Here is a 57,671-nt window from a genome sequence, read left to right as displayed (position 1 = left end):
CAGACCAACTTCCCGCTGACGGTGCTGGTGGACGTCGGTGACACGCTGTCGGTGCAGTTCAGCTTTGCGCGTGCGCATTTCGACCCGGACACGGTGCAAACCTACGGCCGCCATCTGCTCAACCTGCTGCAAGCCATGCTCGAGGGCGACCAGCAGCGCCTGGGCGAACTGGCGATGCTCGATGCGGCCGAACGCCGGCAAGTGGTACAGGACTGGAACGCCACGGCGCGGGACTACCCGTTGCAGCACGGCGTGCATCAGCTGATTGAACAGCAGGTGGCGCACACGCCGGACGCCACGGCACTGGTGTTCGCCGAGCAGCGCTTGAGCTACGTCGAGCTTAACTGCCGCGCCAACCGCCTGGCCCATCGCCTGATCGAGGCCGGCGTAGGGCCGGACGTACTGGTGGGCCTGGCGGTGGAGCGTTCCATCGACATGGTCGTCGGCCTGCTCGCGGTGCTCAAGGCCGGTGGCGCCTACGTGCCGCTGGACCCGGAATACCCGCGCGAACGCCTGGCCTACATGCTGGACGACAGCGGGGTGAAACTGCTGCTGACCCAGGCGCATTTGCGTGAACAGCTGCCGATTCCCCAAGGCCTGGAAACCCTGGTGCTGGGCGAGTCTGCCTTCGAGGGCTACAGCGACGCCAACCCAGGCATCGCCCTGGACGGCGAAAACCTCGCCTACGTGATCTACACCTCGGGCTCCACCGGCCAGCCCAAAGGCGCCGGCAACCGTCATTCGGCATTGCTGAACCGCCTGCACTGGATGCAGGAAGCCTATGCCCTGGACGCCAGCGACGCGGTGCTGCAAAAGACCCCGTTCAGCTTCGACGTGTCGGTGTGGGAGTTCTTCTGGCCGCTGATGACCGGCTCGCGCCTGGTGGTTGCAGCGCCCGGTGATCATCGTGATCCGGCCAGGCTGATCAACCTGATCAATCAACAGCAGGTCACCACGCTGCACTTCGTGCCGTCGATGCTGCAGGCTTTCCTGCAGGATCCGGCGGTGTCGACCTGCCAAAGCCTGCAGCGCATCGTGTGCAGCGGTGAAGCGTTGCCGGTAGATGCCCAGCAGCAGGTTTTCGCCAAGCTGCCCCAGGCCGGGCTCTACAACCTGTACGGCCCGACCGAAGCCGCCATCGACGTGACTCACTGGACCTGCGTGGATGAAGGCCGCGATGCCGTGCCGATTGGCCGCCCGATCGCCAACCTCGGCTGCTACATCCTCGACAGCCACTTCGAGCCCGTACCAGTCGGCGTGCTCGGCGAGTTGTACCTCGGCGGCATCGGCCTGGCCCGGGGTTACCACCGCCGCCCGGCCCTCACTGCCGAACGTTTTGTCGCCCACCCGTTCATCCAGGGCGAGCGCCTGTACCGCACCGGTGACCTGGCACGCTACCGCGCAGACGGCGTGATCGAATATGCCGGGCGTATCGACCATCAAGTCAAGCTGCGCGGCCTGCGCATCGAGCTGGGGGAAATCGAAGCGCGCCTGCTGGAACACGCGTGGGTCCGTGAGGCTGCCGTGCTGGCGGTCGACGGTAAATACCTGGTGGGCTACCTGGTGCTGCAAAACGCCGGGGACGACTGGCGCGATGTGCTCAGCGCCCATCTCGCCCAGCAGTTGCCGGACTATATGGTGCCCGCCCAATGGGTGCTGCTGGAGCAGATGCCTCTGAGCCCCAACGGCAAACTGGATCGCAAGGCTTTGCCCAAGGCGGACGCGAGCTTGCACGCGCGGGCGTACGTCGCGCCGCAGAGCGAGCTGGAGCAGCAGATCGCCGCGATCTGGGCCGAAGTCCTGGAGGTACCGCGCGTGGGGTTGAACGACAACTTCTTCGAACTGGGCGGCCACTCGCTGCTGGCGACCCAGGTGGTGGTGCGCCTGCGCGAGCAGTTGCACGCCGAATTCGACGTCAAATCGATCTTCACCACCCCGACCCTGGCCGATTTCAGCGCTTATGTGGCAGGCCAGCAGACAAATAATTCGCCGGTGCAGGACGCATTGGCTAAATCCTTGGAGGCTCTCAAACGTCTATCAGCAGAAGATTTGGATAAATTGACTTCCTGAGGGGCGTGGCGTGCAAGCATTAATCGAGTCGGTAGGGTCACTTTCGGCGCAGCAAAAGAAAGCGTTGGCGGTAATGCTCAAGCAGCAAGGCATCAACCTGTTTGAGATTGCCCCGGTTTTCAAGCGCCAGGAAGGTGAGCCTCTTCGGCTCTCTTATGCCCAGGAGCGGCAGTGGTTTTTGTGGCAGTTGGAGCCGCAGAGCCCGGCCTACCATCTGCCGCGCGCCTTGCGCTTGAAAGGCCGCCTGGACCGGGCGGCCTTGCAGCGCAGCTTCGATAGCCTGATCGCCCGCCATGAAAGCCTGCGTACTCACTTGCAGCAGGATGCCGACCAGTTGCTACAGGTGGTCAGCCCCGAGTTGGCGCTGGAAATCGCCTTTGAAACGGCTGACGCGGCGCAGCTTGAGGCGCTGGTGCAGGCCGAAGTCGCCAAGCCCTTCGATCTGCAACAAGGCCCGCTGCTGCGGGTCAAGTTGCTGCAATTGGCAGCCGATGAGCACGTATTGGTGTTGGTGCTGCATCACATCGTCGCCGATGGCTGGTCGATGCAGGTCATGGTCGACGAGTGGGTGCAGTTTTACGTCGCGTACAGCCAGGGCCATGATGTGCGCCTGCCGGACCTGTCGATTCAATACCCGGACTACGCCTTGTGGCAGCGCAGTTGGATGGAAGCCGGCGAGAAAGAACGTCAGCTGGGCTATTGGCGCGAGCAGTTGGGCGGTGAGCAGCCGGTGCTGGAGTTGCCGCTGGATTACCCGCGACCGGCGGTACAGAGCTATCGCGGTGCACGGCTCGACATGAGCCTGGATGCGGCGCTGGTCACCGGTCTCAAGGCGTTGGCCCAGCGCGAAGGCGTGACACTGTTCATGCTGTTGCTGGCCTCCTTCCAGACCTTGTTGTATCGCTACAGCGGGCAGCCGGATATCCGCGTCGGCGTGCCGATTGCCAACCGCAATCGGGCGGAAACCGAGGGGTTGATTGGGTTTTTCGTCAATACCCAGGTGCTCAAGGCCGACGTCGATGGGCACATGACATTCAGTGCGTTGCTGGCCCAGGTCAAGCAGCGTGCATTGGAGGCCCAGAGTCATCAGGACCTGCCCTTCGAACAGCTGGTCGAGGCGTTGCAGCCCGAGCGTAGCCTGAGCCATAACCCGTTGTTCCAGGTGATGTTCAACCACCAGACCGAAGGCCGCGGGCCGCGCGGCGAGCAGCAGTTGCCGGGCCTGGACGTAGAGGCCCTGGAGTGGGGCAGCCAGAGTGCGCAGTTCGACCTGAGCCTGGATACCCAGGAATCGCCTGACGGCATCTGGGCCTCGCTGACCTATGCCACCGACCTGTTCGAAGCGGCGACCGTGCAACGCATGGCCGAGCACTGGCAACGGGTGTTGCGGGCGGTGGTGGGGCGCGCCGGCACTCGTATTGCCCAGCTCGGGATGCTGGTTGACGGTGAACAACGCAGCCTGCTGCAAGACTGGAACCGCAGCACGGCGGCGTTTGAAGACGTCGCGGGTGTGCACGGCTTGTTCCAGGCCCAGGCCCGGCAGCGGCCTGACGCGGTTGCCCTGTGCCTGGATGACCGGTCCATCAGCTATGCCGAGCTGAACCGCCAGGCCAACCGCCTGGCCCATCACCTCATCGGCCAGGGTGTTGGCCCGGAAGTGCTGGTGGGGGTGGCGGTCGAGCGTTCGTTCGACATGGTGGTCAGCCTGTTGGCGGTGCTCAAGGCCGGTGGCGCCTACGTGCCGCTGGACCCGCAATACCCGCGCGAACGCCTGTTGCATATGCTCGAAGACAGCGGCGTGCGCCTGGTGCTCACCCACGCCCATGTGGCGATGCCATTGCCCGAGGGCATGGCGACGGTCGACCTGGCGGATGCACGCCTGGCGCTGTGCCCCGAGAGCGATCCGCGGGTGTCCGTTGCCGCGCAAAACCTGGCCTACGTGATCTACACCTCCGGTTCCACCGGCAAGCCCAAGGGCGTGGCGATCAACCATGGGGCGCTGACCGAATTCTCCAGTATTGCCGCCGGTTACTCGCGGTTGACCGCCGACGATCGCGTGCTTCAATTCGCTACCCTGAATTTCGATGGGTTTGTCGAACAGTTGTACCCGGCGCTGACCCATGGCGCCACCGTTGTCCTGCGCGGCCCGGAGCTGTGGGACAGCGCGCGGCTGTACGACGAGATCATTACCCAGGGCATCACCCTGGCCGACTTGCCGACCGCCTATTGGCACCTGTTCCTGCTGGACTGCCTGGCCGCCGGCCCACGCCCCTACGGCGCACTTCGCCAGGTCCATATCGGCGGTGAAGCCATGCCGCTGGACGGTCCGCAGCAGTGGCTCAAGGCCGGGCTCGGTCATGTGCGTTTGCTCAATACCTATGGCCCCACGGAGGCCACTGTTGTATCCAGCGTTCTGGACTGCACGGCAGGCACCGAGCTGATGGGCTCCAGCGCCAGCCCGATTGGCCGTTCGCTGCCAGGTCGAGCGCTGTATGTGCTGGATCGCGATTTGAACCTGGCGCCGCTGGGGGCTGTGGGCGAGCTGTACATCGGTAGCCGCTGCGGTTTGGCGCGTGCCTATCTGAACCGTGCAGTGCTGACGGCCGAGCGCTTTGTACCGGACCCTTTCGGTGAAACCGGCGAGCGCCTGTACCGCACCGGAGACCTGGCGCGCTACCGCGCTGATGGCGTGATCGAGTACGTCGGCCGGGTCGACCATCAGGTGAAGATCCGGGGTTTCCGCATCGAACTGGGCGAGATCGAAACCCTGCTGCTGGCCCAGGAGGGTGTGCGCGAAGCCCTGGTGTTGGCGGCCGAAAACCAGCTCGTGGCGTATCTGGTGTGCGAGCACCACGACGTCGAGGCGCTGAAGTCGATTCTGCGTGAACAGTTGCCGGACTACATGGTGCCTGCGCACCTGATCTTCCTTGAGCGTATGCCCCTGAACCCGAACGGCAAGCTGGATCGCCAGGCGCTGCCCAAACCCGACGCCAGCCAAGCGCAACAGGTATGGGTGGCGCCCGTCACGGAGCTGGAGCAACAGGTCGCTGCCGTCTGGGCAGATATTCTCGGGGCTGAACGGGTAGGGCTGGCCGATCACTTCTTCGAGATGGGCGGCCACTCGCTGCTGGCCATGCAGGTGGTCTCGCGCCTGCGCCAGGTATTGGGCCGTGAAGTGCCACTGAAACTGGTCTTCGAGCAACCGCGTCTCGAAGGTTTCGCCACCGCCCTGCAAGCGCTGGAGGCGCGCGAAGGTGAGCAGGCACCCGCGTTGCTCGCGGTCGGTCGCGAACAGCCGCTGCCGCTGTCCTATGCCCAGGAACGCCAGTGGTTTCTCTGGCAACTGGACCCCTCCAGTGCCGCTTACCATATCCCCAGCGCCTTGCGCCTCAAGGGGGCCTTGGATATCTCGGCCCTGCAACGCAGTTTTGACGCCCTGGTGGCCCGTCATGAAAGCCTGCGCACGTGTGTGCAAGAGCACGCGGACGGTGCGCGGCAAGTGATTCGGCCCGACGCCACTGTGCCGATCCGGCTGGGCAAGGTCGACGAGGCGGATCTGCAGGCGCAGGTCGAAGCCGAGATCGCCCGTCCATTTGATTTGCAGCAAGGTCCGTTGCTGCGTGTGACCTTGCTGCACCTGGCCGAGGACGATCATGTGCTGGTACTGGTGCAGCATCACATCGTGTCCGATGGTTGGTCGATGCAGGTGATGGTCGACGAGCTGGTGCAGTTGTATGCCGCGTTCAGCCAAGGCCGGGCCCCGCAACTGCCCGGGATGCCGATCCAGTATGCGGACTATGCCGTGTGGCAGCGTGCCTGGATGGAGGCCGGTGAAAAGGCCCGTCAGCTGGATTACTGGCGTGACCTGCTCGGCGGTGAACAGCCGGTGCTCGAGCTGCCGTTCGATCATCAGCGCCCGGCGCAACAGAGTCATCGCGGCGCGCGCCTGGACGTGCCGCTGCCGGCCACCCTGGCCGCCGAACTCAAGGCCCTGGCCCAGGCACAGGGTGTGACCCTGTTCATGTTGCTGCTGGCCTCGTTCCAGACGTTGTTGTACCGCTACAGCGGCCAGCAGGATATTCGGGTCGGTGTACCGGTCGCCAACCGCAATCGCGTCGAAACCGAGCGGCTGATCGGCTTCTTCGTCAACACCCAGGTGCTCAAGGCCGATATCGATGGGCAGACCACCGTTGCCCAGTTGCTGGCCCAGGTCAAACAGCGCGCGCTGGACGCCCAGGCCCATCAGGACCTGCCTTTCGAGCAGCTGGTCGAGGCGTTGCAGCCCGAGCGCAGCCTGAGCCTCAACCCGCTGTTCCAGGTGATGTTCAATCACCAGGTCGAAGGGCGTCCAGGGGATGAGCCACAATCCCTGGCCCACCTGCGTATCGAAGGCTTGGCGTGGGACCGGCGTACCGCACACTTCGACCTTGACCTGGATGTTCAGGAAGGTTCGGGCGGGCTCTGGGCGTCACTGGGGTATGCGACCGATCTGTTCGAGGCCTCTACCATCGAGCGCATGGCCTGCCACTGGCAGAACCTGTTGCAGGCGATGGTTGCCGATCAGCAGCAGCTCGTCAGCCAACTGAACCTGCTGGATCAGGACGAGCAACGGCACATCCTTGCACTATGGAATCAGACCGGCGCCGGCTTCAGCGCCGAGCGCCTGGTGCATGAGTTGGTGGCCGACCGTGCGCGGGAAAACCCCGCTGCGGTAGCAGTCAAGTTCGATGCGCAAACCCTGAGCTATGGCGAGCTGGACCGCCAGGCCAACCGCCTGGCCCATGCCTTGATCGCCCGTGGCGTCGGCCCCGAAGTGCGCGTGGCGATTGCCATGCCGCGCAGTGCCGAGAGCCTGGTAGCGTTCCTCGCGGTGATGAAAGCCGGCGGTGTGTATGTGCCGCTGGATATCGAATACCCGCGTGATCGCCTGCTGTACATGATGCAGGACAGCCGCGCGAAGTTGCTGTTGACCCACACCAATGCCTTGCCGCAACTGCCGATTCCCGACGGCATGCAGACGCTGGCCATCGATCGCACCGAGCAATGGGCCGATTACAGCGACACCGCGCCAAACGTGACGCTGGACGGCGACAACCTCGCCTACGTGATCTACACCTCCGGTTCCACCGGCATGCCCAAGGGCGTGGCGGTGTCCCACGGCCCTTTGGTGGCGCACATCATCGCCACCGGCGAGCGTTATGAAACATCGCCAGCCGATTGCGAACTGCACTTTATGTCCTTCGCTTTCGACGGTTCCCACGAAGGCTGGATGCACCCGCTGATCAACGGCGCCAGCGTATTGATCCGTGACGACAGCCTGTGGCTGCCCGAGTACACCTACGCGCAGATGCACCGTCACAACGTGACCATGGCGGTGTTTCCGCCGGTGTACCTGCAGCAGCTGGCCGAGCATGCCGAGCGCGACGGCAATCCACCAAAGGTGCGAGTCTACTGCTTCGGTGGTGATGCCGTGGCCCAGGCCAGCTATGACCTGGCCTGGCGCGCGCTCAAGCCGACCTACTTGTTCAACGGCTACGGCCCGACCGAAACCGTGGTCACGCCGTTGCTGTGGAAGGCGCGCAAGGGCGACCCCTGCGGCGCCGTCTACGCGCCAATCGGCACGCTGCTGGGCAACCGCAGCGGCTATGTGCTCGACGCGCAACTCAACCTGCAACCCATCGGCGTCGCCGGTGAGCTGTACCTGGGCGGCGAGGGCGTGGCCCGTGGTTACCTGGAGCGTCCGGCGCTGACCGCCGAACGCTTTGTGCCGGACCCGTTCGGCACGCCGGGCAGCCGCGTGTATCGCAGCGGCGACCTGACCCGTGGCCGTCCGGATGGCGTGGTGGATTACCTCGGTCGCGTCGACCACCAGGTGAAAATCCGTGGTTTCCGCATCGAACTGGGGGAAATCGAAGCGCGTCTGCGTGAACAGGACGGCGTCGGTGAAACCGTGGTCGTGGCCCAGGATGGCCCGACCGGCAAGCAGCTGGTGGCGTATGTCGTGCCGGCCGATGGTTCGCTGGCCAACGACACCGAGTTTCGCGAAACCCTGCGCCGTGGATTGAAAACCCATCTGCCGGACTACATGGTCCCGGCGCACTTCATGTTCCTGGCCCGGATGCCGCTGACCCCCAACGGCAAGCTTGACCGCAAAGGCCTGCCGCAACCGGATACGGCGCAGTCGCAAGGCGCCTGGGTGGAGCCGGTGACGCCGTTGCAGCAGCAGGTCGCGGCGATCTGGGCACAGGTGCTGGGGGCCGAGCGTATTGGCCTGAACGATCACTTCTTCGAGCTGGGCGGGCATTCGTTGCTGGCCATGCAGGTGATCTCCCGTGTGCGTCAGTTGCTTGAGCGGGAAGTGGCCCTGCGCACCTTGTTCGAGCAACCGCAGCTGGAAAGTTTCGTACTGGCCTTGCAGGCGACAGACCAGGCGCTGGCGCCGCCGATGCTGGCGATCGGGCGTGAGCAACCGTTGGCGTTGTCCTTCGCCCAGGAGCGCCAGTGGTTCCTTTGGCAACTGGATCCGCGCAGCGCGGCTTACCATATTCCCAGCGTGCTACGCCTGACCGGGCGCCTCGACCAGCAGGCCTTGCAGCGCAGCTTCGACGCTCTGGTGGCACGGCATGAGAGCTTGCGTACCCAGGTGTACCAGGACGGCGAGCGCGCGTTTCAGTTGATTCGCCCAGCGACCGCCCTGGTGATCGCGCGGGTGGAGGCCGACGCCGAGAACCTTCAACAGCAGGTCGAAACCGAGATTGCCCGGCCATTCGATTTGCAGGCGGGCCCACTGCTGCGCGTTACCTTGCTGCGCCTGGCCGACGATGAGCATGTGCTGGTGCTGGTGCAGCACCACATTGTGACCGACGGCTGGTCGATGCAAGTGATGGTCGACGAACTGGTGCAGCTGTACGCCGCCCACTGCCAGGGCCAGGCGCCGCAATTGCCGGAACTGGCGCTGCAATACGCCGATTACGCGCACTGGCAGCGCCAATGGATGGCGGCGGGCGAGCGCGAGCGTCAACTGGCGTATTGGCGGCAATTGCTCGGCGGCGAACAGCCGATGCTGGAACTGCCTACCGCGAACGCGCGGCCAGCGGTGCAAAGCTATCGCGGTGCAAGCCTGCAACTCGAATTGCCCCAAGCGCTGGCAACCGGGCTCAAGGCCTTGGCCCAGCGTGAGGACGTGACGTTGTTCATGGTGTTGCTGGCGTCTTTCCAGAGCCTGTTGTACCGCTACAGTGGTCAGCAGGACATCCGCATCGGGGTTCCGATTGCCAACCGCAACCGGGTTGAGGTGGAGCGCGTCGTCGGTTTCTTCGTCAACACTCAAGTGCTCAAGGCCGATATCGACGGGCAGATCACCGTCGGCCAGTTGTTGCAGCAGGTCAAGCGCCGCAGCCTGGATGCCCAGGGCCATCAGGACCTGCCGTTCGAACAGTTGGTGGAAGCCCTGCAACCGGAGCGCAGCCTGAGCCACAACCCCTTATTCCAGGTGATGTTCAACCACCAAAGCGATGCCGGCCTGATGACCTCGGGGCACTCACTGCCGGACCTGCGTGTAGAAGGGCTGGATTGGGGCAGCCACACCGCACAGTTCGACCTGAGCCTGGACACCCAGGCCTCGGCGGATGGCATTCACGCCACTCTGACTTACGCGACCGACCTGTTTGACCCTATCGTGCTCGAGCGCATGCTCGCCCATTGGCAGAACCTGCTGCAGGGCATGCTCAATGACCCGCAGCAGCGTGTCAGCCAGTTGCCGTTGCTGGACCCTTGCGAACAGCAGGTGTTGGTAGCGCAATGGAATGCCACCGCTCGTGATTATTCGCGCCAGCCGGTGCATCATTTGATCGAGGCTCAGGTCGCGCAGACCCCGGACGCTCCGGCACTGGTCTTCGCTGCCCAGCGCCTGGACTATGCCGAGCTGAACCGGCGCGCCAATCGCCTGGCCCACCGCCTGATCCGTGCGGGCGTCGGCCCGGATGTGTTGGTCGGCCTGGTTGTGGAGCGTTCCGTCGAAATGGTCGTCGGCCTGCTGGCCGTGCTCAAGGCGGGCGGCGCCTATGTGCCGATGGACCCGGACTACCCGCGTGAGCGCCTGGCGTACATGCTCGAAGACAGTGGCGTGAAACTGCTGCTGACCCAATCCCATCTGCTGCAACAGCTGCCGATTGCCGAAGGCGTCGAATGCCTGGTGCTGGGGGAGTCGGCGTTCGAGGGTTACCCCGACACCAATCCTGACATTGTGCTGGACGCTGAAAACCTCGCGTATGTGATCTACACCTCCGGCTCCACCGGCCAGCCCAAGGGCGCGGGCAACCGCCATTCGGCACTGGCCAACCGCTTGTGCTGGATGCAGGAAGCCTACGCCTTGAGCGCCAGCGATACGGTCTTGCAAAAGACACCGTTCAGTTTCGACGTCTCGGTGTGGGAGTTTTTCTGGCCGCTGATGACCGGCGCGCGGCTGGTCGTCGCGGCGCCGGGTGATCACCGTGACCCCGCCAGGCTGGTGGCGCTGATCAACGCCGAACACGTGACGACGTTGCATTTTGTGCCTTCGATGTTGCAGGCGTTCATGCAGGATGCGGCAGTGTCCAGTTGCCACAGCGTGCAACGCATTGTCTGCAGCGGTGAAGCACTGCCGGTGGATGCCCAGCAACAGGTATTTGCCAAATTACCCGCAGCCGGCTTGTACAACCTGTACGGGCCGACGGAAGCCGCCATCGACGTGACCCATTGGACCTGCATCGATGAACGGCGTGACACGGTGCCCATCGGCCAGCCCATAGCCAATCTGCAGACCTATGTGCTGGATGCCCAGTTGCAAGTGGTGCCCGCAGGCGTGGCGGGCGAGTTGTACCTGGGCGGCAAGGGGTTGGCACGTGGCTACCATCGCCGTCCCGGGATGACCGCCGAGCGTTTCATTGCCTCGCCGTTCGAGTCGGGCGCCCGCTTGTATCGTACCGGTGACCGTGTGCGCCAGCGCAGCGACGGTGTGATCGAATACCTCGGGCGCCTGGATCACCAGGTCAAGTTGCGGGGCCTGCGGATTGAACTGGGTGAAATTGAAGCGCGCCTCCTCGAAACCGCTGAAGTGCAGGAGGCGTCGGTGCAGGTTGTCGATGGCAAGCACTTGGTCGGCTATCTGGTGTTGCAGGCGCCTGGTGAACACTGGCGCGAAGCGCTCAGTGCGCACCTGGCTGCGCATTTGCCCGACTACATGGTGCCGGCCCAGTGGGTGCTGTTGGAGCAGATGCCTCTGAGCCCCAACGGCAAGTTGGACCGCAAGGCACTGCCCAAGCCCGATGCGCGCCAGCACGAGCAGGTATTCCGCGCCCCGCAGAACGAGTTGGAGCAACGGCTCGCGACGATCTGGGGCGAGGTGCTGGACGTCGAGCGCGTTGGCCTGGATGACAATTTCTTTGAACTGGGCGGTCATTCGCTGTTGGTGTTGATGCTCAGGGAGCGCATCCGCAAGGCCACCGGCAGGGTGCTGTCGGTCAGCCAATTGATGCTTAACCCGACGGTTGCCGGGCAGGTGAATTGCCTGGGTAACGGCGCGGGGCCTTCGTTGATCGTCAAGCTCAACAGCCAGACGCAAGGGACGCCGTTGTTCCTGTTCCACCCCAGCTATGGCTCGGTGCATTGCTATAAGGCCATTGGCTTGGCGCTGCGCGAGCAGCGGCCGGTGATGGGCGTGATCTGCCGTGCACTGGCCGAGGAGGGCAGTGCGGTACCGAGCTGGCAAGCGATGGTCGAGGATTACACCGGGCAATTGCTCGCTGCCTGGCCCGAAGGCCCTTATCGCCTGGCTGGCTGGTCAATGGGTGGCAACCTGGCCATGGAAGTCGCTTATGCGCTGGAGCAAGCCGGGCGCGAGGTGGAAGTGGTCGGTTGGATTGACGCCTCGCCACCGTATTGGCTCAAGGCTTACTGGGACGCGGCGGTGACGGCGGATGACGTTGAACTGTCGGTCAACCAGCGGCGTGTAGAACTGTTGCAGGTCATGTTTCCTGCCTCGAGCCAGCAGATCCACGGGGCGTGGCAGGACAGCCAGGCGCTCTTCAGCGATGAAGTGCAGCAATGGCAGGCGCTGGGTGCCTGGGCTGAAGACGCGTTGGGTGAGACGTTCCGAGAGATCAAGGCAAGCTTGCTTGAGGGTGACGAGGCGCAGATTTCCTGGGAACTGGACCGCACCCTGGGCCAGCGCCTCAAGGATGCCGACTTCAAGCCGCTCAAGGCGCCGATCAGGTGCTGGTGGGCCGCCGCGAGCCGTGCAGGACAGCATCGCCGGTTGATCGAGGCGACCATGGAGCAGGTGGCGGGCCGCGCGTGCGTGCAGCAGTCAGTGATGATCGACTCCACCCACGACCGCATCATCGATAACGCCGCGTTCGTACAGAGCTTCGCCGATGCCATGAAGTAACTGTCCGCGTTATCCAACGCCCCTGGCCCAACGGCCAGGGGCGTTTTTTTTTGCCTGGCCAGCGTGTTGTGCGGACAGCAAAAAGCCCCTGGTCATTGCGCATGGCCAGGGGCTTGGGGGGGGCGTCTAGCGTCTATGCATCAGAAGTTCCAGCGAGTGCTGAGCATGATGTTACGCGGGTCACCGTAGTAAACCGAGTTGTAGAAGCCGATGTTGGTGTAGTACTTCTTGTCGAAGACGTTGTTGACATTGAGGCTGGCCGATACGTTCTCGGTGACCTGGTAGCGAGCCATCAGGTCCACCAGCCACAGGGGATCCTGGGAGAAGTTATCCTGGCTGCCGGTGGTGTAGTTGTTGGTCAGCAGCTTCCAGCCCGTACCCTGCCAGCGCACGCCGCTGCCCAGGGTGAGTTTGTCCAGGGCGCCGGTCAGCTTGTAGCTGGTGTAGATATTGACCTGATCTTCCGGTTCCCAGGTGGAGAGTTTTTCACCCTCTTTGTCACGCATGATCTTGTGCGTATAACCCGCCTGCAGCTGCCAGCCGGGGGCCAGCTCGCCGGAGATTTCCGCTTCGTAGCCCTTGGTCTTGGCCTTGGTGCCCTTGGACGCATAGTCGAGGCCCGGGTAGCTGTCGGGAATGTAGTCGTTATCGTCGATGGCGCGGTTTTTCTCGTGCACTTCGAAGTAGGCGAGGCTGGCGTTGAGGCGTCCATCGAAGAATTCGCCTTTGAAGCCGACCTCGTAGTTCTTGCCTTCATCCGGCTCGATCGGCTTGTTGTTGCGGTCGCGGTAGTCGTCCTGTGGCAGGTAGATCTCGGTGAAGCTGGCATAGGCCGAGAGGTTTTCGGTGAAGTCGTAGGTAAGGCCGGCGTAAGGCACGACCTTGCCGGTGTCCTTGACCTGGCTGGTGCCGCTGACCTCGTAGTTGTTGACCCGGGTACCCAGGATCAGGTGCCAGTCATCAGCCAGGCTGAAGCGGCCGGTGATGTACTGGGCGCTCTGGCGGGTGAGCTCGTCGTTGCGTTTGGTCTGCGGGCCACGGTCAGGTTTGGGAACCTCGCCGTTCCAATCGAAATAGTCGTAGTTGTTGTTGATGGCGCGGGTGTAGTCGCGGCCCAGCCAGCGGGAGCGCGAGACCGAGGCGCCGACCACCAGTTCATGGTCACGTCCGAACAGGCTGAAAGGTCCGGTGGCATAAAGGTCGCCGGTGTCGCTGGTGGTCTCGCCATTGTAGGTCCGCGTGAGCAACATGGACTGACCGGTGGTGACGTTGGGCGCCAGCAGGGCGGACAGCGGTGCCTTGTAGCCATTGATCTGGTGGTTGTACTGGGCCTTGCCGACCCAGCCGTTATCGAAAGTGTGTTCCAGGGTCGCGAAACCGGTACGGGTGTACTGCGCCCACTTGCTGAACTTGGCGCCATTGTTGAACGAACGCGAGGTGCTGATGCGGTTGCCGGCGCTGTCATACAGCGAGGCCGAGCCCGACCAGCTGGAGCCTTGCGGGTCGCTGTCCTGGTAGTCGCCGCCGACGGTCAGCAGTGTGTCCGGTGACAGGTCGAACTCCAGGATGCCGTAGTACACGTTGGTCTTGCGCTGGTAATGATCGAGGAACGTGTGCTTGTCCTGGTAGGCGGCCACCGCCCGACCGCGCACGTTACCGGTCTCGGTGAGCGGACCGCCGACGTCGACTTCCGAGCGGTAGTTGTCCCAGGAACCGGCGCCCAGATCGACGTAGCCCTTGAATTCCGAGGTTGGCTTCTTGCGCACCATGTTGATGGTACCGCCAGGGCCGCCGGCACCGGTCAGCAGGCCGGTAGCGCCCTTGAGGATCTCGACGCGGTCGTAGATCACCGTGTCGGTCAGGGTGTGGCCGGATGAATACTGGGCATCCTGCAGGATCGGAATGCCGTCGTACTGGAAGTTCTGGATGGCGAAGCCACGGGAGTAGTAGCTGGTCCGCTCACTGTCGTACGCGGCAACGGTGATGCCGGGGGTATGGCGCATCACGTCGTCGATCGACTTGAGGTTGAAGTCATCCATGGCCTGGCGCGTCACCACCGAGATCGATTGAGGCGTCTCCCGGGGCGTCAGCACCATTCGGGTCGCGGTCGCGATGGTGCCGGGAGTATACGAGCCGGAGCCCTCGGTAATGGTGCCGAGCTGGTTGGCGGTCACCTGGGTGGCGCCCAGCTCCAGGGCGGACGAACGCCCGGCCGTGAGCGTCATGGTGTTGCCCTGCAGGTCGTAATCGACCCCCGTCCCGGTCAGCAAGGTGGTCATGGCCTGGCCCGGTTGCATCTTGCCCTTGACCTTGTGACTGCGTTTGCCTTCTACGTCGGACGGGCTGTACAGCACTTGCAGGTTGGCCTGCCGACCAAATTCTTGAAGAGCGCTCCCCAGTGACTGGGCGGGGACATTCAGCTCGATCTCCTGCGCCTGAACATAACCTGCGACCGGCAGGGTCAGCGCAACGGCAATGGCGCCAGGGAGCACGTGGGTGTTCAAGAGGCGGCGCATGGAGAGTGCCTTGCTCAAGGGACTCAGACCAAATGTTGCTGGCATGGGTGAATTCTCTTCTAGGTATTTAGTGGGCAGATTATAAATATTTGTTGTGGTTGGTTCTCATTACCACTAGTGAGACGTTCCTACCTGTTGAAACCGGAAAAGAATTTTCAGGCCGGCTCCATTTCGTGCACCACCTGGCCCGCACGTAGCCGTACCAACTGATCGGCGATGTCGAAATAGCGGTCGTCGTGACTGATCACAATGATGGTCTTGCCCAGGCGCTTGAGGTCCGGCAGCAGTTCGGTATAGAACACGCGGCGGAAGGCCGGGTCCTGGTCGGCGGCCCATTCGTCGAACACCAGCACCGGACGCTCTTCCAGCCAGGCGTTGACCAGTGCCAGGCGCTTGCGCTGGCCGGTGGACAGGTCGGTGGTGCTGAATACGCCGTCCTTGACGCTGACCTTGTGCGCGATTTCCAGGCGCTCCAGGTACTTGGCGGCGCTGTCCAGGGATTGGGTGGCGCTGCCCTGGACCAGGTCGTCGAACAGGTAGTAGTCGGCGAACACTGTGGTGAACAGCTGGCGATAGTCATCACGCGCCGGATCGGTCACCGTTTCGCCATTGAGGCGGATTTCCCCGGCCTCGGGTTGATACAGGCCCAGCAGCAGCTTGATCAGGGTGGTCTTGCCGCAGCCGTTCTCGCCGACGATAAACACGATATCGCCCTGCTTGATGCTCAGGTTGATCGGCCCCAGGTGGAACGGTTGGCTGCCTTCCACCGGCGGCGGGCTGTAGCTCACGCCGCGCAGCTCCAGGCTGTGCACCACCGGTGTCGGCGCTTCGCTGCCGTCCATCAGCAGGTGCGGTTCGGGGGAAGAGAAGCGTTCGGACAGTTCGGTGATGCGCGCAAACGCAATGCGTGCCTTGCCGATGATCGGCAGGTAACCCACCACGTGTTCCAGCGGGCCCTTCATGTACAGCAGCACCAACACAAAACCGGTGATCACCGCCGGGTCCGGGTTCGGGTTGTAGGCCTGCATCGCCAGCGCCAGGCCGATGACCACAAAGAACAGCATCGAGCCGAAGGTCTTGGCGACGATATAGATGTTCACCGAACGCACCTGGATATCGCTGATACGGTCGGCGGTTTCCTGGATGCGGTGGGTGTTCATGCGGTAGCGGCGGGGCCGGTGGATGCGCAACTCCTTGGCGCCGGAAGCGATTGCCGAGTAGTAGCGTTGCAACTCGTCTTCCTGGTCGCGGGCCTCGTCGAAGCCGCGAATGCCCTTGGCGCCGGCGATGAATTGCACGCTGCTGCCGATGATGATCGCCACCACCATCATCAGGAACATCGGAACCGACAGGTACGCCAGGTACCCCAGGCAGCCCAGGGTCACGGTGGTGGCGATGGCCAGCGGGGTGAAGGCAAAGGAGAAGTCGCTGATGGTGTCGACGTCATGGGTCAGCACCGGGATCAGGCGGTGGGAGCGATACTGTTCGATCTGCTCGATGGGCGCCGACAGCACCTTTTCGCCGAGATCCTTGCGCAGGGCGGCAATGATCCGCTGGCCCACATAGTTGGTGCCGATATCGGAGACGATCGAACTGGTCAGCGCCAGCACACACAGCGCCGCAAAGCTCAGGATCACGCCCTGGGTCATACCGGTGGAAGAGTGCAGCGCGTTGTTGATGGTCGCCAGCAACAGCGTGATGGCCAGGCCGCCGGCCATGCCCAGGGCAACGGATACGGTCACGATGGTGCGAAACGGCCTGAGCAATGCAAGCAAACCTGTGAAGGCGCCGCGCTTGGGGTCGGTCATAAGTACTTCCCGGAAAGTGAAAAAGAGGGGGCTGGGCACACAGACCCTTACCCATGACAAACGAAGGATTGGCGCGACTATTTAGCTCGGCGTGCCCGGCGGTGGCGGTGGCGGATAAATTGCGCGGGGGCTGGTTCGTTCTTGTGGTGTAGGCGCACGCGTATCGGCGCGTGCCTGATCTTTCCAGCGAGAGCGAAACAATGACGAAAAAGAACCTGGTGTACGTGTGGTCCCTGCGCAATGCCGCTGCCGACAAGGCCGGCCAGCCGGTGGCCTACAAGGACCACGAGCGCTACATGAAGTCGGTGCTGGAGTTTCTGGTGGGGTCGCTCAACGACACGCCACTGGGCGAGGCCTACAACCTGGTGGGCGTGGTGTATGACGACGATGAGCAAAACCCGCGGGACCAGCAGTTGGTGGCCGACTACGGCTTTGCCTATAAGCCCGGCCGCCAGTGGCTGTACCCGGCCGACCTGCGGGTGCAGGGGCGCCTGGTCAACGATCTGCTGCTGAGCGTGCCGTCCACCTATCGGCGCCTGCCGCGGGGCAGCGCCGAACATATTGCCGGCAAGCAGGATTTCGAACGCCGCCTGCATGACACCTTGGTGGAGCTGAAGGCCGATATCGTGGTGCTCGATGGCCTGCTGGTGATCCTGGACGAGCTGGTGCGCCCCGGTGCGCCGTTTGCCCGTCGCATCATGAACATCCACCCCGGTATCACCCGTATCGAATCGCCCTATGAGCGCCGGGGTGCCTACGCCACCTGGAATGCCTTGTACGGTGCCCGTGGACAAGCCGTGGTGGATTGGGCGACCAGGGAGACGCAGCCGTGTGAGCCGCTGTACCTCACCGGCGCCTCGTTCCACTACGTGGATAACGGCATCGACTCTGGCGAAGTGTTCCACGACGTGCTCAAGACCGAGATCTCGCCGGACGACACCATCCTTGAGTTGCGTTGGAACAACTTCAATAACAGCCTGTTCCCGGCGTTGCATGAAGGCCTGGAGTTGTTGGCGCAGAAGGGGGTCTAAGCCGCGCCCGATTTGATTGTGGGAGGGACCTTGCTCCCGATGGCGGAGTATCAGTCAATGGCGATGTCGACTGCCGCACCCCATCGGGAGCAAGCCCCCTCCCAGATTAAATCCCGTCAGCTTCAGAGATCGCGCACGACCCTGAAGCCGATCCAGTCACCCCGCGTCTGCGGATAGATCGTGTTGCGGTTCCCTGAGCGCGAAAACACCGGCGCCTCGCCCCAGTCATTGCCGCGAATCATGTAGCCCTCGCAGTTTGGCTCCATCCATGCGCTGCCGTCGGTGGGCGCGCCGATGTAGCTGGAGTGCTCGCAGTCGGCCACGCGCTCATAGACGTTGCCATGCATGTCATACATGCCAAACGCATTCGGCGGGTAGCTGCCCACGGGCGAGGAATAGCTGTAGCCGTCCGCCGGGCCGTAGGTGTTGGCATGCTTGGCGATGCTGTAGCCCTTGCCCTCGTCGAACGGGAACGGGAATGGCCCGGTGGAGCCGGCGCGCGCGGCGTATTCGCGCTGGGCCTCGCTGACCATGTGGTACTGCTGGCCGGTCTTTTTCGACAGCCAGGCCACGTAGTGCTTGATGTCGTCCATGTCCATGCACACCGCCGGCTGGCGCGGGCCCTGGGGATAACGCGGCTTGCTGGCGATGCATTCGCGGCCGGGGCGGGTGTCGCCGTCGGCGATCTTCACTCCGGTCTGGCGGATATAGCTGTCCCATTCACCGGCGGTGATGTGGAAGCGGCTCATGGCGAACGGCTTGGCGAAGGTCACGTCATGCATCGGGCCTTCGTCCGGTTCGCGGCCGACTTCGTCTTCCGGCGTCCCCATGGTGAAGGTGCCGGCGGGCAGTACCACCATTTCCGGGCAGTCCTTGCAGTCCTTGAACACTTTGCCCGGTTGCGGCGTGGCAGCCTGGGCCAGGCCCGGCAGCAGCGCGCCGCACAGGGCGGTCAGTGCCAGGGTCGTCAGGGGTTTGAGTCGCAGTGGCGTCATAGGGGCCTCTCGTGCAAAGGGAAAAAGGCGCGTCACAACCGCTGGCTGAGCAGGGTCATGAAGCGCTGGATTTCGTCGGAGTTGTTGAGCAGGCCGGGCGCCGTGCGGATCACCGGGCCGACGTCGCGGTCCACCGCGTCGATCACCACGCGGTTCTTCTGCATACAGGCAGCCACCCGATCACTGTCCTGGCCCTTGACCCGAAAGAAGGTAAAGCCGGCAGACAGTTCGGGGCTGCGCGGCGTGACCAGTTCGATCTGCGGGTGCGCCAGCAATTGTTCCTTGAGTTCGGCGTTCAGCCCATGGATGCGCGCCTGGACCGGCGCCTTGCCCAGTTGCAGGTGCAGCTTGAAGGCCTCATCCGCCGCCCAGCGATGCTCGAAGGCGTGATAGCCGCCGGGCGTCATGATGGTGGCGAAGTCCTTGTCTTCGGAGAAGGTCGGCACCATGGGCGTGACGTAGGTGTTTTCAGGGTTGCGCGCGCACACCAGCCCGGTACCGCGCGGACCGAACATCCATTTATGGGTGCCGGCGATAAAGAAGTCGCAATGCATGTCGGGGAAGTCGAGGTTTTCCACGCCGAAACCATGCACGCCATCCACCACATAGAGGAGGCGGTCCTTGTCGTCGCGGTTGCGGTTGTGCGCCGCCACCAGCTTGCCGATCTCGCCGATGGGCAGTTTCACGCCGCTGCCGGATTGTACCCAGGTCATGCCCAGCACGCGGGTGTTGGGGCGGATATTGCGCTGGATATTCCCCAGCACCTCATCGGCAGAGACCTGGCTGGCCCGCTCGAACAGCTTGATCCGGCGCACCTGGGTGCCTTCCTTGAGCACGCGAAAATCCAGCACGTTCTGGGTCGCGTAATGCTCATGCACGGTGGTGAGGACTTCCTGGTCCGGGCGCACCTTGATGCCGCCATAGATCATCGCCAGGCCTTCGGACGTGCTGCCGGTCAGGGCGATCTGCGCCGGGGTGGCCTTGAGGTAGCGGCCGGCCCATTCGCGTACCTGACCTTCGCGTTTCCAGGTTTCCTCCAGGTCCCAGTCCATGGCGAGCCCTGGGTTGCGGTCGATCTGTGCGCGGTAACGCTCGATGGCCTCGCGTACCGGCCTGGGGTGCGAGGCCACCAGGAAGTTGGAGAAGTGCAGGTAATCCGGGTCCTGGTTGAACAGCTGCTTGAACCCCGTCCATGGGTCATCCGTGGTGGTGGCAGCCAGTGCCTGCGGGATGAGTGCAGCGCCCAATGGCAGGCTGGCGGCGAATACCCCGGCCTGCTTGAGAAACGTACGGCGGTCAGTCATGGACTTGCTTCTAGGTGATTAGCGGTTGGCCAAGGGTTTGGCGGCTTTTTGTACCTGGTCCCACACCCGCAGGAAGTTGCCTCCCCACAGCTTGGCGATGTCGGCTTCGGAGTAGCCGCGCTGGATCAGTTCGGCGGTGACGTTGCGGATTTCGCCGACGTTGTTCCAGCCGTCGAGGCCGCCGCCGTCGTTGAAGTCCGAAGCGATGCCGACGTGATCGATCCCGATCTTGCGCACGGTGTAGTCGATGGCGTCGCCCCAGTCCTTGAGCGTGGCCTTGGGTTCCTCCTCAAGAATCCCGTACAGCCCTTGGGCGTACTGGCCGAACTTCTGCTCCGGCCATGCCGCGATGATCGCGTCCCCCGGCATCAGGGCCATGGCCAGGTTGGGCAGCGGCGGCAGGTCGAAACGCGCGCGCAGGGTGTTGAGTTTGTCCTGGGTCGGCTGGCTCAAGGGGCGTATGTAGGCCGGGAAGCCCACCACCTGCACCACGCCGCCACTGTTCTTGATCAGTTGCAGTTCCTTGTCGCTGAGGTTGCGCGGGATGTCCACCGACGCGCGCGGTGCCGAGTGGGAAGCCACCATCGGCGTGCGACTCAGCTGCGCGACTTGCTCCAGGGCCTTGGTCGACATCTGCGACACGTCAATGATCACCCCCAGGTCATTGAGGCGCTGCACCGCTTGCTTGCCGATGTCCGACAGGCCTTCGAGGGCATCGACGGAATCATTGAAAAACGGCAGTGGGCGCGATGAGTCGGACCAGGCGTTATTGCCGATATAACTGAAACCGAACATACGCATGCCCCGGGCGGCCCACAGGTCCAGCTGGTTCAGGTCATTGCCCAGGGGGTAGGCGTTGAGCATGCTGATAAAAATCGCGAACTTGCCTTCGCCATGCAGGCGTCGAAAGTCATCCGGGGTATAGGCGATGCCGACTTGATTGGGAAAGTCACGCACCATGCCGGAGATGATCTTGTAGCGCACCTCCTGCTCGTGGCGGGCTTCCTCGACAAAGCCGTCAGTGGGCTTGTGCGGGGCATTGGGGCCATTCCAGATTTCCGGCCAGCCGAAGATCGTCAGGGCTGCGCCGGACAAGCGACCGCGTGCCGCCTTGGCCAGGTCGAACTGGCCGCTGCCGTCCTTGTCCGCCTCGTTGCCGGCGGTGCCGAAGTCCATAGGCACGGTGATGTGGCTGTCGAACGACAGCAGGCGGTCCTGCAGTTCATTGGCCTGCTTGATCACGGCGAGCGGGTAGCCGGCATTGCCCTTGAACCAGTGATCCCAGATCAGGAAGCCGGCCCCGGCGCCGATGGCCAGTGCCAGCGGCAAGCCGATATACAGCGCCTTTTTCGAACGTGGTTTTGTCATTGCCATCTCAGTCAGTTGAGGCCTTCGCTATCAGGGGAGAACGAGTGGTGCGCGGGGAAATTTAGGCGGCGCGGGCAGAGCGGTAAATTTCCCCGGCCTGCAAACGTTCTAGCTCTGATAAAGCCGTTTCCTAAGGTAGACAATGACCATCTCTCGACGTGGGTTCATCGCAGGCCTGGCGCTGACCGGCGCGGCTGTGCCGGCCGCTTTCTATGCCCATCGCGAGTTGACGCGCGAAGAAGAATTCCCCATCACTCCCGGCGAAGCCACCGTGGACCTGGCCGACACCGCCGGGCAGCACCTGGCTAACACCTTGCGCGGGGTGTGGCGCCTGCGCCTGGAAGGCCGCGACGCCGGCCTCAAGGGCCTGCCGCTGCAAGGCCTGGAACTGTTGCTCGACATCGCCCCCCGTGGCCGTGGCCTGCGCGGCTACCTGGACACCGCCGCCAACCTGCGCAGCGAAGGCGAACCGCGCTACCGCGTGCTGGGTGACCTGCTGACGGGCGAGGGCGCCTTGCTCTACTGGCGCCTGATCGATCGTGATGCCGTCGACGGCAGGCCCGCCTATGAGTTCAAGATGACCCTTGATGAGGTATGGGCCGACTTCGCCAACGCCGGCAGCGGCACCCTCAGTGGGCACATCCTCGACCTTGATCGGCCCCTGGCCTTGACCGAACGTGACAACCGCTTTATCGCCCACAAACAGCTGTTTCCCGAAGCCCGCCAACGCATCGGCCTCAACCCGACCCTGCTGGCCTGGCTGATTGCCCCGGAGCACCGCCTGTTTCACCAGCTGTGGCACGCCACCCGTGACCAGTGGCACAAACTCTCCGAAGAAAAACGCGACGCCCTGCGCGGCATCGGCTGGCAACCCGGCCCGCGCGGCAAGGAGCGTGACGCCCGTGGCAAACACAAAGACCGCAACGGCTCGGGCATCGATTTCTTCTTCATGCACCGGCATATGCTCGGCACCGCGCGTTCCATGCAGGATCTGCCCTCGTGGCCCGTATTCCCCGAACCGCAACCGGCGCTGGAGCGCGATCGCCTAGGCTTCCTGCGCTACTTCGACAACCACGACGGCTTCGCGCTGCCGCCCACCTGGTCAGCCCCGGACGACAGCGAATACACCCAGTGGGTCAGCGACATCAAGGCCGCCGAGACCTACCACAGCAACTTCCAGGTCTGGGAATCGCAGTACCGCGACCCGCGCTACCTGGCCAGACTGACCTTGGGCCAACTCGGCTCCGAAATGGAGCTGGGCCTGCACGACTGGCTGCACATGCGCTGGGCCTCGGTGCCCCGCGACCCGTCCAACGGCGCCCCTGTACCCCTGGCCCGCGACCCGGCAGACTTTGCCCCGCGCTGGTACGCGGCGGAAAACGACTTCCTCGGCGACCCGTTTTCATCCCATGTGAACCCGGTGTTCTGGCACTTCCACGGCTGGATCGACGACCGTATCGAGGACTGGTACCGCGCCCACGAACGCTTCAACCCCGGCGAAGTCCGGCGCCTGGACGTCAACGGCGTGGCCTGGTTCGCCCCGGGGCGTTGGGTCGAAGTCGACGACCCGTGGCTGGGCCCGGACACCCATGGCTGCAGCACCACCCCGGGGTTGCAGATGGGCAAGTCGATGGAGATGGACCCGGAGACCATGAAGCTCGCCTTGCGCATTACCTTTGGTGAGGACGAGCACCTGTTGCAGGGCCTGTTCAAGCGCGTGCCGAAGCGGCCCTGGTATGCGCGGCATTTGAAGGTGAAGACCGTCTAGCGACGTTCTCGCTCCCGTTCGGGAGCGATTACCTGCCCTGAAAAAACGTTGAACCCTCGCTGCCTCCCTCTTGTCCCCGCTTCCCATGTCACCCCCCAGCGCCCAAATCCCTTAATTTTCCAACCCTGCCGGAAGCCCCTCCAGGCCTGCGGCTGCGCCTGCATTTTTTTCACCGGGCGCTCCAGCACACCCGATTCCAAACGGCAGCTGAAAACGGACTTTCTTCTCCACCGTGACTTATCAGGCAGGTTACCCCCATGCAGTTCAGCGAATTATTGTCAGCGATTTCCACCCACGCGATCCGTCTGCAAAGGGAAGAAGACGACCTGATTGTCCTGGGTGACGATGAGGCATTGGACGATGCGTTGTGGGATCAACTGATCGCCCACAAACCGCGCTTGCTTACGCTGGTGACCGAGCATGGCGGGGACTGGTTGAGCCCGGCCTATCGCATCACGCCGGACATGGTGCCGCTGGTCAATCTCGACCAGTTGGCGATTGACCGTATCGTCGCGGCGATCCCCGGTGGGGCGGCGAATGTGCAGGATATCTACCCGCTGGCGCCGTTGCAGGAAGGCATGCTCTATCACCATCTTTCGGCAGCGCAGGGCGATCCCTATGTATTGCACGCCCAGTTTGTGTTCGACAGCCGTGCACGTTTGGCGGCCTTTGCCGAAGCCTTGCAATGGGTGATCGATCGCCACGATATCCTGCGCACCTCCATGGCCTGGGAACGCCTCGATGAACCACTGCAAGTGGTGTGGCGCAAGGCAACCCTGGCCTGTGAAGAGGCACACTTCAGTGGTGGCGATGCCCTCGACCGCCTGTTGACGCGCTACGACGCGCGCACTTACCGCATGGACCTGAGCCAGGCACCGCTGCTGCGCCTGGTATTTGCCGATGACCCGGCCAACCAGCGTGTGGTTGCCATGCTGTTATTCCACCACACCATCCTCGATCACACCGCCCTGGATGTGGTACGCCATGAAATCCAGCTGTACCTGGCGGGCCAGCAAGACCAGGCCCCTGAGCCTGTAGCGTTTCGCCGTTATATCGCCCAGGTGCGCCACGGGGTCAGCGAGCAGGCCCATGAGGCGTTTTTCCGCGAGATGCTGGCGGACATCGACGAGCCGACGTTGCCGTTCGGCTTGCAGGACGTACAGGGCGATGGGCTGGGCATCGACGAGGCGCGTATTTCCGTCGACAGCGATCTGAGTCGCCGCCTGCGCAGCCTGGCGCGGCCGCTGGGGGTAAGCGTGGCCAGCCTGCTGCATCTGGCCATGGCCCGTGTCCTGGGCGTGGTTTCCGGTCGTGATGCGGTGGTGTTCGGTACGGTGATGCTCGGGCGCATGGGGGCGGGTGAGGGCGGTGAGCGGGCCTTGGGCATGTTCATCAACACCTTGCCTTTGCGGGTGGATGTGGGCGAGCAGGGCGTGCGCGCCGGGGTGCAGGCAACCCATGCGCGGCTCACCGCGTTGCTCGAGCATGAACATGCCTCCCTGGCACTGGCCCAGCGTTGCAGTGGTGTGGCCGCGCCGACGCCGCTGTTCAGTGCGATGCTCAACTACCGGCACAGCGCCGCGGGCGACATGGCCGCGGTGATTGAGGTCGCTGAGGGCATCCAGGTACTGGGCGCCGAAGAACGTACCAATTACCCGCTGACGGTCAATGTGGATGACCTGGGCGAAGACTTTGCGCTGACGGTGATGGTCGATGGGCACATCGGCGCGCAGCGTGTCGCCGGCTACCTGCACACGGCGCTGGAGAGCCTGGCCCAGGCCCTGGAACACCATCCGGACACGCCCCTCGACCGCCTGGCGATCCTGCCCGATGAAGAGCGCCACCACCTGCTGCACAGCCTCAACCCTAGCCCTCACACCTACGCCGACAGCGCCTTGATCCACCAGCAGGTCGAACTCCAAGCCGCCGCCCAGCCGGAGGCCATTGCCCTGCGGTTCGACCAGCAGCGTCTGAGCTATCGCCAGCTCAACGAGCGCGCCAACCAGGTCGCCCATCGCCTGCTGGCGCAAGGCATCCGCCCCGACGACCGCGTGGCCATCTGCGTCGAACGTGGCCCGGAGATGATCATCGGCCTGCTGGGCATCCTCAAGGCCGGCGCCGGCTATGTCCCCATCGACCCGGCCTACCCGCTGGAACGCATTGCTTACACCCTGCGCGACAGCCAACCCCTGGCCGTGCTGGTGCAAGCCAACACCCGTCACCTGGTGGGCGAGCTGGCGCCGATCGACCTCAACGGCCTGCGCGGCGAGTCCATCGTCAATCCGCATGTGATGCTCGACCCGCACAACCTGGCCTATGTGATCTACACCTCCGGCTCAACCGGCCAGCCCAAGGGCGTGATGGTCGAGCATCGCCAGGTGGCGCGGCTGTTCAGCGCTACCGAGCACTGGTTCGGCTTCAACCGCAACGACGTGTGGGCGTTGTTTCATTCCTTCGCGTTCGATTTTTCGGTGTGGGAAATCTGGGGGGCGCTGCTGCACGGCGGCCAGTTACTGATCGTGCCGCAACTGCTCAGCCGTTCGCCGGAAGAGTGCTACCCGCTGCTCTGCGAAGCGGGCGTCAGCATCCTCAACCAGACCCCCAGCGCCTTCCGCCAACTGCTCGCGGCCCAGGGCGACAGCCCCCAGGCCCATTCCCTGCGCCAGGTGATTTTCGGCGGCGAGGCCCTGGAGCCGGCGATGCTCAAGCCGTGGTACGCACGGGCGATCAACGCCGGTACGCAGCTGGTGAACATGTACGGCATCACCGAAACCACCGTGCACGTGACGTACCGCGCCCTGGAAGCGGCGGACGCGCAGTTGGTCGGCGTCAGCCCGATTGGCGGGCCTATTCCCGACCTGCAACTGTATGTGCTGGACGCCCACCACGAGCCGCTGCCGGTTGGCGTGGTCGGCGAGTTGTACGTCGGTGGTGCCGGTGTCGCGCGGGGGTACCTCAACCGGGATGGGTTGACCGCCGAACGCTTCCTCAGCGATCCGTCCACCGGACTGCGGATGTACAGGACCGGCGACCTTGGACGCCGGTTGGCCGACGGCAGCGTGGAGTACCTGGGGCGCAATGATGACCAGGTGAAGATCCGCGGCTTCCGGATCGAACTGGGCGAAATCCAGGCGCGCCTGGCCAGCGCCCAAGGGGTGCGCGACGCGGTGGTGATCGCCCGTGAAGATCAACCGGGGGACAAACGCCTGGTGGCCTACGTGATTGCCGAGGGCGACACCCGCGTCGCGTCGCTGCGTGATCACCTGCTGCTGAGCCTGGCCGAACACATGGTGCCCAGTGCCTTCGTGCTGCTGGAACGTTTCCCGCTGACCACCAACGGCAAGCTCGACCGCAAGGCCTTGCCTGCAACCGACGCCGATGCCGTGGCCCGGCGCAGCTACCAGGCCCCCCGGGGCCACGTGGAAACCGCCATCGCCGGCATCTGGCAAGACCTGCTCAAGCTTGATCGCATTGGCCGCGATGACCATTTCTTCGAACTGGGTGGCCACTCCCTGCTGGCGGTCAAGCTGATCGAACGCATGCGCCAGGTGAACCTCGGCGCCGACGTGCGCGTGTTGTTTGGCCAACCCACCCTGGCAGCACTCGCGGCGGCGGTGGGCGGGCAAGCGGAAGTGCAGGTGCCGGCCAACTCGATCCATGCCCACAGTCAGGTCATCACCCCGGACATGTTGCCGCTGATCGATCTCGACCAGGCCGCCATCGATCACATCCTCCACAGCGTGCCCGGCGGTATCGGCAATGTGCAGGACATCTACGCCCTGGCGCCCTTGCAGGCAGGCATTCTCTATCACCACCTGGCGACCACCGACGGTGACCCCTATGTGCTGCAGGTGCAGTTGGGCTTTGACGATCAGGCTGCGGTAGACGCCTTTATCCTGGCGCTGCAGAGCGTGATCGAACGCAATGACATCCTGCGCACCGCGATCCTCTGGGAAGGCCTGGACGTGCCGGCACAGGTGGTCTGCCGCCAGGCGCCGCTGGCCGTGGAGCGCATTGAAGCCCCGGGCGTCGATGCCCTGGCGCACCTGCAACAGCGCTTTGACCCACGCCACTATCGCCTCGACCTGTCCCGTGCTTCACTGATGCGCCTGGCCTACGCCGAGGACCAGGGGCGTTTCGTCGGCATTCTGCTGCTGCACCATATCCTGCTCGACCACACCGCCCTGCAAGTGCTGGTGCAGGAAATGAGTGCCAGCCTGGCCGGGTGCAGCGCGCAACTGCCGGATGCGGTGCAGTACCGCAACTATGTGGCCCAGGCGCGGCTTGGGGTCAGCCAGGCCCGGCACGAAGCGTTCTTCAGCGAGATGTTGGGCGATATCGACGCGCCGACCCTGGCCTTCGGCTTGCAGGACGTGAATGGCGACGGCAGCGGCATTGTCGAGGCGCACTTGCCACTGGAGCCGGCATTGAGCCTGGGCCTGCGCGAGCAGGCGCGGCAATTGGGCGTGAGCACGGCGAGCCTGGTGCACCTGGCCTGGGCGCACGTGCTGGGGCAAGTCTCCGGGCAGCAGGAGGTGGTGTTCGGCACCGTGCTGCTTGGGCGCATGCAGGGTGGCGAAGGTGCTGACCGCGCCCTGGGGATGTTTATCAACACCTTGCCGCTGCGGGTCAGCGTCGGCACCGTCGGCGTGCAGGCCGCGGTGCGCGCCACCCACGCGCGCCTGGCAGACTTGCTCGTGCATGAGCACGCGCCGCTGTCCCTGGCCCAGCGGTGCAGTGGCGTACCGGGTTCGTTGCCGTTGTTCAGCACGCTGCTCAACTACCGTCACAGCGCGCCGGCGGACGTGCCGGGAGACAGTCCGTTTGCCGCTTCAGGCATCCGGATCCTCAGTTCCGAAGAACGCAGCAATTACCCGCTGGTGCTTAACGTCGATGACCTCGGCAGCGGCTTCGCCCTCACGGTGCAAGGCGTGGCCAGCCTGGACGCGCGGCGTGTCGGCGACTATATGCTCACCGCCTTGCGTCACCTGGTGACCGCGCTGCAACAGGCGCCCACCACGCCGATGCTGGCCGTGTCGATCGTGCCGCCGGCCGAACGTAACCAACTGCTGGTGGACTTCAATGCCACCGCCCGGGACTACCCGTCGCAGCTCACCGTGCCGCAACTGTTCGAAGCCCAGGTCCTGGCGCGCCCCGAAGCGGTGGCGGCAGTGCAGGGGCCGTTGTCCCTGAGCTACCGCGACCTTAACCGCCGTGCCAACCGCCTGGCCCATCACCTGATCAGCCAGGGCGTGCAGCCAGGGGAAAGCGTGGCGATTGCGTTGCCGCGAAGCCTCGACTTGCTGATCTGCCAACTGGCGATCCTCAAATGCGGCGCCGTGTATGTGCCGTTGGACATCAATGCGCCGCTCGAGCGCCAGGCGCTTATCGTGCAGGACAGTGGTGCGCAGCGGGTGCTCAATACCTTGGCCGACCTGAATCTGGAGGCGCAGTCGCTGCACAACCCGCAAGTGTTGCAGGCATCGGAAAGCGTGGCGTACATCCTGTACACCTCCGGCTCCACAGGCGCACCGAAAGGCGTGCAAGTGCCCCACCGCGCGATCTCGCGCCTGGTGCTCAACAACGGCTATGCCGAGTTCAACCCGCGCGACCGCGTGGCCTTTGCCTCCAACCCCGCTTTCGATGCCAGTACCCTTGAGGTGTGGGCACCGCTGCTCAACGGCGGCTGTGTGGTGGTGGTCGAACAGGCGGTGCTGTTGTCCCAGGCGGCGCTGGCGTCGTTGTTGCAGGAGCAGGCCATCAGTGTGTTGTGGATGACCGCCGGGCTGTTCCACCAATACGCCGATGCACTGATGCCGGTATTGGCGCAGTTGCGTTACCTGATCGTCGGCGGCGATGTGCTCGACCCGCTGGTGATCGACCGCGTGCTCAAGCACGGCAAGCCCCGGCACCTGCTCAACGGCTACGGGCCGACAGAAGCCACCACCTTTGCCACCACCCATGAAATTACCCAGGTGGGCGAGGGCGGTATTCCGATTGGCCGGCCCATTGCCAACGCCCAGGTCTACGTGCTGGATGCGCACCGTCAACTGCTGCCGTTGGGCGTGGTCGGCGAGCTGTATATCGGCGGCGCGGGCGTGGCCAAGGGGTACCTGAACCAGCCGCAACTGACCGCCGAAACGTTTATCCCGAACCCGTTCGGCGCGGGCCTGCTGTACCGCACCGGCGATCTGGCGTGCTGGCAGGCCGACGGCACCTTGCTGTACCGGGGGCGCAATGACCTGCAAGTGAAGATCCGTGGTTTCCGCATCGAACCCGGCGAAATCGAAGCCTGCCTGGCCGCCTTCCCTCAGGTGGACCACGCCGTGGTGCTGGTCCGTGAAGACGAGCCTGGCGACAAGCGCCTGGTGGCTTACTACACCGCTGACGCGCCGCTGCCGATCGAAGCGCTGCGCGCCCATCTGCAGGGGCGGCTGCCGGACTACATGGTGCCGTCGGCCTATGTCTGGCTGGCGCTGTTGCCCCTCACGGCCAATGGCAAACTGGACCGCAAGGGCCTGCCGGTACCGGATGCAGGCGCGCTGCTCAGCCGTGGGTATGAGGCGCCGGAAGGCGAGGTGGAAACCCTGCTGGCGCAGATCTGGCAGGATGTGCTCAAGCTCGATCGCGTCGGCCGTCATGACCATTTCTTTGAGCTGGGCGGGCACTCGCTGCTGGCGGTCAGCCTGATCGAGCGCATGCGCCAGGCCGGTCTGAGCACCGATGTGCGTGTGCTGTTCAATCAGCCGAGCCTGGCGGCGCTCGCGGCGGCAGTCGGCAGCGGCCGTGAGATTGCGGTGCCGGCCAATGGCATTCCTGCGGGCTGTACCCGGATAGTGCCGTCGATGCTGACCCTGGTGAGCCTTGATCAAGCGGCCATTGACCGGGTCGTCGCCAGCGTCCCTGGCGGTGCGGCGAATGTGCAGGATATCTACCCGCTGGCGCCGCTGCAGGAAGGCATTCTGTACCACCATATCAGCGCCGAGCAGGGCGATCCGTACCTGCTGCAATCGCGCATGGCCTTCGACAGCCTTGAGCGGTTGCAACGGTTCATGGGCGCGCTGCAACAGGTGGCGGCCCGTCACGACATCCTGCGCACCAGCGTGGTCTGGGAAGGCCTCGACAGCCCGGTCCAGGTGGTCTGGCGTGAGGCGCCGCTGGTGGTTCAGGCGATTGACCTGGACCCGGCGCACGGCGATATCCTCGAACAACTGCATGAGCGTTTCGATGCGCGCCACTATCGCCTGGACATTACCCAGGCGCCGTTGCTGCGTATGGTCTACGCCCCGGACCCGGCCAACCGGCGGGTGGCGGCGATCCTGCTGTTCCACCACCTGGCGCTGGATCACACGGCGATGGCGGTGGTGGGGCGGGAGATGGACGCGTTCCTGTTCAACCAGGCACAGGACTTGCCGCTGGCCGCGCCGTTCCGTAACTATGTGGCCCAGGCGCGTCTTGGCGTGAGTGTGGACGAACACGAGCAGTTCTTCCGCGCGATGCTCGCCGACGTCGATGAGCCCACCTTGCCGTTCGGCGTGCAGGACGTGCAGGGTGACGGGCGCGCTATCGAAGAGGCCGAGCAGGCCGTGGACGCCGCGTTGGCCAAGCGGCTGCGGGAACAGGCGCGATTGCGCGGCGTCAGTGCGGCGAGCCTGATGCACCTGGCGTGGGCGCTGGTGCTGGGGCGTGTCTGTGGGCGTGACGAGGTGGTATTCGGCACCGTCCTGATGGGCCGCATGCAGGCGGGCGACGGCGCCGACCGTGCCTTGGGGATGTTCATCAACACCTTGCCGCTGAAGGTGGACGTGGCCGTCGACGCGGTGGCCGCGCTCAAGGCCATCCATGGGCGCTTGAGCGCCTTGCTCGGTCACGAACACGCCTCCCTGGCCCTGGCCCAGCGCTGCAGTGGCGTGGCGGCTTCCACGCCGCTGTTCAGCGCCTTGCTCAACTACCGTCACAGCCACCCCGGCGAAATGGCCCGCGACGGCCATGGTATTTGGGAAGGTGTGCAGCTGTTGGGCGGTGAAGAGCGCAGCAACTACCCGTTGACCCTCAGTGTCGACGACCTGGGTGAGGGCTTCGGCCTGAGCGTGTTGGCGCTGCCGCGCATCGGCGCGGGGCGCGTGTGCGCTTACATGGCCAATGCCATCGAGCAACTGGTCGACACCCTGGAAAATACCCCGCACACCGCGCTGGGCCAGCTGGATATCCTCCCGGCCAGCGAACGCGAAACCCTGCTGCGCGAGTTCAATGCCACGGTGGCGGATTTCCCCACCGGGCACACCGTGCATGGCGCCTTCGAAATCCAGGCCGAGCGCCAGCCCCATGCCATTGCCGTGGTGCAGGACGGCACATCCCTGACCTATCGCCAGCTCAACCAGCGCGCCAACCAGTTGGCCCATCACCTGCTGGCGCAGGGGGTGCAACCGGATGACCGCGTCGCCCTGTGCTGCCGGCGTGGGCCGCAGATGCTGGTGGGATTGCTGGGTATTCTCAAGGCGGGCGCAGGTTATGTGCCGATTGACCCGGCCTATCCCGCTGCACGCATTGCTTACTTGTTGCAGGACAGCGCTCCTGTGGCGGTGCTGGCGGAAGCGAGCACCCGCGAGCTGCTGGGTAATGTCGCCAGCATCGACCTGCATGAGCACCACCATCCCAACGTGAGCAATCCGCAGATCGCCGACCTGACCCCGGCGCACCTGGCCTACGTGATCTACACCTCCGGCTCCACCGGCCAACCCAAGGGCGTGATGGTGGAGCACCGCAGCGTGGAAAACCTGGTGCATTGGCACTGCGAAGCCTTTGGCCTGAGCGCCATCAGTCACACCAGCAGCGTCGCCGGTTTTGGTTTTGACGCAATGGCCTGGGAGGTGTGGCCGGCATTGTGCGTGGGCGCCACCCTGCACCTGCCGCCTTCCGAGCTGGGCAATGAACAGATTGATGACCTGCTTGCCTGGTGGCTGGCGCAGCCCCTGGACGTCAGCTTCCTGCCCACGCCGGTGGCCGAATATGCGTTCAGCCAGGACCTGCACCACCCCACCTTGCGCCTGCTGCTGATCGGCGGCGACCGCTTGCGCCAGTTCAGCCAGGAGCGGCGCTTTGCCGTGATCAACAACTACGGGCCTACCGAGGCCACGGTGGTTGCCACCTCCGGCCGCGTGCGTGCCGGGCAGGCGCTGCATATCGGCCGGCCCATCGCCAATGCCTGCGTCTACGTGCTGGATGAGCACTTGCGGCCGGTGCCGGTGGGTGTCGCCGGTGAACTGTATGTGGGTGGCAGCGGCGTGGCTCGCGGATATCTGAACCGTGCGCAGATGACGGCCGAACGCTTCCTGCAGGACCCGTTCAACGCCGGTCGCATGTACCGCACCGGCGATCAGGTGCGCTGGTTGCCCGACGGCAATCTTGAGTACCTGGGACGCAACGACGAGCAGGTGAAAATCCGTGGCGTGCGCGTCGAGCTGGGCGAAATCGAAAGCTGCCTGGCGGCGTTGCCAGGGGTTGGCGAAGCGGTGGTGCTGGTGCGCGAGGGGCGCATGGTGGCCTGGTTCACCGAACACCACCCGCTGTCCATCGAAAGCCTGCGTGAGCAACTGCAGGCGCACTTGCCGCAGGTCTTGGTGCCGGTGGCCTACGTGCGGCTCGACGTGCTGCCCCTGACCGCCAACGGCAAGCTCGACCGCCAGGCCTTGCCGGCACCGGACCAGACCGCCGTGCTGAGCCGTGAGTACGAAGCTGCGCAAGGCGCCGTGGAAACCACCCTGGCAAGGCTCTGGGCCGAAGTGCTGCAGGTCGAGCAAGTGGGGCGCCACGATCACTTCTTTGAACTGGGGGGCCATTCGTTGCTGGCGGTCAGCCTGATCGAGCGCATGCGCCAGGTTGGCCTGAGCGCCGACGTGCGCGTGCTGTTCAGCCAGCCAACCCTGGCCGCCCTGGCCGCGGCCGTGGGCAGTGGTCGCGAAGTCCAGGTGCCGGCCAACCGCATCCCGGCTGATTGCCAGCGCATCACCCCGGACCTGCTGTCCCTGGTGACACTCGATCAATCGAGTCTGGACCAGGTCGTCAGCTGCGTGCCCGGCGGCGCCGCGAATGTGCAGGACATCTACCCCCTGGCACCCTTGCAGGAAGGCATTCTGTACCACCACCTCACGGCCGGGCAGGGCGACCCCTACCTGCTGCAGTCGCACCTGGCGTTTGACCGTATCGAGCGTCTACACGCCTTCGCCCAGGCGCTGCAGCAGGTGATCGATCGCCACGATATCCTGCGCACCGGGGTGGTCTGGGAGGGCCTGGTGCAACCGCTGCAAGTGGTGTGGCGCAAGGCCCGATTGCCACTTGAACACTTGCACTTGCAAGGCGATGTACTGGCCGGCCTGCATGAGCGCTTCGATGCCCGGCGCTACCGCCTGGACATCAGCCAGGCGCCCCTGATCCGCCTGGCCTATGCCGAAGACCCGGCCAACCAGCGCGTGGTGGCGGTGTTGCTCTATCACCATATCGCCCTCGACCACACCGCCTTCGACGTGGTGCTGCGGGAAATGCAGGGCTACCTGCTCGGCCACCCGGCGCCCACCGCCGCGCCGATGCCGTACCGCAACTACGTGGCCCAGGCGCGCCTGGGTGTCAGCGAGCAGGAACACGAGGCGTTCTTCCGCGACATGCTTGGCGATGTCGATGAACCCACCTTGCCCTTCGGCCTGCAGGATGTCCGCGGCGACGGCAGCGCTATCGAAGCGCACAGCCTACAATTGGACAGCGACCTTAACCGCCGCCTGCGGGCCCAGGCCCGTTTGCTCGGCGTGAGTACGGCGAGCCTGTTCCACCTGGCCTGGGGCCAGGTCCTGGCGGCCACCTCCGGGCGGCACAGCGTGGTCTTCGGCACGGTGCTGGTGGGGCGCCTGCAAGGCGGCGAGGGCGCCGACCGTGCCCTCGGCGTCTTTATTAACACCTTGCCCCTGCGCCTGGATATCGACGCCCAAGGTGTGCGTGCAGCCGTGCGCACTACCCACGCACGGCTCAGCGCGTTGCTCGGCCACGAGCATGCCTCCCTGGCCCTGGCTCAGCGGTGCAGCGGTGTGGCGGCACCCACGCCGTTGTTCAGTTCGATGCTCAACTATCGCCATCGCGGCGCCGCCACCCGTTCCCAGGACGCGCAACACGCTTGGGAGGGCATGCAGACCCTGGTCAACGACGGGCGCACCAACTACCCGCTGACCTTGAATGTGGACGACTTGGGCGATGGCTACGACGTGACGGCATTGGCCCACGTCGATGCGCAACGGATCTGCGGTTATATGCAAGTGGCCTTGGCCGGGCTGGTCGAGGCCCTGGAGCAGGCGCCGCACCAGGCGCTCCATCGGCTGCCGATCCTGGGGGCCGAGGAGCGGCAAAAACTGCTGGTTGAATTCAACGCCACGGAGGTGAATTACCCCCTCGACCAGACCCTGCACGGGCTGTTCGAGGCCCAGGTCATGCGCACGCCGGATGCCGTTGCCGTGAAAGCGCACGAGCAACAGCTCACCTACCGGCAACTCAACGAACGCGCCAACCGCCTGGCCCATCATCTGCGTGAATTGGGTGTCCAGCCGGAATCGCGGGTGGGGATTTGCCTGGAGCGCGGCCTGGACATGCTCATTGGCCTGTTCGCCATCCTCAAGGCCGGTGGCGGTTATGTGCCGCTCGACCCGGCGTACCCGCTGGAGCGTATCGCCTACATGCTGCACGACAGCGCGCCGGTGGTGGTGCTGGCGCAACGTGCGACTCGTGGTGTGCTCGGCGAGGTGCCGGTGATCGACCTCGACCAGCCCACCTGGCAGCACCAGAGTGCGAGCAACCCCGAGGTGCCGGGCCTCACCGCCCGTAACCAGGCCTACGTGATCTACACCTCCGGCTCCACCGGTCAGCCCAAAGGCGTGATCAACGAGCACGCCGGGGTGGTCAATCGCTTGTTGTGGATGCAGGACGCCTACGGCCTCAAGGCCCATGACGCAGTGCTGCAGAAAACCCCGTTCAGCTTCGACGTGTCGGTGTGGGAGTTCTTCTGGCCGTTGTTCACCGGCGCACGCCTGGTGATGGCGCGTCCCGGCGGGCATAAAGACCCGGCCTACCTGTGCGATGTGATCGAAGCTGAGCAGATCACCACCTTGCACTTTGTGCCGTCGATGCTCGATGTGTTCCTGGCCCACGGCGATGTCAGCCAGGCGGCGGGGTTGCAACGGGTGATGTGCAGCGGCGAAGCCCTGCCGGGCAGCCTGGTGCGCCGCTTCAAGCAGCAGTTGCCGGGGATCGGCCTGTACAACCTGTACGGCCCCACCGAAGCCGCGGTGGACGTGACCGCCTGGAACTGCGCGCGCCCCGATGCAGCGGACAACACCCCGATCGGCAAACCCATCGCCAACACGCGCCTGTATGTGCTGGATGGGCAGTTGCAACCGGTGCCGCTGGGCGTGGTCGGCGAGCTGTTTATCGGCGGCGTGCAGGTGGCGCGGGGTTACCTGAACCGTCCCGAGTTGACGGCCGAACGTTTCCTCAAGGACCCCTTCACCCCCGGTCGTCTGTACCGCACCGGTGATCTGGGGCGCTACCTGCCGGACGGCAATATCGAGTACCTGGGCCGCAATGATGATCAGGTCAAGATCCGTGGCCTGCGCATCGAACTCGGGGAAATCCAGGCGCGCCTGCTTGAGCATCCGCAGGTCAACGAAGCGGCGGTGGTCGCCCGTGAAGACCGGCTCGTCGCGTACTACACCGGTACCCCTGCCGATATTGAGCAACTGCGTGCCCACCTGTTGCAGCACCTGCCGGACTTTATGGTACCCGCGCTGTTCGTGCACCTCGACGCGCTGCCCCTGAGCCCCAACGGCAAGCTCGACCGCAAGGCGCTGCCGGCGCCTGGCATGCAGGCGCTGCAGGGGCGTGAGTACCAGGCGCCGGAAGGTGATACCGAGATCCTGCTGGCGCGGCTGTGGGCCGAGCTGCTGAACGTGGAGCGGGTAGGGCGCCTGGATAATTTCTTTGAACTGGGCGGGCACTCGCTGCTCGCCGTGAGCTTGATCGGGCGCCTGCGCCAGGAAGGCATGGAAGCCGATGTGCGGGCGCTGTTCGAACAGCCGACGCTGGCCGGCTACGCCGCAATGACCGAACGAATGGAGATCGTCCTGTGAGCCTCTTTGAGCTGCTGGCAACCCTTAAAACCAAGGACATCCAACTGGCGCTCAAGGGCGAACAGTTGTCGGTGCAAGGCAACAAGCAGGCCTTGAGCGACCCGGCGATCCTGGCCGCGTTGCGTGAGCACAAACCGGGGCTGATCGAGCTGATCAAGGCCGGCGAATACTCACCGACCAAGGCCGGTGAAGTCGCGGTGCCGGCCAATGGCATTGCGCCGGGTACCGAACGCATCACGCCGGACATGCTGACGTTGTCATGCCTTGACCAGGACGAGATCGACCGCATCGTCGCCACCGTCGATGGCGGCGTGGAGAATATCCAGGACATCTACCCGCTCGCGCCGCTGCAGGAAGGCATTCTGTTTCATCATGCCAGCGCCGGACAGGGCGACCCGTATGTGATGCAGTCGCAGTTCGCGTTCGACAGCCTGGCGCGGTTCGACGCGTTCGCCCAGGCCCTGCAAACCGTCATGGATCGCCATGACATCCTGCGCACCGGCGTGGTCTGGGATGGCCTGCAACAGCCGTCGCAAGTGGTGTGGCGCCGGGCGTGCCTGCCGGTGCAGGCCCTTGAGCTGGACCCTGCCGACGGCGACATCGGCGCACAACTGCATGCGTTGTTCGATGCCCGTCACTATCGGCTCGACGTCACCCAGGCGCCGCTCCTGCGCCTGGTGCGCGCCGATGATCCGGCCAACCAGCGCATTGTCGCCACCTTGCTGTTCCACCATATGGCCCTGGACCACAGTGCCCTGGAGGTGGTGTGCCATGAAATGCAAGCGTGCCTGCAGGGGCAGGGCGCGACGCTGGGCCAGGCGGTGCCGTTTCGCAACTATGTGGCGCAGGCACGGTTAGGTATCAGCGAGCAGGAACATGAGCAGTTCTTCCGCCAGATGCTGGGCGATATCAGTGAGCCGACCTTGCCCTTCGGTTTGCAGGACGTGCAGGGCGATGCACGGGGCATCCGCGAACTCAGCCTGCCCTTGGCGGCGCCGTTGAGCCGACGCCTGCGCACTCAGGCACGGCAGCTGGGCGTCAGCGCGGCAAGCCTGTTTCACCTGGGCTGGGCGCAGGTGTTGAGCGCATTGTCCGGCAAGCAACAGGTGGTCTTCGGCACGGTATTGATGGGCCGCCTGCAGGGCAGTCATGACACGGAACGGGCCCTGGGGATTTTCATCAACACCCTGCCGTTGCGCGTGGATGTGGACGCCCAGGACGTAGGCACCGGGGTTAAGGCCACCCATGCGCGGCTCACCACATTGCTGCGCCATGAGCATGCGCCGCTGGCCCTGGCCCAGCGTTGCAGCGCCGTGATTGCCCCCACGCCCTTGTTCAGCGCGCTGCTCAACTATCGTCACAGCGCACCCGCCGCCAGCGCCGAGGCCGTGTCGGCATGGCAGGGCATCGTCGCCCTGAGTGCCGAGGAACGCACCAACTACCCGCTGACCTTGAGCGTCGATGACCTCGGCGAGGACTTTGGCTTGAGCCTGCTGGCCAGTACCCAGGTGGACCCGCAGCGTGTGTGCGCCTACCTGCACACCGCCCTGGAACACCTGGTGACTGCGCTGGAACAGGCGCCGACCACCGCGTTGAACCAGGTGACGGTCGTCCCCGTTGCGGAGCAACGCCTGGTGCTTGAGCAGTTCAACGCGACCTCGGTGAGTTTTCCCCAAGGCACCACCCTGCATGGGCGTATCGAAGCCCAGGCCGCGCTGACGCCCGATGCCATCGCCGCCGTGCACCTCGAGCGCACACTGACCTACGCCGAGCTGAACCAGCAAGCCAACTTGTTGGCCCATCATCTGTTGGCGTTGGGGGTCAAGCCCGATGACCGCGTGGCCATCGTCGCGCGCCGGGGCCTCGATACCCTGGCCGGGTTGCTGGCGATCCTTAAATCCGGTGCCTGCTACGTACCGGTGGACCCCTCCCACCCGGCCGAACGCCTGGCCTACCTGCTCAGCGACAGCGCCCCGGTGGCGGTGCTGGCCCAACACGCCTTGCTTGAACGCCTGCCTCCGCTGGACGTGCCGGTGATCAACCTCGATCGCTACACCTGGCACCATCATTCGGCGAGCAATCCCGTGGTCGCCGTCACACCGAGCCATCTTGCCTATGTGATCTACACCTCCGGTTCCACCGGCCTGCCCAAAGGCGTGATGGTGGAGCACCACACCGTGGCCAACCTGGTGGACTGGCATTGCAACGCCTTCGACCTCTGCGCCGGGCGGCATACCGCCAGCGTTGCCGGGTTCGGCTTCGATGCCATGGCCTGGGAAGTGTGGCCGGCGCTGTGTGTCGGGGCGACGCTGCACCTGCCACCGGCCCACGACGGCCCCGAAGACATTGATGCACTGCTGGCCTGGTGGTGCGCGCAGCCGCTGGATGTGGCTTTCCTGCCGACACCGGTGGCCGAGTACGCCTTCAGCCAGACCATCGAACATCCCACCCTGCGCACGTTGCTGATCGGCGGCGACCGCCTGCGTCAGTTCGGGCGCGCGCAGCGGTTTGAGCTGATCAACAACTACGGCCCTACCGAAGCCACGGTGGTCGCCACGTCCGGCAAGGTCGAGGCGGGACAGGCGTTGCATATCGGCAAGCCCATCGCCAATGCCACGGTCTACCTGCTGGACGCACAGCAGCGTCCGGTGCCATTGGGTGTGGCGGGTGAGGTGTACGTGGGCGGCAAGGGTGTGGCACGCGGCTATCTGAACCGGCCTGAATTGAGCGCCGAACGCTTCCTGCACGATCCCTTCAATCCCGGCCGCATGTACCGCACCGGCGACCTGGCGCGCTGGCTGCCGGACGGCAACCTCGAGTACCTGGGGCGCAACGACGACCAGGTGAAAATCCGCGGCGTGCGCATCGAACTGGGTGAAATCGAAACCCAGCTCAACCTGTTGCCCAGCCTCCAGGAAGCGGTCGTGCTGGTGCGTGAAGACCGGCTGGTGGCCTATTACACGGAAAGTGCGCAGTTCGACCCGCTGGTCGTCGGCGATATCCGCGCCCATCTGCTGGCGCACCTGCCGGACTCTATGGTCCCGGTGGCCTTCGTGAAGCTGGATGCGCTGCCCTTGACCGCCAATGGCAAGATCGACCGCAACGCCCTGCCGGCGCCGGACATGACGGCAGTGTTCAGCCGTGAATACGCAGCCCCTCAAGGCGAGATCGAAAGCCTGCTGGCGCAGATCTGGGCCGATGTGCTGCAGGTAGAACGGGTCGGGCGCCATGACCACTTCTTCGAATTGGGCGGGCATTCGTTGCTGGCGATGCGCATGGTGTCGCAGATTCGCCAGCGCCTGGGCGTGGAACTGTTGCTCAGCGAGCTGTTTGCCAATGCCGAACTGACGGCTGTCGCCCAGGTGCTGGCCCAGGCGGGTCGCAGCACCTTGCCGGATATCCTGCCGGCCAACCGCGATGAGCCCGTGCCGCTGTCGTTCGCCCAGCAGCGCCTGTGGTTCCTGGCGTTGATGGAAGGCGCCAACACCGCCTACAACATTCCCATCGGCCTGCGCCTGCGTGGGCAGTTGCATGTGCAAGCGTTGCAACGGGCGCTGGCGCGCATCGTCGCGCGCCATGCCACCCTGCGCAGCCGTTTCGCTCAGCACGGCGATGAAGCCCAGGTGCTGATCGTCGCCGCCGAAGACGTGTTGCCGCTGCAAGTGCAGGACTTGCGTCGCCACCCGCAGCCGCAACAGGCCCTGGATGCGCTGATCCATGGCGAAGCCTCGGCACCCTTTGACCTTGAGCGTGGCCCGCTGCTGCGCGGGCGTCTGGTGGTGATGGCTGACGAGCACCATGTGCTGCTGCTGACCCTGCACCATATCGTTTCCGACGGTTGGTCCATGGGCGTGCTTACCCGTGAGCTGATGGCGCTGTACCGCGCGTTCAGCCATGGCCAGCCCGACCCGCTGCCGCCGCTGGCGATCCAGTACGGTGACTTTGCCGTGTGGCAGCGCCTATGGCTCAGCGGAGAAGTGCTGCAACGCCAGAGCCACTATTGGCAACAGGCCCTGGCCGGTGCGCCGGCGTTGCTCTCCTTGCCCACCGACCGCCCGCGCCCGGCCCGCCAGGACTACGCCGGCAGCAGCGTCGAGGTGCACCTGGACGAACGTCTCACCGCCGGGCTCAAGGCCTTGAGCCAGCGCCATGGCTGCACGGTGTACATGACCTTGATGACGGCTTGGGCCGCATTGCTGGCGCGGCTGTCCGGGCAGCAGGATGTGGTGATCGGCTCACCGGTGGCCAACCGTACGCGCAGCGAGGTGGAAGGGCTGATCGGCCTGTTCGTCAACACCCTGGCGGTGCGCATCGACACCTCGGGCGGGCTGAGCACCGAGGCGTTGCTGGCGCGGGTCAAGGCGCTGACATTGGCGGCCCAGGCCCACCAGGACCTGCCCTTCGAGCAAGTGGTGGAAATCATCCGCCCGACGCGCAGCCTGGCCCATAGCCCGTTGTTCCAGACCCTGCTGAGCTGGCAGGACAGCAGCGCGCCGACCCTGGCCCTGGGCGACCTCGCCCTGGAAGGCATCGTCGAGAACAGCCACTTCGCCAAGTTCGACCTGTCGCTGAACCTGGGGGAAGTGCAGGGCACGATCCTCGGCGCGCTGGAGTACGCGGTGGCGCTGTTCGATGAGTCGACCGTGCAGCGTTACGTCGGCTACTTCACACGGTTATTGCAGGCCATGGTCGATAACGACCAGGCGGTGCTGGAGCATGTGCCGCTGGTGGACGCGCGCGAGCGCGAGCGTTTGCTGTTCGACTTCAACGCCACCCAGGCGGACTACAACCTTGACCAGACCGTGCACGGAATGTTCGAAGCCCAAGTGGTACGTACGCCGGAGGCGATTGCGGTCAAGGCCGGCGAGCAGCAACTGACCTATGCCGAACTGAACGCACAGGCCAACCAACTGGCCCATCACCTGCACGCGCTGGGCGTGCAGCCGGACTCGCGGGTGGCAATCTGTGTGGAGCGCAGCCTGGCCATGGTGGTCGGCCTGTACGCGATCCTCAAGGCCGGCGCTGCCTATGTGCCGTTGGACCCGGCGTATCCACGAGAGCGCCTGGCCTACATGCTTGAAGACAGCGCCCCCGTTGCCGTGCTGGCCCAGGCTTCGACCCGCGATCTGCTGGGCGCGGTACCGGTAGTCGATCTGGACCAGCCGTGCTGGCAACACCATTGCATCGACAACCCCCCATTCGCGGGCCTGGCTGCCTATGTGATCTATACCTCCGGTTCCACCGGCCAACCCAAGGGCGTGATCAACGACCACGCCGGGGTGGTCAACCGTCTGTTGTGGATGCAGGACGAATATGGATTGACCGCTCAAGACCGCGTCTTGCAGAAAACCCCGTTCAGCTTCGACGTGTCGGTGTGGGAGTTCTTCTGGCCGCTGTTCACCGGTGCGTGCCTGGTGATGGCGCGTCCCGGTGGGCATAAAGACCCGGCGTACCTGTGCGACGTGATCGAGGCTGAACGGATCAGCACCGTGCACTTCGTGCCCTCGATGCTCGATGTGTTCCTGGCCCATGGCGATGTGAGCCAGGCCGCCGGGCTGGCGCGGGTGATATGCAGCGGCGAGGCCTTGCCCGGTAGCCTGGTACGGCGCTTCAAGCAGCAGTTGCCCGGCAGCGAGCTGCATAACCTGTACGGCCCCACCGAAGCCGCCGTGGATGTGACCGCGTGGAACTGCGCAGGCGCGGTGACACCGGATAACACCCCCATCGGCAAGCCGATTGCCAATACGCGCATGTACTTGCTGGATGGGCAGTTGCAGCCGGTGCCGCTGGGCGTGGTCGGCGAATTGTTTATCGGCGGCGTGCAAGTGGCTCGCGGTTACCTGAACCGCCCGGAACTGACCGCCGAACGTTTCCTCAAGGACCCGTTCAGCGCCGGACGGATGTACCGCACCGGCGACGTCGGACGTTATTTGCCCGATGGCACTATCGAATACCTGGGTCGCAACGATGATCAGGTGAAGGTTCGCGGCCTGCGTATCGAACTGGGGGAAATCCAGGCGCGCCTCACCGAGTATGCCGCCGTCAACGAAGCTGCCGTGGTCGCCCGCGACGATCACCTGGTGGCGTACTACACCGGTGTGCGCAGCGAGATCGAAGCCCTGCGCGGCCATCTGCTGCAGCACCTGCCGGAGTTCATGGTGCCGGCGATTTTCGTCCACCTCGAGGCGTTGCCCCTGAGCCCTAACGGCAAGCTCGACCGCAAGGCCCTGCCTGCACCGGGTGCGGATTCGGTGAGGGTGCGCGAGTACGAGGCGCCCCAGGGTGATACGGAAGTCACCCTGGCCAGCCTGTGGGCCGAGTTGCTCAATGTGGAGCGGGTGGGACGTCACGACAACTTCTTCGAGTTGGGTGGCCACTCACTGTTGGCCGTCAGCCTGATAGGGCGTATGCGTCGCCTCGGGTTGTCGGCGGATGTGAAGGTGCTGTTCGGCCAGCCGACCCTGTGTGCTCTGGCGGCAGCGCTGGGTGGCGGGCGTGGCGTGGCGGTGCCGGTCAATGGCATTGCCGAGGGGGCCACGGCGATCACGCCGGACCAGTTGCCCCTGATTCAACTGGATCAGGCCGACATTGATCGTATTGTCGCCGGCATCCCCGGTGGTGCGGCGAATGTGCAGGATATCTACCCGCTGGCGCCGCTGCAGGCCGGCATGCTCTATCACCATCGCGCGGTGCAGGGCGACGATGCCTACGTGCTGCAGGCGCAGTTCGCCTTTGATTCCCGCCAGCGCCTGGACGCGTTCGCCCGGGCGTTGCAGGCGGTGATCCAGCGCCACGACATTCTGCGCTCGTCGTTTCACTGGGAGGGCCTGGAAGAACCGCTGCAAGTGGTGTGGCGCAAGGCGTCGCTGCGCGTCGAAAGCGGCCCGTTGCCCCAGCGCCTGGACCTGGCCCAGGCGCCTTTGATGCGCCTGGTCTACACCGAGGAGCCCCAGCGCGTGGTGGCCACGCTGCTGTTCCATCACCTGGTCATGGACCACTTGGCCCTGGATATCCTACAGCGCGACATGCAGGCCTTCCTGCTGGGCGAGCAGGATTCGTTAGGCGCAGCGGTCCCGTATCGCAACTATGTGGCCCAGACCCGCAGCGGTGTCGATGCACACGAAGGGTTCTTCCGCGAGATGCTCGGTGACATCGACGAGCCCACGGCAGTCCCCGGCCTGGGCGCCGATGAGCCGGCCCAGTTGAGCGTGGATCCCGCACTGAGCCAGCGCCTGCGGACCCAGGCGCGCCAGGCGGGTGTCAGTGCCGCAAGCCTGATGCACCTGGCCTGGGCCCATGTACTGGGCAAGGTGTCCGGCCGCGAGCAGGTGGTGTTCGGTACGGTCATGCTGGGTCGCCTGCAAGGTGGCGAGGGGGCCGAGCGGGCCATGGGGGTGTTTATCAATACCTTGCCGCTGCGGGTCGACCTGGGCGAACGTGCGGTACGCAGTGCGCTGCGCGCTACCCACGCCCGACTTACCCAGCTGCTCAGTCATGAACACGCGCCATTGGCCCTGGCTCAGCGTTGCAGCGCAGTGCCGGTGGCGACGCCGTTGTTCAGCGTGTTGTTCAACTATCGCCACAGTGCGCCGCACGCCGGTGGTGTGGCCGACGCGTGGCAGGGCATTCAATTGCTCAAGACTCAAGAGCACAGCACCTTTGGCCTGTCGATGAGCGTGGATGACCTGGGCGCCGGTTTCAGCCTCAAGGCCAGGGGACCGGGTGCCCGGCGTCTATGCGAGTACCTGCATATCGCACTGGAGCAACTGGTGCAGGCGTTGGAACACAACAGTGACCTCGCTATCGGCCGCTTGCCGATCCTGCCCGACGCCGAACGTCGCCGGCTGCTGGAATTCAATGCGACCCGGCGCCCATTCCCGCGCGAGCACACGGTGCAACGTCTGTTCGAAGCCCAGGCCCAGGCAACGCCCGACGCGCTGGCGGCGGTGCAGGGCGAGCAGGCCTGGAGTTACGGTGAACTGAACCAGCGCGCCAACCGCCTGGCCCATCACCTGCTGGGGCTTGGGGTGCGCCCCGCCGATAACGTTGCGATCCTGCTGCCACGCTCCCTGGACCTGTTGGTGGGCCAACTGGCGGTGCTCAAGTGCGCCGCCGCCTATGTGCCGCTGGACAGCAACGCCCCGGCCGAACGCCAGGGCTTTATGCTGCAGGACAGCGGCGCGGCGTGGCTGCTGAGCCGCAGTGAAATGGCTGCCGATTACCCCGCACAGCGCCTGGACCTCGACACCCTGGCCCTCGATTCGCAACCGAGCCACAACCCGGCGCTGTCGCAATCGAGCGACAGCGTGGCGTACATCATGTACACCTCCGGCTCCACCGGTACGCCGAAGGGGGTGCGGGTGCCCCATCGCGGCATCACGCGGCTGGTGATCAATAACGGCTATGCCGACTTCCAGGCCGGCGACCGTGTGGCCTTCGCTTCCAACCCGGCGTTCGACGCCAGCACCATGGATGTCTGGGGCGCGCTGCTCAATGGCGGCCAGGTGCAGGTGATCGAGCACACCACGTTGCTCGATCCGGTCGCCTTTGGCCGGGCGCTGCAAGGCGTGACGGTGCTGTTTGTGACCACGGCGCTGTTCAACCAATACGTGCAACTGATCCCTGACGCCCTGGCCGGCCTGCGCATCCTGTTGTGCGGCGGCGAGCGTGCCGACCCGGCGGCCTTCCGCAGCCTCTTGGCCCGGGCGCCCGCACTGCGCCTGGTGCATTGCTATGGGCCGACGGAAACCACCACCTACGCCACCACCTATGAAGTGCGCGCGGTTGCCGACGACGCGGACAGCGTGCCGGTGGGCCGGCCGATCTCCAACACCCAGGTGCATGTGCTGGATGCGCACTTGCAGGAGGTGCCGCTGGGCGTGACCGGTGAAATCTGCATCGGCGGCGACGGCGTGGCCACCGGGTACCTGAATCGCCCGAACCTGAGCGCGGAAAAATTTGTGCAGGACCCCTTCAATGAGGGCGCCTTGATGTACCGCACCGGCGACCTCGGCCGCTGGAACGCTGAGGGGCTGCTGGAGTGCATCGGCCGTAATGACGACCAGGTCAAGGTCCGTGGCTTCCGTATCGAGCTGGGTGAAATTGAAGCGCGCCTGGCGACCCACGGAAGCATTCAGGACGTGGTAGTACTGGCCCGTGAGGACGCCCCGGGCGACAAGCGCCTGGTGGCCTATTTCACTTGGGTGGCCGAGCCCGTCGCGATCGACAGCGTACGCGCCCATCTGCAGGGGCAGCTGCCGGACTACATGCTGCCGTCGGCCTATGTGCCGCTGGAGCGCTTGCCGTTGACGGCCAATGGCAAGGTCGACCGCAAAGCCTTGCCGGTCCCGGCCCTGGACGCGTTGTCCTGCCGCGAATTCGAAGCGCCGGCCGATGCACTGGAGCAGACCCTGGCCCAGCTGTGGGCCGAGGTGTTGAAGCTGGCGCAGGTGGGCCGGCATGACAGCTTCTTCGAATTGGGTGGGCATTCGTTGTTGGCGATTCGCCTGGTCAACCTGATGGAGGAGGCGGGGTTGCAGGTGTCCCTGGCCGAGTTGTTCCAGCACGCCAGCGTCGCCTCGGTGGCCGCCATGCTGCGCCAGCGCACCCAGGCGCCGGAGCGTGATAGTGCGGTGATCACGGTACGCAGCAGCGGCTCGCAGGCGCCGTTGTTCCTGGTCCATGAGTTCAGTGGCATGGACGTGTATTTCCCGGCACTGGGCCAGCACCTGCCCGGTGACTATCCGATCTACGGCCTGCCGGGCGTGGCACTCGGTGAGGCGCACCTCAACACCATGGAAGGCTTGGCGGCGCGCATGGTCGGCCTGATTCGCGGCATCCAGCCCCACGGGCCTTACCGGGTCGCCGGCTGGTCGTTTGGCGGAGTGCTGGCCTACGAAGTGGCGATGCAATTGCTCGGGCAGGATGAGCCGGTGGCGTTCCTCGGCCTGATCGACAGTTACGTACCGCGCATGACCGACCAGGGCAAGGCGCGCTGGAGCGGTCCGGATGCCCTCAAGCGGCATTTGCTGTTGCAATGCACGGCCTATTGGAACGCACAGGGAGGTGTGGATGAACTGGCGAGGATTGAGCAACTTGAGGCACAGCTTGGACAGTTGGACTTTGCGGGTCTGCTGCAACGCTGTCGCGATCAAGGTCTGTTGTACGCGCAAATGGCGGCAGCGGCGGACGCGGACCTCTTGAGCTTTATCGAGCGCGAAGTGGGGCATGGGCATGCGCTGGCGCACTACAGCCTGTTTCCGTTGCCGATGGCGGTGCATCTGTTCAGCGCCCAGGAGCGCCCTACCGAGTTGGCGCGGCGCAGCGAGTCCCTGGGCTGGAACGACGCCCTGGCCCCCGGGCAACTGCAGCGAGTTGAGGTGCCTGGGGATCACCAGAGCATGATGCAGGCGCCCCATATCCAAGGCTTGGGTCGCGCCATGAGCGCGGCGTTGCTGGCAAGTACGCCGGTGAGCCAGGCGCCGCACCAGCCGCTGTTGCGAATTCAAGGCGGCCGCGCCGGGTATGCGCCACTGTTCTGCGTGCCGGGCGCGGGGGACAGCGTGACCGGGTTTGTGGGCTTGAGCGAAGCGCTGGGGCGTGACTGGCCGCTGTTCGGTCTGCAGCATCGGGGCCTGGATGGCGAGGCGGTACCCCACAGCCAGGTCGAGGCGGCCGCGCGCTGTTACCTGACGGCGCTGGAGCACGAGTGCCCGCGTGGGCCGGTGCATCTGGTCGGGCATTCCTTTGGTGGCTGGATCGCATTGGAAATGGCCCTGCGCTTGCAGGCGGCCGGGCGCGAAGTGGCATCGTTGACGGTAATCGACAGTGAGGCACCGGCTGGCGCGGGGCGGCCCTACACCACCACGGCGGCGTTGGTGCGATTGATCGAGGCCATGCAGTTGGCCGCGGGCAAGGCGTTTGGCATTGATCTCGTGGACTTTGCCGGGCGCGATGAGCGCGCGCAGCGGCAGGCGTTGCATGGGGGCATGGTCGACGTGGGGTTGTTGCCGGCCCGTGCCAGTGTGGACGCGATGACGGGGCCGGCGCGTACCTATGGCGTGGCGTTGCGCACGGTGTATCGGCCTTTGCGGCGCTATGAAGGTGCAGTGCGCCTGGTGCTGGCCGAGGACCCGGCGCTGGATGCGGCGGGGAATCAGCGGGAGCAGGGGAGGATGATCGAGGGGTGGCGCAAGCAGGGCAGCGCTTTGGAGGTCTGGTATGGGGCGGGGAACCACTTCACCTTGCTCAAGGTGCCGAATGTTCACAGGCTGGCGCGCTGGTGGTTGGACGGCGTGGTGATTGGGGAGGTGGTTTCGTGAAGAGGGTCTACCCCCTCCCGCCTATGGACTCCATCAAAAAAGCCCAACCACTTTTCATGGTCATTTATGCAAACTTCTAAGCTCCGCAAAACCGGCCTGCTTGCAGTCCTGGCCGTCGCCATCGGCCTCATCGTCTACACGGTCCAGGCGCCCGCCGACGCCCCGCAATACCTTACGGCCAGCGTCGAACGCGGCGATATCGAAAACGCCGTGCTGGCCACCGGCGTGCTCGAAGGCATCAAGCAAGTGGATGTCGGTGCCCAGGTTTCCGGGCAGTTGAAGTCGCTCAAGGTCAAGGTCGGCGATAAGGTGAAGCAGGGCCAGTGGCTCGCCGAAATCGACCCGTTGGTCCTGCAAAATACCCTGCGCAAGGCCCAGGTGGATGAGGAAAACCTCCAGGCCCAGCGCCGGGCCACGGCGGCGCAGCTCAAGCAGGCCAGGTCGGTGTATGAACGCTACAAGGGCTTGCAGGATGACGAGTCGGTGTCGCGCCAGGACTTCGAAGACGCCGAGTCGACGTTCCAGGTGCAGCAGGCCAACCTGCTGTCCCTGGATGCGCAGATCAAGAGTGCGCATATCCAGATCGACACCGCCAAGGTCAACCTGGCTTACACCCGCATCGTTGCGCCCATCGATGGCGACGTGGTGGGCATCGTCACCCAGGAAGGCCAGACCGTGATCGCCAGCCAGCTGGCACCGGTGCTGTTGAAGCTGGCGGACCTGGATACCATGACGGTCAAGGCCCAGGTGTCGGAGGCCGATGTGATTCATATCAGCCCCGGCCAGCAGGTGTACTTCACCATCCTCGGCGAAGCCGACAAGCGCTACTACGCCAAGCTGCGCGGTACGGAACCGGCGCCGCAGAACTTCCTCGAAACCCAGACTGCCGGCACCCCCAAGCAGAACACGGCGGTGTTCTATAACGCACTGTTCGACGTGCCCAACCCCGACCATCGCCTGCGCATCGCCATGACTGCCCAGGTGCGCATCGTGCTCGACACCGCCCAGGCGGCGTTGATGGTGCCGGTGGCCGCGCTCGGCCCGCGCAACAACGATGGCCGCTACTCGCTGCGGGTGCTGGACGCCAAGGGCAAGGCGGTGGCGCGGGAGGTGAAGACCGGTATCAATAACAACGTCAAGGTGCAGGTCCTGGAGGGCCTGGCCGAGGGTGAGAAGGTGGTGATCGGTGACGCGTCGCCCACCGTGGCGGGGAACTGACGGATGACCCAGCCACTGTTGGAACTCAAGGGCATCACCCGCAGTTTCATGGCCGGCGAGCGTGAGTTCATTGCGCTCAAGGGTATCGACTTGACCATCCATGCCGGGGAAATGCTGGCGATTATTGGCGCCTCGGGTTCCGGCAAATCGACCCTGATGAATATCCTCGGCGGCCTGGATTACGCCACCGCCGGCAGCTACAGGATCAACGGCATCGAAACCCGCTCGCTGGGCAATGACCAACTGGCGGAGCTGCGCCGGGATTACTTCGGGTTTATCTTCCAGCGCTACCACTTGCTGGCGCACCTCAGCGCGTTGCACAACGTGGAAATGCCGGCGATCTACGCGGGCACCCCGCAGACCCAGCGTCACAGCCGCGCACGTGAGCTGCTGGAACGACTGGGCCTGGTCAGCCACACCAGCCATCGGCCCAGCCAGCTGTCGGGCGGCCAGCAGCAACGGGTGAGTATTGCCCGGGCCTTGATGAACGGCGGGGAAGTGATCCTCGCCGACGAGCCCACTGGCGCCCTCGACACCCACAGCGGCAAGGAGGTGATGCGCATCCTGGCCGAACTGCACGCGGCCGGGCACACGGTGATTATTGTCACCCATGACCCGAAAGTGGCGGCCAATGCCCAACGCATCGTCGAGGTCAGCGACGGCGAGATCATCAGTGACAAGGCCAATGCCAGCAGTGGCCTGGACCTGCCTGCCGAGGCGCCGCTCGAGGCCAGGCGCGGCGGCGCACGCCGATTGGTGGCAAGCCTGGGGTTGTTCAAGGAGGCGTTCAACATGGCCTGGGTCGCGCTGGTGTCCCATCGCATGCGCACCTTGCTGACCATGCTGGGTATCGTCATCGGCATCACCTCGGTGGTGTCGATCTCGGCCATCGGCGAAGGCGCAAAACGCTATGTGCTCAAGGACATCCAGGCGATAGGCAGCAACACCATCGATATTTTCTCCGGCACCAGTTTCGGCGACAGCCGCGCTTCGGCCATCGAGACGCTGATGCCCTCGGATGTGGATGCCCTGAACCGGCTCTACTACGTCGACAGCGCCACCCCGGTGGTGGGCCGCAACCTCTTGCTGCGTTTCGGCAATATCGACCTGGACGCCCAGGTCAATGGCGTGAGCGACCGCTACTTCAAGGTGAAGGGTCTGAAACTCGAAGCCGGCATCGCCTTCAGCGAAAGCGATGCACGGCGCCAGGCCCAGGTGGTGGTGATCGACCACAATACCCGGCAACGCCTGTTCGGGCCGAATGTGGATCCGCTGGGCCAGGTGATCCTGGTGGGCAACCTGCCGTGCACGGTGATCGGCGTGACGGCGGACAATAAGAACATGTTCGCCGCGAGCAAGGCACTCAACGTGTGGGTGCCGTATGAGACAGCGGCAGGGCGTCTCTTAGGCCAGCGCCATCTGGACAGCATCACCGTGCGCATCAAGGACGGCCAGCCGAGCAAGGTGGTAGAAGACAACGTCAATGCGCTCATGCTGCAACGCCACGGCACCAAGGATTTCTTCACCAATAACCTCGACAGCATCATGCAGACGGTGCAGAAAACCAGCCGTTCCCTGGCGCTGCTGTTGTCGTTGATCGCGGTGATCTCCTTGCTGGTGGGGGGCATTGGCGTGATGAATATCATGCTGGTGTCGGTCACCGAGCGCACCCGCGAGATCGGTATTCGCATGGCGGTGGGCGCGCGACAGTCGGATATTCGCCAGCAGTTTTTGGTGGAAGCGGTGATGGTGTGCTTGATCGGCGGGATGATTGGCATCGCGCTGTCCTTCGCCATCGGCTATCTGTTTTCGCTGTTTGTGAAAGAGTGGGAGATGGTGTTTTCCCTGGGGTCGATCATCATGGCGTTTGGCTGCTCGACACTGATCGGCATTGTGTTCGGCTTCGTGCCGGCGAGGAACGCGGCACGGCTGGACCCGATTGAAGCGTTGGCACGGGATTGACCTCCCCGCAGCTGCCGAACCTCGGCGAGGCAGCTGCGGGGAGAGGGCTTAGAGCGCGGTGTCGTCGGTGGAGTACATCCACCGCAACAACGAATGCCGCCCGCTGATCCCCAGCTTGATCGCCGCCCGCTTTAGGTAGCTTTCAATGGTGTTGACCTTCAGTGCCAGTTGCTCCGCCAACTCCGGCGCCGTGCGCCCGGCCAGCAGGCCCACGCACACCTCCAGCTCGCGGTTGGAAAGGCTCAGCCCCGATTGCACCAGGCGTTCCTGAATGCGTCGACGCAGGGTATCGATGCCCTGGTTCTGCGATAGGTGCGGGTCGCTGTCACCGCGGCATGGCTGAATCGCGGTGATGTGTTTTTCCACCAAAGGCAACAACAGCGTGGAGAAGTCCTGCAACATGCTGCGTTCCTGGGGCGAAAAGCTTTCTGACTGGTGGGAGCGGTACACCGACAGCACGTAGCGCACATCATCCTTGTGGCGTGTGAGGTGCAATTGTGCGGCCGGTTGCGCATCGCCCAGGGCCGCCACCGAATCGGTGTAGACCGGGCTGATCTTGCGGCGGGTGTGACCTTCGGAACTCACGCGCAATTGGGTGATATGGGTGGCGTCCACTGCCAGTTGGGTGAGGATCAGGTCATGCAGCATGCGTGGGAAATCGCGACTGCCGGTGCTGGCGATGACCTTGCCTATATGTGGGAACAGGTGTGAATTCATCAGTTCGTCCATGAGTGTCGAATGCAGGACGTATGCTAGTACAGCCTGGCGGCGGCAGGGGGATCCAATCGGCAAAAAACCGCATTAAGCCCGGCCAACAGTGGTCGGATCCGTCCGGCCACCGTCGTGGGAAAGCACAACCGAGGGCCTGGGGCTTATCGCGCCGACTGTACCGCCATCGGCGTTTCGCGCGGTACGGCGCGGGTGCACTTGGCCAGCGCCTGCTGCACGTCCGCCAACAGGTCGGCGACATCCTCAAGCCCCACCGATAAACGCACCAGGCCTTCGCTGATACCGTGATGCGCGCGTTCTTCAGGGGTGTAGGTGCTATGGGTCATGCTCGCCGGGTGCTGGGCCAGTGACTCGGCGTCGCCCAGGCTCACCGCGCGGGTGAACAATGTGAGGGCGTTCATGAAGCGTCGTCCGCTGTCGATCCCGCCCTTGAGTTCGAAGGCGATCATGCCGCCGGCCTGGCTCATCTGCCGCGCCGCCAATGCGTGTTGCGCGAAGCCGCGCAGCCCCGGATACGTCACCCACTCCACGGCGGGATGCGCCTGCAAGGCTTCGGCCACGGCCTGGGCGTTGCTGCAATGGCGGTCCATGCGCAGGGCCAGCGTCTTGAGGCCGCGCATTAACAGCGACGCGTCCTGGGGCGACATCACCGCGCCGGTCAAGTCCTTGAGGCCTTGCAGGCGAATGCGCTGGGCCAGGGCCTGGTTGCTCACGGCGATGCCGGCGGTGATGTCGCCATGGCCGCTGAGGTACTTGGTGGCCGAGTGCACCACCACATCGGCGCCCAGTTCCAGCGGCCGTTGCAGATACGGCGTGCAGTAGGTGTTATCCACCACCACGGTCACGTTCGGCTGTTGATGGGCGAGGGCGGCCACGGCGGCGATGTCCACCAGTTGCAGGGTGGGATTGGCCGGGGTTTCGCAGTAGACCATGCGCGTGGCGGGGCTCAGCGCCGCTTGCAGGGCCGCAAGGTCGGTGAGGTCCACATGACGCACCTTGATGCCGAATTCGCCGATACCGTGATGCAGCAGGGCGAAGGTGCAGCCGTAGAGTGTCTGGCTGACGATCACCTCATCGCCCGGGCGCAGCAGGGTCCAGAACGTCGCGGCAATCGCGCCCATGCCGGAACTGAACGCCACCGCCGCCTCGCCGTTTTCCAGGGTGGCCATGCGGGACTCCAGCAGCGCCAGGGTCGGGTTGGAAATGCGCGTGTAGAAATGGCCACCGGCCTCTCCGGCGAAACAGGCGGCGCCGTATTCGGCGGTGGGGAAGGCAAACGTGGCCGACAGGTAGATCGGCGGCACGAGTGCGCCGTGGTGGTCCTTGGGGTCGTAGCCGTGGTGGATGGCACGGGTGGAAAAGCCGAATGCATTGTGTTTAGTGTTCATGTCGGGCGCTCCTTATTTCCTACAATGCTATGCTTATAACCACGGCTGGATTTTCCAAACTTTGCCGACAAATCCAGTGTCCTGGGATGAAAACTCGCTAAAAACAATAAACAGAGGCACATCATGCCCATCACGCTGGATCGCACCGACAAAGCGTTATTAAACGCCCTGCAAGGCAATGCCCGTTTAACCGTGGCCGAGCTGGCCGACCGCGTGTCCCTGACCACGTCACCGTGCTGGCGACGGGTCAGGAACCTGGAGGAGAGCGGGGTGATCAGCGGCTACCAGGCGATCCTCTCGCCCAAGGCGCTGGGGTATGGGGTGACGGCGTTTGTCAGCATCATGATGGAGAGCCACACCCAGGAAATCGCCCGGGCGTTCGAGCAGCGTCTGTTGGATATTCCGGAAATCGTGGCCTGTCATAACGTGTCGGGACGCTATGACTTCTTGCTCGAGGTGGTGGCCAGGGACCTGGAGTCGTTCGGCGAGTTTGCGCGGGAGGTGTTGCAGACGCTGCCGTGCGTCAAGGAAATCTATTCGAGTTTTTCCTATAAATCGGTGCGACCGTTGCGGGTGATTCCATTACCAGGTTGATCGCACCATTGGTCACCTGTTCTTCCCCGCAATTGGCTATTTCTCCCGTACGGCCCGGTGGCTAACCTAGCCACCACTTCCCACCGTTCCGGAGTTCCGCATGCAAGCCCGTACCGATTTCTACACCGCTTCCCCAGACGCCATGAAAGCCATGCTTGCCCTGGAAGCCGCCGTCGGCAAACTCTCCATCGAACTGCCATTGCTGGAGCTGATCCGCCTGCGGGTCTCTCAGATCAACGGCTGTGCCTTTTGCCTGGACATGCACACCGCCGATGCCCGCAAGGGTGGCGAGACCGAGCGTCGCCTCTACACCTTGTCGGCCTGGCGCGAAACGCCGTTCTTCACCCCGCGTGAACGCGCGGCATTGGCCTGGGCCGAGAGCCTGACGCTGCTGAGCCAGACCCACGCCCCGGACGCAGACTTCACCGCGCTCGCCGCCGAGTTCAGCCCCCGGGAGCAAGTCGACCTGAGCGTGGCCATCGCCACGATCAACAGCTGGAACCGCCTCGCGGTAGGTTTCCGCAAGATGCCTGAATAGGCGGTTGAAGACGGCTCTTTTGTGGTGAGCGGGCTTGTCCCGCGCTGGGCTGCGCAGCAGCCCCAAAACAAGGCGCAGAGGAGTGCCTGATATACCCCATTCGTCTTCATCAGGGGCGCTTCGCCCCCCAGCGCGGGCGGTGCGACGATTCGCCAAGCCCGCTCGCCACAGCAGTAAGTGTCAGAAGTTCACCGAAGCACTCAGGCGCGCCGTCAGCGGCGCGCCCTGGAACAGATAGTCATCGCCCATGTACTCGCCCGCGTCGCGCCAGTAGCGCTTGTCGAACAGGTTGTCGACGCTCAGGCGCAACACCGTCTCGTAGCCGTCGATCTTGGTGGTGTAGCGGCTGCCGACGTTGACCACCGCGTAATCCCCCACCTCCACATTGCCGCTGCGATTGGCGTACTTATTGGCGCTGTATTGCACGCCGCCGAGCACCGCCAGGCCATTGACCCACGGCAACGCATAATCGGCGTACACACTGGCGCGCAGCTTGGGCACGTTGATCGCCTGGTGGTCTTCGTATGCCGGTGTGCCGCTGCCGCTGACCCGTGCACGAATCGCCGCCACGCTGGTGGAAATCTGCAGGCGCTCGGTGGCCCAGCCGTTGGCCGACAGTTCCACGCCGGTGTTTTTCTGTTCGCCCTGCTGCACGTAGGTGAACTGGCCGGCACCCTCCGGCTTGGCGTACTGGTAGGCCTGGCGTGTCTGGAACACAGCGGCGGCGAAGCTGATACGACGCCAGTCGTATTTCACCCCGGCCTCGATTTGCCGCGAGGTGGTCGGGGCCAGGGTTTCATCGGCGTTGCTGGCAAACCACGGCGCGGTGCCGCCCAGGGACAGGCCTTTGCTGTAGCTGGTGTACAGCGAGATGTTTTCCACCGGTTTGTAGATCAACGATGCCTGGGGCAGGAACACGTATTGCTGGGTATGGCGGGCCTGGTTGCCAGTGACACCGTCGAAGGCTTTTTCATCCAGGCGCACTTCGCGGCCACCGAGGAGGGTTTGCCAGTGCTCGTTGAGGCGGATGCGGTCGGTGACGAACAGGCCATACTGGCGGCTGTCGAGGGTGCGATGGCTGTCGTTCAACGGCTTGTCGGTGGGCGTGAACGTCGGCGCGTCAGCGTCGATATTGGCCGTGCCGATGTACTCGTTGACGGACTTGCGCTTGTCGATCACCCGGCGAAACGCGCTGGTGCCGAAGGTCAGTTCATGGCCGATGCCTGCGGTGTCGAACAGGCCGGTCATCGCCGCCTGGACTTCATCGTCACGGCGGGTATCGTCGGGGCTGCGGTAGTCGTAGACGTCGTAGTTGCCTTCGGGCGTGAAGTGGTTGCCGACACCGTTGGTGTCGCCGCCCCAGGCAAACGAACTGTAGTCATCGATCACCACCTTGCTGCGCGCGGCGCTGACGCTGCCTTTCCACTGGTCGCTGAAGCGGTACTCGAACGTGCCGTTGAGGTTCAGCGAATCGATGCCGACCTGCCTGGAACCGCTCTGGTGGCCCAGCAGTTTTTTCGGCGAGGCGTCGTGGGGCACCTCGGTGCCGCCCAGCAACTGGTAGCCCGGTACCGAGCGCTGTTGCTTGTTCTGGTATTCCGCGTCCAGTCGCAGCACCGCGTCGGGGCTGATGTTCCAGTCGAAGGCCAGGGACACAAAGTCGCGCTGGCCGTTGGCGTGCTCCACATAGGAATTGAGGTCTTCATGGGCGACGTTGGCCCGCAGGCCGAATTGCTGCTCGCTGCCAAACCAGCCACCCACGTCGGTGGCGATATAGCCGCTGCCGCGGTCATCGGTGGACACCGTCACCTGGCGCACATCCTCCGGGCGCTTGGTCACGTAGTTGATCACGCCGCTGGGTTCGGAAATTCCGCTCTGCAAACCGGCCAGGCCCTTGAGCACTTCCACCTGCTGTTTGTTTTCCAGGGCGACGTTCTGCTCGCCGGTGATGGTGCGTCCGTTGATCTTGTAGCTGCTCGCCGCATTCAGCGAGAAGCCACGCACCACGAAATTTTCGTAGTAGCCGATGGGGGCGTAGCTATCGCCCACCGAAGCGTCGTTGCGCAGCACTTCACTGAGCAGGCGCGCTTGCTGGTCCTTGATCAGCGCGGCATTGATCACCGTGATCGAGGCTGGAGTGTCCAGCAGCGGCGCCTCATTGAAGCCGCCGACCGAGGCGGTGTCTGCGCGATAGCCGGACGCGTCCTCGCCCTGGACCTGCACCGCCGGCAGCTCGAGTTGTGCCGCCCAACTGTTGCCGATCCCGCCGCTGAGCAGCAGGCCGAGGGCGAAACGTGTACTGACGACGGGACGAAAACGCAAAACCATGGGGGAGGGCCTTAAAGCGCAGGGCGGGGGGCGCATAAGCTAGGCATAACCGCTCGGTTTTACAAGTGAGACGTCCCGTCTCAGCCCGCCCACTGAATGACGTGCCTCTCGACAGCCTGCGTGCCCACCTGCGATAGACAGAACTTCTCTAACCCTTGCAGGAGATCATCATGGGTATCGCTGGAAAAGTTGCGCTGGTGACCGGCGCCGGGCAGGGCATTGGTCGGGCCATCGCCCTGCGCCTGGCACAGGACGGTGCCGACATCGCCCTGGTCGACATCAATGGCACCAAGCTCGAAGCCGTGGCCGCCGAAGTCGTGGCCCTGGGGCGCAAGGCCTCGGTGTTTATCGCCGACGTGTCCAAGCGCGACCAGGTGGTGGCGGCGGTCGAACATGCACACCAGACCCTCGGCGGCTTCGACATTATCGTCAACAACGCCGGGGTCGCGCAGATCGACGCGCTGCTGGACGTCAGCCCGGAACAGGTCGAGCGCACCCTGGGCATCAACGTGCAGGGCGTGTTGTGGGGCATCCAGGCTGCCGGCAGGAAATTCAAGGCGCTCAAGCAGAAGGGCAAGATCATCAATGCCTGTTCCATCGCCGGCCACGAAGGCTTCGCGCTGCTGGGCGTGTACTCGGCCACCAAGTTCGCCGTGCGCGCCTTGACCCAGGCGGCGGCCAAGGAACTGGCGAGTGCCGGGATCACGGTCAACGCCTATTGCCCGGGCGTGGTCGGCACCGACATGTGGGTGGAGATCGACAAGCGCATGGCCGAGATTACCGGTGCCGAAGTGGGGGCGACCTACAAGCAGTATGTGGATGGGATTGCCCTGGGCCGTGCGGAAACGCCGGAGGATGTGGCGGGGTTGGTGGCCTACCTGGCCGGGCCGGACGCAGATTACATGACCGGACAGGCGCCGTTGATCGACGGTGGGCTGGTTTATCGCTGATCTCCCAAGGCCGACGGTGTTAAATGTGGGAGGGGGCAAGCCCTAATGCCGATCAGTTAAGAGATAGAACGGGCAAACAGTAACCTGTGGCGAGCGGGCTCGTCGAATCGTCGCACCGCCCGCGTTGGGCTGCGCAGCAGCCCCAATAAGAGCGCTGCAGTGTGCCAGGCAGGTCCGGGGCTGTGTTTTGGGGC

At 64.5% G+C, this 57,671-nt stretch carries 19 protein-coding genes (1 of these 19 running past the window's edge); 11 read left to right on the top strand and 8 right to left on the bottom strand.

What is annotated here, in order from left to right; translation table 11 throughout:
- Window positions 1-2,070, top strand: partial view of an amino acid adenylation domain-containing protein gene (locus AC07OT_RS15125; RefSeq protein ID WP_495108391.1) — the final stretch only. It extends 5,712 nt beyond the left edge of the window; the window shows 2,070 of its 7,782 coding nt (coding positions 5,713-7,782); the start codon falls outside the window, past its left edge; the stop codon is at window positions 2,068-2,070.
- Between the two features lie 10 nt (window positions 2,071-2,080).
- Window positions 2,081-12,496: an amino acid adenylation domain-containing protein gene (locus AC07OT_RS15120; protein WP_495108390.1), complete on the top strand. Its 10,416-nt coding sequence runs from the start codon at window positions 2,081-2,083 to the stop codon at window positions 12,494-12,496.
- A gap of 140 nt (window positions 12,497-12,636) precedes the next feature.
- Here the strand turns inward: AC07OT_RS15120 and AC07OT_RS15115 are convergent, their stop codons facing one another.
- Window positions 12,637-15,012: a TonB-dependent siderophore receptor gene (locus AC07OT_RS15115; protein WP_115488928.1), complete on the bottom strand. Its 2,376-nt coding sequence runs from the start codon at window positions 15,010-15,012 to the stop codon at window positions 12,637-12,639.
- Between the two features lie 155 nt (window positions 15,013-15,167).
- The gene (locus AC07OT_RS15110; protein ID WP_495108389.1) at window positions 15,168-16,820 is read right to left on the bottom strand and encodes a cyclic peptide export ABC transporter; all 1,653 of its coding nucleotides are present in this window, start codon (window positions 16,818-16,820) and stop codon (window positions 15,168-15,170) included.
- 200 nt (window positions 16,821-17,020) lie between these two features.
- Here AC07OT_RS15110 and AC07OT_RS15105 point away from each other — a divergent pair, with 200 nt between their 5' ends.
- The gene (locus tag AC07OT_RS15105) at window positions 17,021-17,851 is read left to right on the top strand and encodes a formyltransferase family protein (protein ID WP_065941147.1); all 831 of its coding nucleotides are present in this window, start codon (window positions 17,021-17,023) and stop codon (window positions 17,849-17,851) included.
- Between the two features lie 122 nt (window positions 17,852-17,973).
- Here the strand turns inward: AC07OT_RS15105 and pvdO are convergent, their stop codons facing one another.
- The 3 genes from pvdO to pvdM are packed head-to-tail and all read right to left on the bottom strand — an operon-like array spanning window position 17,974 to window position 21,518.
- Window positions 17,974-18,846 carry a dihydropyoverdine dehydrogenase gene (gene pvdO / locus AC07OT_RS15100; protein WP_141157479.1) on the bottom strand — a complete coding sequence of 291 codons (873 nt, stop codon included), beginning with the start codon at window positions 18,844-18,846 and terminating at the stop codon, window positions 17,974-17,976.
- Between the two features lie 32 nt (window positions 18,847-18,878).
- Window positions 18,879-20,150, bottom strand: a complete 1,272-nt coding sequence (pvdN, locus tag AC07OT_RS15095; RefSeq protein WP_495108388.1) for a pyoverdine-tailoring periplasmic protein PvdN — start codon at window positions 20,148-20,150, stop codon at window positions 18,879-18,881.
- A gap of 18 nt (window positions 20,151-20,168) precedes the next feature.
- Window positions 20,169-21,518 (bottom strand): pyoverdine-tailoring dipeptidase-like protein PvdM, encoded by a 1,350-nt coding sequence (gene pvdM, locus AC07OT_RS15090; RefSeq protein WP_495108387.1) that lies wholly within the window; start codon window positions 21,516-21,518, stop codon window positions 20,169-20,171.
- A gap of 142 nt (window positions 21,519-21,660) precedes the next feature.
- Here pvdM and pvdP point away from each other — a divergent pair, with 142 nt between their 5' ends.
- From pvdP to AC07OT_RS15065, 5 genes are all read left to right on the top strand, one after another.
- On the top strand, window positions 21,661-23,286 hold the full coding sequence (pvdP, locus tag AC07OT_RS15085) for a pyoverdine maturation tyrosinase PvdP (protein WP_495108386.1): 1,626 nt from the start codon (window positions 21,661-21,663) through the stop codon (window positions 23,284-23,286).
- A 257-nt stretch (window positions 23,287-23,543) separates the two neighbouring features.
- The gene (locus AC07OT_RS15080; RefSeq protein ID WP_495108385.1) at window positions 23,544-36,449 is read left to right on the top strand and encodes an amino acid adenylation domain-containing protein; all 12,906 of its coding nucleotides are present in this window, start codon (window positions 23,544-23,546) and stop codon (window positions 36,447-36,449) included.
- Window positions 36,446-47,770: an amino acid adenylation domain-containing protein gene (locus AC07OT_RS15075; RefSeq protein WP_495108384.1), complete on the top strand. Its 11,325-nt coding sequence runs from the start codon at window positions 36,446-36,448 to the stop codon at window positions 47,768-47,770. The genes AC07OT_RS15080 and AC07OT_RS15075 overlap by 4 nt, the downstream gene beginning before the upstream one ends.
- A gap of 66 nt (window positions 47,771-47,836) precedes the next feature.
- Complete coding sequence (macA, locus tag AC07OT_RS15070; protein ID WP_141157485.1) at window positions 47,837-48,988, top strand: macrolide transporter subunit MacA; 1,152 nt, start codon at window positions 47,837-47,839, stop codon at window positions 48,986-48,988.
- Window positions 48,989-48,991: 3 nt separating this feature from the next.
- A complete protein-coding gene (locus tag AC07OT_RS15065; RefSeq protein WP_495108383.1) occupies window positions 48,992-50,950 on the top strand; it encodes a MacB family efflux pump subunit in 1,959 nt (652 codons plus the stop codon).
- Between the two features lie 48 nt (window positions 50,951-50,998).
- Here the strand turns inward: AC07OT_RS15065 and AC07OT_RS15060 are convergent, their stop codons facing one another.
- Together AC07OT_RS15060 and AC07OT_RS15055 are read right to left on the bottom strand one after the other, a co-directional pair.
- Window positions 50,999-51,667, bottom strand: a complete 669-nt coding sequence (locus AC07OT_RS15060; RefSeq protein WP_495108382.1) for a helix-turn-helix transcriptional regulator — start codon at window positions 51,665-51,667, stop codon at window positions 50,999-51,001.
- Between the two features lie 155 nt (window positions 51,668-51,822).
- Complete coding sequence (locus tag AC07OT_RS15055; RefSeq protein WP_141157486.1) at window positions 51,823-53,067, bottom strand: methionine gamma-lyase; 1,245 nt, start codon at window positions 53,065-53,067, stop codon at window positions 51,823-51,825.
- 123 nt (window positions 53,068-53,190) lie between these two features.
- On the opposite strand from AC07OT_RS15055, the gene AC07OT_RS15050 reads away from it, so the two are divergent.
- Together AC07OT_RS15050 and AC07OT_RS15045 are read left to right on the top strand one after the other, a co-directional pair.
- On the top strand, window positions 53,191-53,661 hold the full coding sequence (locus AC07OT_RS15050) for an Lrp/AsnC family transcriptional regulator (protein ID WP_027606550.1): 471 nt from the start codon (window positions 53,191-53,193) through the stop codon (window positions 53,659-53,661).
- A gap of 100 nt (window positions 53,662-53,761) precedes the next feature.
- On the top strand, window positions 53,762-54,199 hold the full coding sequence (locus AC07OT_RS15045; protein WP_065941158.1) for a carboxymuconolactone decarboxylase family protein: 438 nt from the start codon (window positions 53,762-53,764) through the stop codon (window positions 54,197-54,199).
- Between the two features lie 180 nt (window positions 54,200-54,379).
- Here the strand turns inward: AC07OT_RS15045 and AC07OT_RS15040 are convergent, their stop codons facing one another.
- Window positions 54,380-56,527, bottom strand: a complete 2,148-nt coding sequence (locus AC07OT_RS15040; protein ID WP_495108381.1) for a TonB-dependent siderophore receptor — start codon at window positions 56,525-56,527, stop codon at window positions 54,380-54,382.
- A 170-nt stretch (window positions 56,528-56,697) separates the two neighbouring features.
- On the opposite strand from AC07OT_RS15040, the gene AC07OT_RS15035 reads away from it, so the two are divergent.
- Complete coding sequence (locus tag AC07OT_RS15035) at window positions 56,698-57,477, top strand: acetoin reductase (RefSeq protein ID WP_495108380.1); 780 nt, start codon at window positions 56,698-56,700, stop codon at window positions 57,475-57,477.
- Window positions 57,478-57,671 lie beyond the last annotated feature (194 nt).

The sequence above is a fragment of the Pseudomonas sp. GW821-FHT09C10 genome, from assembly GCF_059418085.1.
Note: the sequence above shows the minus strand (reverse complement) of the source record. Positions and strands in the feature narration are given on the sequence as shown.

What these genes read in the sequence shown, in the direction of transcription:
- pvdP (WP_495108386.1), top strand. Translation starts at nt 21,661, where the DNA reads ATGACCATCTCTCGACGTGGGTTCATCGCAGGCCTGGCGCTGACCGGC.
- AC07OT_RS15040 (WP_495108381.1), bottom strand. Translation starts at nt 56,527, where the DNA reads ATGGTTTTGCGTTTTCGTCCCGTCGTCAGTACACGTTTCGCCCTCGGC.
- pvdM (WP_495108387.1), bottom strand. Translation starts at nt 21,518, where the DNA reads ATGACAAAACCACGTTCGAAAAAGGCGCTGTATATCGGCTTGCCGCTG.
- AC07OT_RS15080 (WP_495108385.1), top strand. Translation starts at nt 23,544, where the DNA reads ATGCAGTTCAGCGAATTATTGTCAGCGATTTCCACCCACGCGATCCGT.
- pvdN (WP_495108388.1), bottom strand. Translation starts at nt 20,150, where the DNA reads ATGACTGACCGCCGTACGTTTCTCAAGCAGGCCGGGGTATTCGCCGCC.
- macA (WP_141157485.1), top strand. Translation starts at nt 47,837, where the DNA reads ATGCAAACTTCTAAGCTCCGCAAAACCGGCCTGCTTGCAGTCCTGGCC.
- AC07OT_RS15065 (WP_495108383.1), top strand. Translation starts at nt 48,992, where the DNA reads ATGACCCAGCCACTGTTGGAACTCAAGGGCATCACCCGCAGTTTCATG.
- AC07OT_RS15035 (WP_495108380.1), top strand. Translation starts at nt 56,698, where the DNA reads ATGGGTATCGCTGGAAAAGTTGCGCTGGTGACCGGCGCCGGGCAGGGC.
- AC07OT_RS15060 (WP_495108382.1), bottom strand. Translation starts at nt 51,667, where the DNA reads ATGAATTCACACCTGTTCCCACATATAGGCAAGGTCATCGCCAGCACC.
- AC07OT_RS15055 (WP_141157486.1), bottom strand. Translation starts at nt 53,067, where the DNA reads ATGAACACTAAACACAATGCATTCGGCTTTTCCACCCGTGCCATCCAC.
- AC07OT_RS15105 (WP_065941147.1), top strand. Translation starts at nt 17,021, where the DNA reads ATGACGAAAAAGAACCTGGTGTACGTGTGGTCCCTGCGCAATGCCGCT.
- AC07OT_RS15110 (WP_495108389.1), bottom strand. Translation starts at nt 16,820, where the DNA reads ATGACCGACCCCAAGCGCGGCGCCTTCACAGGTTTGCTTGCATTGCTC.
- AC07OT_RS15115 (WP_115488928.1), bottom strand. Translation starts at nt 15,012, where the DNA reads ATGCGCCGCCTCTTGAACACCCACGTGCTCCCTGGCGCCATTGCCGTT.
- AC07OT_RS15050 (WP_027606550.1), top strand. Translation starts at nt 53,191, where the DNA reads ATGCCCATCACGCTGGATCGCACCGACAAAGCGTTATTAAACGCCCTG.
- AC07OT_RS15045 (WP_065941158.1), top strand. Translation starts at nt 53,762, where the DNA reads ATGCAAGCCCGTACCGATTTCTACACCGCTTCCCCAGACGCCATGAAA.
- pvdO (WP_141157479.1), bottom strand. Translation starts at nt 18,846, where the DNA reads ATGACGCCACTGCGACTCAAACCCCTGACGACCCTGGCACTGACCGCC.